The following is a 57671-nucleotide window of genomic DNA, read 5'->3' as shown; positions in this document are numbered from 1 at the left end:
ATCTTCCAGCTGTACAGCCATTTCAAAAAACTGCGCATGTCCCGTCAGGATATCCGTGACGAATATAAGCAGATGGAAGGTGACCCGCACGTGAAAGGGCGTATCCGCCAGATGCAGCGCGCCGCCGCCCGTCGACGGATGATGGAAGATGTGCCGAAAGCCGACGTTATTGTCACCAACCCGACCCACTATTCCGTTGCGCTGCAGTACGACGAAAACAAAATGAGCGCGCCGAAAGTGGTGGCGAAGGGGGCGGGCTTAATCGCCCTGCGCATCCGCGAGATTGGCACGGAAAACCGGGTGCCAATACTGGAAGCGCCGCCGCTGGCGCGTGCGTTGTACCGCCACGCGGAAATTGGACAACAGATCCCAGGACAACTCTACGCCGCCGTGGCGGAAGTGCTGGCCTGGGTATGGCAGTTGAAACGCTGGCGTCTGGCTGGCGGTCAACGACCTGTCAAACCTGAGAACCTTCCGGTGCCTGCTGCGCTGGATTTTATGAACGAGAAGGACACTGATGGCTAATCTGGTGGCAATGTTGCGCCTGCCCGGCAACCTGAAATCGACCCAATGGCAAATCCTTGCCGGGCCGATCCTCATCCTGCTAATCCTGTCGATGATGGTTTTGCCGCTGCCGGCATTCATCCTCGACCTGCTTTTCACTTTCAACATTGCGTTGTCCATCATGGTGTTGCTGGTGGCGATGTTCACCCAGCGTACCCTTGAGTTTGCGGCGTTCCCGACCATCCTGCTGTTTACCACCCTGTTACGACTGGCGCTGAACGTGGCGTCCACGCGTATCATCCTGATGGAAGGCCACACCGGCGCGGCAGCGGCGGGCAAAGTGGTTGAGGCCTTTGGCCACTTCCTCGTGGGCGGTAACTTTGCCATCGGTATCGTGGTGTTTGTCATCCTCGTTATCATCAACTTTATGGTTATCACCAAAGGTGCAGGGCGTATTGCGGAAGTGGGTGCGCGCTTTGTGCTCGACGGGATGCCGGGTAAGCAGATGGCGATCGACGCCGACCTTAACGCCGGGCTTATCGCGGAAGATGAAGCGAAAAAACGCCGTGCGGAAGTGACCCAGGAAGCGGACTTCTACGGTTCAATGGACGGTGCGAGTAAGTTTGTGCGCGGTGACGCCATCGCGGGCATTCTCATCATGGTGATTAACGTGGTGGGTGGCCTGCTTGTTGGGGTGCTGCAGCATGGCATGGGCATGGGCCAGGCGGCTGAAAGCTATACGCTGCTGACCATTGGTGACGGTCTGGTTGCCCAGATCCCGGCGCTGGTCATTTCTACCGCTGCGGGCGTTATCGTTACCCGCGTCAGTACCGATCAGGACGTTGGCGAGCAGATGGTTGGCCAGTTGTTCAGCAACCCGCGCGTCATGCTGCTGGCGGCGGCGGTGCTGGGTCTGCTCGGCCTGGTGCCGGGCATGCCGAACCTGGTTTTCCTGCTGTTCACGGCAGCACTGCTGGGCCTTGCCTGGTGGATGCGTGGCCGTGAAATGAAACCCGCGGCAGAACCTGTACCGGTAAAAATGCCGGAGAACACGCAGGCCGTGGAAGCCACCTGGAACGACGTTCAGCTGGAAGATTCGCTGGGGATGGAAGTGGGTTACCGTCTGATCCCGATGGTCGATTTCCAGCAGGATGGCGAACTGCTTGGCCGCATCCGCAGTATCCGGAAAAAATTCGCCCAGGATATGGGCTTCCTGCCGCCGGTTGTGCACATCCGCGACAACATGGATCTTCCGCCTGCCCGCTACCGTATTCTGATGAAAGGGGTAGAGATTGGCAGCGGTGATGCGTATCCAGGCCGCTGGCTGGCGATTAACCCGGGCACAGCCGCCGGTACGCTGCCGGGTGAACAGACCATCGATCCCGCGTTTGGTCTGGCCGCTATCTGGATTGAAAGCGCGCTCAAAGAGCAGGCACAAATTCAGGGGTATACCGTGGTGGAGGCCAGTACCGTGGTGGCTACCCATCTTAACCACCTGATTGGACAGTTCTCAGCAGAGCTGTTTGGCCGTCAGGAAGCACAGCAGTTACTCGACCGCGTGAGCCAGGAGATGCCGAAGCTGACGGAGGATCTGGTACCGGGCGTGCTGACGTTGACCACGCTGCATAAGGTGCTGCAAAACCTGCTTGATGAAAAAGTGCCGATCCGCGATATGCGCACCATTCTGGAAACCCTCGCCGAGCACGCGCCGCTGCAAAGCGATCCGCATGAGCTGACGGCGGTGGTGCGCGTGGCGCTGGGCCGCGCGATCACCCAGCAGTGGTTCCCGGGCACCGGCGAAGTGCAGGTGATTGGCCTGGATACGCCGCTGGAACGTCTGCTGTTGCAGGCCCTGCAGGGCGGTGGCGGGCTGGAGCCGGGTCTGGCTGACCGTCTGCTGGCGCAAACACAGGAGGCGCTGGCGCGTCAGGAGATGCTGGGTGCACCGCCGGTGCTACTGGTGAACCATGCGCTGCGTCCGCTGCTGTCACGCTTCCTGCGCCGTAGCCTGAACCAGCTGGTGGTGCTGTCGAATCTGGAGCTGTCTGATAATCGCCATATTCGTATGACGGCGACGATTGGAGGTAAATAATGCGTAAGTGGTTAGGGCTATTACTCTTCCCGCTGGTGGCGCAGGCCGCGGGCGAAGGGAGCTGGCAGGCCAGCAGCATCGGCGTGACCCTCAGCAACCGTGGCGTGGCGATGTCGTCGCGTCCGCTGGCGCCTGCTGAACCGGTGTCCGGTCAGATGAGCCTGGTGGTATGGAACTATTCGCTGATTGGCCCGACGCCTGCCGGGCTGCAGGTGCGTCTGTGCTCCCAGAGCCGTTGCGCGGAAATCGACGGAGAGAGCGGCACTACCCAGGCGTTTAACGGCGTACCTGCTATAGAACCTTTACGCTTTATCTGGGAAGTGCCGGGCGGCGGGCGGTTGATCCCGGCGCTCAAGGTGCAGAGTAATTCCGTTATCGTTAACTACCGCTAGTTGCCTGCCTCAACGCCCGTTATCAACGTTTATGATAGCGGGCTCGCAAAAATGACCTCATCTTTTGAAGTAATAGAAACGCTGTTTTATAAATCAGTGATGCACGTAATGACACTCTTTGCATTTTTGCCAGCCTTTGCGGTGTGATGGCAGAAACAGAAAGGTTTCCACAGTGCGTTAATTCTACTGTAGCCGTGTAAAAACTCCCGGACGAGGTTTGCTTACAGGGGGTCTCCTAAAACTGATTAGGGTTGACGGCAATGAAAACACGAAAAATTGGACTCGCAAACTATCTTGCATACGGGGCAGGGGATTTCCTCGGCGCGGGAACGACCGCGCTGACGGCGGCCTGGCTTTTGTATTTTTATACGACCTTCTGTGGACTCACACCGATTGAAGCGACCTTTATTTTTGCTGCTGCAAGGGTGCTGGACGCGGTGGTCAGCCCGCTGATGGGCTTTTTAACCGATAACTTTGGCACCACCTGGCTGGGCAAACGCTTTGGCCGTCGCAAATTCTTTATTCTGCTCGGTATTCCCTGCGTCTTCAGCTACTCCCTGATGTGGGTTGGGGAGATGAATTTCTGGTACTACCTGCTGACCTATCTGGTCTTCGATATCGTCTACACCATGATTCTGGTGCCGTATGAAACGCTGGTCCCGGAGATGACCGATGACTTTAAACAGAAAACGAAATTCTCCGGTGCGCGTATTTCGATGGCGCAGATGTCCGCTATCCTGGCTTCGTTCCTGCCAGGGATCCTGCTGACCCACTTTGGTAAAGACAACGCGATCTCTTTCTTCTATGCAAGCCTGGTCTTCTCGGTGCTGTGCGCGCTGATGCTGACCTTTGTCTGGTTCTTCACCTGGGAGCGCCCGCGCGAGGAGTGGTCCGAAGCGGCCCTGCGCGCGGAAGAAGAGAAGAAAAAACTGACCCTGGGCCAGAGCCTGAATCGCCTGTTTGTGGAGTTAAGCTCGACGCTGCGCATCAAGATTTTCCGTCAGCACCTGGGCATGTACCTTGGCGGCTACATTGCGCAGGACGTCTTCAACGCCGTCTTTACCTATTACGTGGTGTTTGTGCTAATGCAGGAGGCGTCAATGGCGTCAAACCTGCTGGGCACGATGGCCATCTTCCAGTTCCTTGCCGTGATTGGGATGATCCCGCTGTGCATTCGCTTTGGGCCTGCGCCGTCTTACCGCATGGTGGTGGTGCTGTTTGGCCTGGCCTCTCTCTCTTACGCCGTGCTGTATTACGCCGGGCTGAGCGACGTTTACGCTCTGCTGCTGCTTATCTCCGCGGTTGCCGGTCTTGGTCGCGGCGGTATCAACTATGTGCCGTGGAACACCTATACCTACATTGCTGACGTGGACGAAGTGATCACCGGCCAGCGTCGTGAGGGCATCTTCGCCGGCATCATGACGCTGACCCGAAAAGCGTCTCAGGCCGGTGCGGTAATGCTGGTGGGCATCGTGATGCAGATGTCCGGCTTTGTCAGCGGTCAGAAAACCCAGCCTGCTGAAGTCAGCCACACCATTCTGCTGATTTTGAGCGTAGGAACCCTTCTGGTGCTGTTCTTTGGCTTCCTGGTCTCCCTGCGCTTCAGGCTCAATCTACAAACCCACAGCACGCTGCGCGAAGAGACCGCGAAAATGCGCGAATCGGGCCGTGCCATGCCTGAAGCGGCCACCCCGCACGCCCGCGCCACCGTGGAAATGCTGGCCGGTATGCCGTTCGAATCCTTGTGGGGGAATAACAACATTGGTTATCTCAATCGCAATAAACCAGCGGCTCCTTCGCTGAAGGGACGTGCGGTACTGAATTCGACATACAACAGAGGTTAAGATGATGAAAGTTTGGCCTGTCAAACATAGCCCCTTGCTGCGTCAGCCAGAGCGTTTTATCGCCAGGGACGAGCTGAAATCGCTGATTCAGAAGGTGACGCATAACCTGGTCAATATCCACGACAAAACGGGTGAATTTTTGCTGCGGCTGGACGACGGGCGCGTCATAGATACCAAAGGCTGGGCAGGGTGGGAGTGGACGCACGGCGTCGGGTTGTACGGTATCTGGCAGTACTACTGCCAGACCGGCGACGACGGAATGCGCGACATTATCGACAGCTGGTTTGCGGACCGTTTTGCAGAAGGGGCAACCACCAAAAACGTGAATACCATGTCGCCGTTCCTGACGCTGGCGTACCGCTATGAAGAGACCCGAAATCCGGCCTGGCTGCCGTGGCTGGAGAGCTGGGCGGAGTGGGCGATGCATGAGATGCCGCGTACCGAACACGGCGGCATGCAGCACATTACCCTGGCGGAAGAGAACGCGCAGCAGATGTGGGATGACACGCTGATGATGACGGTCCTGCCGCTGGCCAAAATTGGCAAGCTGCTGAACAAACCGGAATACGTTGAGGAGGCCGTGTACCAGTTCCTGCTGCACGTGCAGAACCTGATGGACCGGGAGACCGGGCTGTGGTTCCACGGCTGGAACTATGACGGCAACCATAACTTTGCCCATGCCCGCTGGGCGCGTGGCAACAGCTGGCTCACCATTGTGATCCCGGACTTCCTCGAACTGGTTGATCTGCCGGAAAACAACGCCGTGCGCCGTTATCTGACGCAGGTTCTCAATGCGCAGATTGCCGCGCTGGCGACATGTCAGGACGACAGTGGCCTGTGGCATACGCTGCTCGACGACCCAGACTCATACCTGGAGGCGTCGGCCACGGCAGGCTTTGCCTACGGTATACTTAAGGCCGTGCGTAAACGCTATGTGGCGGCGGAATACGCTGAGGTCGCGGAGAAAGCCATCAGAGGGATTGTGAAAAACATCTCGCCGGAAGGGGAACTGCTGCAAACGTCGTTCGGAACCGGGATGGGGAGCGATCTGGAGTTTTACCGCCAGATCCCGCTGACGTCGATGCCGTACGGTCAGGCAATGGCAATCCTCTGTTTGACGGAGTATTTGCGGAAGTACTTCTGATCATAAAAAAACCCGGCGATGATGGCCGGGTTTTTTGTATTACATACGTTCTACGGTTTCGATACCCAGGGTATCCAGACCCAGCTTCAGGGTCTTCGCCGTCAGCTGCGCCAGCTTCAGGCGGCTGTTGCGGACCGATTCATTTTCCGCAGACAGAATAGGGCAGTGCTCGTAGAAGCCGGAGAACAGACCGGCCAGATCGTACAGGTAAGCACACATCACGTGCGGCGTACCGTCGCGTGCAACCACGGACAGCGTCTCTTCAAACTGTAGCAGACGGGCCGCCAGCTGGGCTTCGCGATCTTCGGTAATGGTGACGGTCGCATTCGCCAGCACGCTTTCATCGATATTCGCTTTACGGAACACCGAGAGCACGCGGGTGTAGGCATACTGCATGTACGGCGCGGTGTTACCTTCAAACGCCAGCATGTTGTCCCAGTCGAAGATATAGTCGGTGGTACGGTTCTTGGAGAGATCCGCGTATTTCACCGCACCGATACCCACGGCGTTCGCCAGTTTTTCCAGCTCCTCGGCCGGCATATCCGGGTTCTTCTCTGCCACCAGGCGACGGGCGCGTTCCAGCGCTTCGTCCAGCAGGTCGGACAGCTTCACCGTACCGCCCGCACGGGTTTTGAACGGCTTGCCGTCTTTACCCAGCATCATGCCGAACATGTGGTGTTCCAGCGGCACGCATTCGGGAACATAACCGGCTTTACGCACGATAGTCCACGCCTGCATCAGGTGCTGGTGCTGACGGGAGTCGATGTAGTACAGCACGCGGTCAGCATGCAGCGTTTCGTAACGGTACTTCGCACAGGCGATATCGGTGGTGGTGTAGAGGTAGCCGCCATCCTTTTTCTGGATGATCACGCCCATCGGTTCGCCTTCCTTGTTTTTGTACTCATCAAGGAATACGACCGTTGCGCCTTCGCTCTCAACCGCCAGGTGTTTGGCCTTCAGGTCGGCCACAATGCCCGGCAGCATTGGGTTATAGAGGCTTTCACCCATCACGTCGTCGCGGGTCAGGGTTACGTTCAGACGGTTATAGGTGAGCTGGTTCTGGGACATGGTGATGTCCACCAGCTTGCGCCACATCTCCAGGAAATACGGGTCGCCGCCCTGCAGTTTCACCACATAGCTACGCGCGCGCTCGGCGAAGGCTTCATCTTCGTCGTAGTGTTTTTTGGCTTCACGGTAGAACCCTTCCAGGTCCGCCAGCGCCATTTCACCCGCGTTTTCCTGCTGCTGTTTTTCCAGGTAAGCAATCAGCATACCGAACTGGGTACCCCAGTCACCAACGTGGTTTGCGCGGATCACCTTGTGACCGAGGAACTCAAGGGTGCGTACTGCCGCGTCACCGATGATGGTGGAGCGCAGGTGGCCAACGTGCATCTCTTTCGCGACGTTTGGCGCGGAGTAGTCAATCACCACGGTCTGTGGCTCTGGCTGGGCTACGCCCAGACGGTCAGATTTCAGCGCTGCGTCAACGTGGCTTGCCAGGAAGGCCGGCTCAAGGAAAATGTTGATAAAGCCCGGGCCAGCAATTTCGGTTTTGCTGGCAATGCCGGTGAGATCCAGATGAGTCAGCACCTGCTCAGCCAGTTGTCGCGGCGGCATGCCCAGTTTTTTAGCCACTGCCATCACGCCATTAGCCTGATAGTCGCCAAACTGTACTTTCGCTGACTGACGAACCTGCGGTTCGCAATCCGCAGGCGCACCTGCGGCAATCAGTGCCTGACTGACTTTTTCTGAGAGAAGAGCCTGAATATTCACCTGGATACCTTACGTTTTTGATGCGGGCTGACTGCCACCCGCGCCAGTTAAAGAATGAGGGCGGGAGTATACTGCAAATGCCTTCTGGCGTCAGCATTGCGGGGGGCGAAGATTGCGCAGAATCCAGGCTAAGAAAGCATGCATAATCATGCAGTGATAAAAAGCGTCATTCCGCGGTTGGTCAAAAGGGGGCAACAGAGTAAATTAGCGGCTTTGCGACACGATAAGAGACTGACTTATGGCGAACTGGCAATCCATTGACGAACTGCATGATATTTCCGCAGATTTACCGCGCTTCACCCAGGCGTTCACAGAACTTGCCACCCGTCTTGGTCTGGACATTGCGCCGCTTGAGGCCGATCACATCTCCTTGCGCTGTCATCAGAACGCCACCGCCGAGCGCTGGCGTCGCGGGTTTGAACAGTGCGGGGAACTGCTCTCTGAGAACATCATCAACGGCCGTCCTATCTGTCTGTTTAAACTTCATGAGCCGGTCTGCGTAGCGCACTGGCAATTTAGCGTTGTTGAACTGCCGTGGCCGGGAGAAAAACGTTACCCGCATGAAGGCTGGGAGCACATCGAAATCGTGCTGCCTGGCGAGCCCGAAACGCTGAATGCGCGCGCGCTGGCGCTGCTGTCTGATGAGGGGTTGAGCAAGCCGGGTATCTTTGTGAAAACGAGTTCACCAAAAGGCGAGCGCGAGCGTTTACCGAACCCGACGCTGGCCGTGACTGACGGACAGGTGACGGTGAAGTTCCATCCCTGGACGATAGAACAGATTGTTGCCAGCGAAGAATAAGCGTTGTGACGACACGCGAAGACCGACCGGGGGCGGCGTGTCATGATGGTGCATTACGCGGAATTTAAGGAGGAGTGGATGGCGCTGCTGGAGATTTGCTGTTACAGCGTGGAGTGTGCCGTGATGGCGCAACGGCGGGGGGCTGACCGCATTGAACTGTGCGCGGCACCGAAAGAAGGGGGGTTAACGCCCTCGTACGGTGTGTTGAAGTCTGCCCGTCAGGCTGTCACCGTTCCGGTACACCCTATCATTCGTCCTCGGGGCGGTGATTTTTGTTACACGGCAGGCGAGTTCAATGCCATGCTTGACGATATCGCCCTTGTTCGCGATCTGGGTTTCCCGGGGCTGGTGACGGGACTGCTTGATGAAGAAGGTAACGTCGATGTACCGCGGATGCGCCAGGTAATGGCGGCCGCGAAGGGGATGGCGGTAACATTTCATCGCGCGTTCGATATGTGTAAAAACCCATTGCAAGCCTTTGATACCCTTGCGGAACTTGGCGTGGCGCGAGTGCTGACATCGGGCCAGCAGTCGTCGGCTGAAAAAGGACTGCAATTAATTACGGAACTAAAAGCACATTCCGGTGTTCCAATAATAATGGCGGGTGCGGGAGTCCGTGCCAGCAATCTGGAACTGTTTTTAAACGCCGGGGTGGAAGAGCTGCACAGCTCTGCCGGGAAATGGATACCGTCGCCCATGCGTTATCGCAACACAGGGTTGTCTATGTCGACGGATGCTGAAGCGGATGAGTACTCACGCTACGGTGTAGATGGAGAGTCGGTTGCGGAAATGAAATCGCTGATTGAACGTCATCACGTGTAGCAACGTACCGATTTTTACCGCGCATCATGTCGCCCAATATGATGCTTGCTTGTACCAGGCCCCTGCCAATTACACAGGGGCCTTTTTTTCTCCTTCATATTTCAAGCCGCAGCTGCGTTGGCTGCCTCGCTCCCCCCAGTCACTTACTGATGTAAGCTCCTGGGGATTCGCTGCGTTGCCGCCTTGCTGCAACTTGAAATATTTTGGAGAAAACCTGCGATGACCAGGCCGGGTAAGGCGCAGCTGCCACCCGGCTAAAAGGCTACGGCTTCGTGGCAATCAACACCGCACGCATTGGCGCCGGATAGCCTTCAACGGTTTTGCTGTGGTCGGTTGGGTCAAGGAACTGCTCCAGCGATTCGGTCACCATCCACTCCGTGCGGCGTTGCTCCTCGATGGAGGTCACGCAGACGTCGGCGATGCGCACATCCACAAATCCGCACTTCTCCAGCCAGTTTTTCAGCGCCAGCGCGGAAGGAATGAAGTAGACGTTGCGCATTTGCGCGTAACGATCGCCGGGAACCAGAACGGTATTTTCATCGCCTTCGACCACCAGCGTTTCCAGCACCAGTTCGCCGCCGCTGACCAGCTGATCTTTCAGCTGCCATAAATGCTCCAGCGGGGAACGGCGGTGGTAAAGCACGCCCATGGAGAAGACGGTATCAAACGCTTTCAGCGCGGGCAGTTGCTCAATGCCCAGCGGCAGCAAATGCGCGCGCTGGTCGTTACCCAGCAGCTTACGCACGGCTTCGAACTGGCACAGGAATAACTGCATCGGGTCGATGCCAACGGCTAAATGCGCGCCCGCGCCAATCATGCGCCACATGTGGTAACCGCTACCGCAGCCGACGTCCAGAATGGTACGCCCGGTCAGGTCGGAGAGGTGCGGAAGCACGCGATCCCATTTCCAGTCGGAGTGCCATTCAGTATTGATATTCACCCCGTAGAGCGAAAACGGTCCTTTGCGCCACGGCATCAGGTTACGCATCAGCGTTTCGATGCGATTAATCTGCCCGGCGGGCAGCGGCTCTGCGCTTTCGGCCGTGACGCTGTGCAGCAGATCCAGACGGTGAGGCGTCAGCTCCGGCAGATACTCCACCGCATTTGACCACTGCTTCAACAGCCCATGCTGCTGATCGCGCTGCCAGGTGGCAATCTGCGCAGGCAGCGTCTCCAGCCAGTGGGAGAGATGGTTTTTTGCAATCAGCTGATAGAAGTTACCGAACTCAATCATGCCGCGTCCTCAGCTTTCAGCGCCACCAGGGAGCCAAAGTTAAAGCACTGGAACCACAGTTCGCTATGCTCAAAGCCTGCCTGGCGCAGACGCGTTTTATGGGTTTCCACGGAGTCCGTCAGCATCACGTTTTCAAGCATGCTGCGTTTCTGGCTAATCTCCAGCTCGCTGTAGCCGTTTGCACGTTTGAAATCGTGGTGCATGTTGAACAGCAGTTCGCCGACGGTCGCGTCTTCAAAGCTGAATTTCTCAGACAGCACCAGCGCGCCACCGGGGTTAAGGCCCTGATAAATTTTGTCCAGCAGCCGCTGGCGGTCATCGGGCACCAGGAACTGCAGGGTAAAATTCAGCACGACCATCGAGGCGTTGCAGATTTCGATATCACGAATGTCGCCTTCAACGACCTCGACCGGAGTTGCCGCTTTCCAGGCATCAATATGACGGCGGCAACGTTCAACCATCGCCGGGGAGTTATCGACGGCAATGATTTTACAGCCTTCGTGATGAACGTTACGACGTACCGACAACGTTGCCGCGCCGAGCGAGCAGCCCAGGTCATACACCTGCGTGCCGGGTTGAACGAAGCGCTCAGCCAGCATGCCGATCATGGAGATAATATTGGAATAACCGGGAACAGAGCGCTGGATCATATCCGGGAAGACTTCGGCTACCCGTTCATCGAAGGTCCAGTCGCCCAGGCTGGCGATAGGCGCGGAAAAAAGCGTGTCGCGATCTGACATAACGTAAAAATCCGGGAAAAATAAAGTGGCGTATTGTGCGCTAACGGAAGGAGAAAACCAACTCCCACGGCATATACCAAAGGTTAGCCAGCACCATCAGCAAAAGCGAGCACCATGTCGCGCTCATGCCGGAACGACGCCAGCGGAATAAGCGGTGGTGAAAGCCGTAATAATGCATTAACCGACCCGCAATCAGCAGCAGGCCACAAATGTGTACCATCCAGGTTTCGGCGCCATTCATCTCCATAAACAGCAGTAAAATGAGTGCCACCGGAATGTACTCGACCGCGTTGCCGTGGATACGGATAGCGCTTTGCAGTTCGGAAAACCCGCCGTCGCCGTAAGAGACGCGGTACTGCATTCTGAGTCGCACAACATCAAATGAAAATTTAATCAGCAGTAATGCACCTAGCACCGCATACAACGCGCTGACCATACAAACTCCCTGTGTTTTGGCAGATGGCGTCTCTATGATATGGCGTGATCTCAGAAAAGAGAAGATTGTTGTGGGATGGACGGCGCGCTGCCGAGCGACGGAACCGCGGTTTGCAGGGCCTGCCAGAGCGTATCGACCAGTTCGGGTGCCTGGGCGATATCCGGCGTATGTAAAAAGAGATACGGCGTGGTGGTCAGTTCCCATTTCGCTAACGTGTGCAGCCAGACGGCGAACATCTCCTGATTTTGCTGCATATTGTCGCTGCCGATAAACCGGACCATCGGATTCTGCGCGGTTACGATGGCGTGGACCGGCACTTTGGGTTTCTTGCGCTGGGCATCAATAATGGCTTCGTTATGCGCAATGGCGCTGTGAACAGGACGACTGTCAAGGATGACGCGGTTGACTGAGCGCTCATGCAAACCCCGGTTGAGTGCTTTCTCCACCTCACCTTTGGCAAAAAATTCAGGATGTCTCACTTCAACGCCGTAGGTAAAGTCCCGGGACAGGCCATCAAGAAATTGCCAGAGCGCGGGCAGATCGCGCGGACCAAAGGTGGCGGGAAGCTGCAGCCAGTACTGACCGATACGATTTGCCAGCGGCGACATCCGGCCAAAGAACTCTTCGGTTAAATCACCGCAATTTCGCAACGCGGCGGTATGGGAGATGGTGGCCGGAAATTTAAAGCAGAAGCGGAAATCGTCCGTGGTCTGCTCGCGCCAGCGCTCGACAATCTCTGCCCGGGGAAGGGCATACAGCGTGGTGTTGCCCTCCACGCAGTTAAAGTGCCGGGCGTACTCTTCAAGGCTGGTTATGCCAAGGCGCACCCACTTCGGGTGCGACCATTGGGGCAGGCCCACGTACATCATAACGCGCTTAAAATCTCATCCGTGCTGCGCACGCGACCGATACGCGGGAAAATGTGGGTCATGCTGCCCTGGTGCTGTTCTGCGGAAGCCGCGCTGCATGCGTCTTCGACAATCACCAGGTTAAAGCCCAACTCCCAGGCATTACGGGCGGTGGATTCCACGCCGATGTTGGTGGAGATCCCGCACGGGATAATGGTGTCGATACCGCGGCGGCGCAGCTGCAGCTCCAGGTCGGTGCCATAGAAGGCGCCCCACTGGCGTTTGGTCACTTCGATATCGTTGTCGCGTTTGCCGAGCGAGACCGGATACGTCCACCAGTTGTCCGGCAGGGCGTGCGCGGGTGCCTGGGCGTCAACCGGCTGTTTTAACGCTTCGGCAAAATCGGCCGACCACCCCACGCGCACCATGACAACCGGTGCGCCGCTGGCGCGGCATTTTTCTGCCAGACGGGCGGCACGGCTGACGACTTCATCAGCGGTGTGCGGGCCACCGGCAAAGGGAAGGATCCCTTCCTGTAAATCAATCACCACCAGCGCGGTTTTGCGGGCATCAAGTGTCAGCATGGTAACTCCAGTTAAATGAATCGCTTCCGTTACACCTTACGACGTTATGGCCTGTTATCGGTCGGATAATTTTGTTAATTTTTGTGAGAATGCGCAATAAGAGCACAGCAAACGTGCGTCTGGCCGTGCTTCGCTCTTATCGTCCGGCGGAATTTCCAGTATAATAGCCGCCTTTTTTCATCCAGTTGTGACATACAGAAAGCTGCGACATAGTAGCCTGATACCAGGCGACATTTAGCCTGCGGCTAATTAAGGGATATCTCATGCGTACAGAATATTGCGGGCAGCTGCGTCAGTCCCACGTCGGACAGCAGGTGACCCTGTGTGGTTGGGTCAACCGTCGTCGTGATCTTGGTAGCCTTATCTTTATCGATATGCGCGACCGCGAAGGTATCGTTCAGGTGTTCTTCGATCCGGATCGCGCGGACGCGTTGAAGCTGGCTTCTGAGCTGCGTAATGAGTTCTGCATTCAGGTCACCGGCACCGTACGTGCGCGTGACGAGAAAAACGTCAACGCAGATATGGCGACCGGTGCCATTGAGGTGCTGGCCTCCGATCTGACGATCATCAACCGTGCTGAAGCGCTGCCGCTGGACTCCAACCACGTCAACACTGAAGAAGCGCGTCTGAAATACCGCTACCTGGATCTGCGTCGCCCGGAAATGGCACAGCGCCTGAAAACCCGTGCGAAAATCACCAGCCTGGTGCGTCGCTTTATGGATGACCACGGTTTCCTCGATATCGAAACCCCGATGCTGACCAAAGCCACGCCGGAAGGCGCGCGCGATTACCTGGTGCCATCCCGCGTTCATAAAGGCAAATTCTACGCGCTGCCGCAGTCTCCACAGCTGTTTAAACAGCTGCTGATGATGTCCGGCTTCGATCGCTACTATCAGATCGTAAAATGCTTCCGTGACGAAGACCTGCGCGCTGACCGTCAGCCAGAATTTACCCAGATCGATGTGGAAACCTCCTTCATGACCGCTGAGCAGGTGCGTGAAGTGATGGAAGCGCTGGTGCGCAGCCTGTGGAATGACGTGAAGGGCGTGGAGCTGGGCGACTTCCCCATTATGACCTTCGCCGAAGCCGAGCGTCGTTACGGCTCCGACAAACCAGACCTGCGTAACCCTATGGAGCTGGTGGACGTTGCTGACCTGGTGAAATCCGTTGAGTTTGCGGTGTTTGCCGGCCCGGCTAACGATCCGAAAGGCCGCGTAGCAGCCCTGCGTGTACCGGGTGGTGCAGCGCTTAGCCGTAAGCAGATTGACGACTACGGCAACTTCATCAAGATCTACGGCGCGAAAGGTCTGGCCTATATTAAAGTAACCGAGCGTGCGAAAGGTCTGGAAGGTATCACCAGCCCGGTGGCGAAGTTCCTGAACGCGGAGATTGTAGAAGCGATCCTTGAGCGCACCGGCGCACAGGATGGCGACATGATCTTCTTCGGCGCTGACAACAAGAAAATTGTTGCCGATGCAATGGGCGCGCTGCGTCTGAAATTGGGCAAAGATTTGAACCTCACCGACGAGAGCAAATGGGCGCCGTTGTGGGTTATCGACTTCCCGATGTTTGAAGACGACGGTGAAGGCGGCCTGACTGCCATGCACCACCCGTTCACCTCGCCAAAAGACATGACGGCGGCAGAGCTGAAAGCGGCACCGGAAGAGGCAGTCGCGAACGCCTACGATATGGTTATCAACGGCTATGAAGTGGGCGGCGGCTCCGTGCGTATTCACAGCGGTGAGATGCAGCAGACGGTGTTCGGCATTCTGGGCATCAACGAACAGGAACAGCGCGAGAAGTTCGGCTTCCTGCTGGATGCGCTGAAGTACGGTACGCCGCCTCACGCAGGCCTGGCATTCGGTCTCGACCGTCTGACTATGCTGCTGACCGGCACCGACAACATCCGTGACGTTATCGCCTTCCCGAAAACCACCGCAGCGGCGTGTCTGATGACCGAAGCGCCAAGCTTCGCTAACCCGGCCGCGCTGGCTGAGCTGGGTATCGACGTGGTGAAAAAGGAAGAGAAAAACTGATATGGCATATAAGCGTCCCGTTTCTGTCTTAGTTGTAATTTACGCTCAGGACACGAAGCGGGTGCTGATGTTGCAGCGGCGCGATGACCCTGAATTCTGGCAGTCGGTTACCGGCAGTCTGGAAGAGGGCGAAACCGCGCCGCAGGCCGCCGCGCGTGAAGTAAAGGAAGAGGTCACCATTGACGTTGCTTGCGAGCAACTGACCCTGAAGGACTGTCAGCGCACGGTGGAGTTCGAAATTTTTAGCCATTTACGTCATCGCTATGCACCGGGTATCGAGCGCAACACGGAATCGTGGTTCTGTCTCGCGCTCCCTCACGAACGGGAGATCGTGTTCACTGAACATCTGACCTACCGCTGGGTGGATGCGGCGGATGCCGCCGCACTGACCAAATCGTGGAGCAACCGGCAGGCGATTGAAGAATTTGTAATTAACGCAGCCTGAAAAGGCGCGATTTTTGGAGAACTTTTTATGGCAGGTCATAGTAAGTGGGCCAACACCAAACACCGCAAAGCGGCACAGGATGCCAAGCGCGGTAAGATCTTTACCAAAATCATTCGCGAGCTGGTGACAGCGGCGCGTCTGGGCGGCGGCGATCCGGCGTCTAACCCACGTCTGCGTGCGGCAGTAGATAAAGCGCTGTCCAACAACATGACGCGTGACACCCTGAACCGTGCTATCGCTCGTGGCGTGGGCGGTGATGAAGACACGAACATGGAAACCATCATTTATGAAGGTTACGGTCCTGGCGGCACCGCGGTAATGGTTGAATGTCTGTCCGACAACCGTAACCGTACCGTTGCAGAAGTGCGCCATGCGTTCACCAAAACCGGGGGTAACCTGGGGACTGACGGTTCTGTAGCGTACCTGTTCAGCAAAAAAGGCGTCATCTCCTTCGAGAAAGGCGACGAAGATGTCATCATGGAAGCGGCGCTGGAAGCGGGTGCGGAAGACGTAGTCACCTTCGACGATGGCGCTATCGATGTCTACACCGCGTGGGAAGAGATGGGCGCAGTACGTGATGCGCTGGAAGCGGCGGGCCTGAAAGCCGACAACGCTGAAGTCTCCATGATCCCGTCCACCAAAGCGGATATGGATGCTGAAACGGCACCAAAACTGCTGCGTCTGATCGACATGCTTGAAGACTGCGACGACGTGCAGGAAGTGTATCACAACGGTGAGATCTCTGATGAGGTTGCAGCGACTCTCTGATGAGAGCGTTTAAACCGTTTACGGGAGACGCGTGATGTCGATTATCCTTGGGATTGACCCCGGCTCACGCGTCACCGGTTACGGCGTTATCCGTCAGGTTGGACGCCAGTTAACCTACCTTGGCAGTGGCTGTATTCGCACCAAAGTTGAAGATCTGCCGTCGCGACTGAAGCTCATTTATGCGGGCGTGACGGAGATTATCACCCAGTTTCAGCCTGACTATTTCGCCATCGAGCAGGTCTTCATGGCGAAAAACGCCGATTCGGCGTTAAAGCTCGGTCAGGCGCGGGGCGTGGCAATTGTTGCTGCCGTGAACCAGGATCTTCCGGTATTTGAATACGCGGCAAGACAGGTCAAGCAGACGGTGGTCGGGATTGGTAGCGCGGAGAAAAGCCAGGTGCAGCACATGGTGCGTACCCTGTTGAAGCTCCCCGCGAACCCGCAGGCCGATGCCGCCGATGCGCTGGCAATTGCGATCACCCACTGTCATGTCAGCCAGAACGCGATGCAAATGAGCGAGTCGCGGCTCAATCTGGCGCGAGGCAGGTTACGATAATGAGAAATCAGGCTGGATGTTTATCCAGCCTTTTTTTATTATGTCGCAAATCAATAATTTTCCAGAACGCAGGAGCGTCACGTGATAGGCAGACTCAGAGGCATCATCATTGAAAAACAACCCCCGTTAGTGCTGCTGGAAGTGGGCGGCGTGGGCTATGAAGTCCATATGCCAATGACCTGCTTCTACGAGCTGCCGGACGCGGGCAAAGAGGCGATTGTCTTTACCCAGTTTGTGGTGCGTGAAGATGCTCAACTGCTCTATGGCTTCAACAACAAACAGGAACGCACCCTGTTCCGCGAGCTGATTAAAACCAACGGCGTCGGGCCGAAGCTGGCGCTGGCCATTCTCTCCGGTATGTCCGCCCAGCAGTTCGTGAATGCCGTTGAGCGCGAAGATCCTGCCGCGCTGGTTAAGCTCCCGGGCATTGGTAAGAAAACGGCAGAGCGCCTGATTGTTGAGATGAAAGACCGCTTTAAAGGTCTGCATGGCGATCTCTTTACCCCTGCTGCCGATCTGGTGCTGACTTCGCCGGGTGCGCCTGTGTCGGATGATGATGCCGAGCAGGAAGCGGTTGCCGCGCTGGTGGCGCTGGGCTATAAACCTCAGGAGGCCAGCCGAATGGTGAGCAAAATTGCCAAACCGGATGCCAGCAGTGAAACTCTGATTCGTGAAGCGCTGCGCGCTGCATTGTGAGGTAAAGGATGATTGAAGCAGATCGCCTGGTATCGGCAGGCACTATTCAGGCAGACGACGTGGTGGATCGTGCGATCCGTCCGAAGTTGCTTGATGAGTATATTGGCCAGCCGCAGGTGCGTTCCCAGATGGAGATCTTCATCCAGGCGGCAAAGCTGCGCGGCGATGCGCTCGATCACCTGCTGATTTTCGGTCCTCCGGGTTTGGGGAAAACCACCCTGGCGAATATCGTTGCCAATGAAATGGGCGTAAACCTGCGTACCACGTCTGGCCCGGTGCTGGAAAAAGCAGGCGATCTGGCGGCGATGCTGACCAACCTTGAACCGCACGACGTGCTGTTTATCGATGAGATCCACCGCCTGTCGCCGGTGGTGGAAGAGGTCCTCTATCCGGCAATGGAAGACTACCAGCTGGATATCATGATCGGCGAAGGGCCTGCCGCGCGTTCGATCAAAATCGATCTGCCGCCGTTTACCCTGATTGGCGCCACCACCCGCGCCGGGTCGTTAACCTCTCCACTGCGCGACCGCTTTGGTATTGTGCAGCGCCTCGAGTTCTATCAGGTCGCCGACCTCCAGCATATCGTGGGCCGCAGTGCCCGCTATATGGGGCTGGATATGAGCGAAGAGGGGGCATTTGAAGTGGCGAAGCGTTCGCGCGGAACACCGCGTATCGCTAACCGCCTGCTGCGCCGCGTCCGTGACTTTGCAGAAGTGAAGCACGATGGTTCTATTTCTGCCGAAATTGCTGCTCAGGCGCTGGATATGTTGAATGTCGATGCTGAGGGTTTTGACTACATGGACCGCAAGCTGCTGCTGGCGGTGCTGGACAAATTCTTTGGCGGGCCGGTCGGGCTGGATAACCTGGCGGCGGCAATCGGGGAAGAGCGCGAGACAATTGAAGATGTACTCGAACCGTATCTGATCCAGCAAGGCTTCCTGCAACGTACCCCGCGTGGGCGTATGGCCACGGTGCGGGCGTGGAATCATTTCGGTATCACGCCACCGGCAATGCCGTAATGCTTAATTCCCTCTCCCACGGGGAGAGGGGTTAGGGTGAGGGCATCAGCGCCCTCGATGTCAACTAGCGGTCTTCTTCATCATACTGAAAATAAACAGCACCGCCGCACACAGCACCACTGACGGCCCCGCAGGCGTGTCATAGAACGCCGAGAAGGTTAACCCGCCCGTGACCGCAATCATCCCGATAATCACCGCCACGCCTGCCATCTGCTCCGGCGTACGGGCAAAACGACGCGCGGTGGCCGCAGGAATAATCAGCAGCGACGTAATAATCAGCGCACCGACGAACTTCATCGCCACGCCGATGGTTAACGCCGTCACCAGCATCAGCAGCAGTTTCACCCGCTGCAACTTCACGCCGTCAACAAACGCCAGATCCGGGCTAACGGTCATCGCCAGCAAATTACGCCACTGCCACAGCAGAATACCCAGCACCACCACCACGCCAATGGCAATAGCAATGAGATCTTCAGGCGTCACGGCGAGCAGGTCGCCAAACAGGTAGGCCATCAGGTCAACGCGGATATTGGACATCAGGCTCACTACCACCAGACCCAGCGACAGGGCGCTGTGCGCCATAATGCCGAGCAGGGTATCAATGGCGAGGTGAGGGCGTTTTTCCAGCCAGACCAGACCGGCGGCGAGGAGCAGCGTAACGACAATCACCGCATAGAACGGGTTGACGTCCAGCAGCAAACCAAAGGCCACGCCCAGCAGTGAAGCATGGGCCAGGGTATCGCCGAAATAGGACATTCTGCGCCAGACCACAAACGAGCCAAGCGGACCCGCGGCGCAGGCGAGCATAATCCCGGCCAGCCAGCCGGGCAGTAACAGTTCAATCATGAGTGTCCATTTCCCCGGCGCAGGACAATTCGTCCCTGTAAATCATGGCGGTGGTTATGATGATGGCGATAAATACCCAGTTGTTCAGCCCCGCGAGGGCCAAACATAGAGATAAATTCGGGGTGCATTGACACCACTTCAGGCGTGCCGGAACAGCAGATATGATGGTTCAGACAGAGCACTTCGTCGGTTTTCGCCATCACCAGATGCAGGTCGTGGGAGACCATCAGCACCGCGCAGTTCAGTTCGTGGCGCAGCTGGTCAATTAAATCGTAAAGCGCGACCTGACCATTGACGTCCACACCCTGCGTTGGCTCATCCAGTACCAGCAGCTGGGGGCTGCTGAGCAGCGCCCGGGCAAGTAACACGCGCTGGGTTTCCCCGCCGGACAGTTTTTGCAGTGGCGCGTCCACCAGGTGGCCCGCCTGGACACGTTTCAGCGCCGGAAGAATATCGGCTTTACGCGTACCAGGGCGCAGGCGCAGGAAGCGGCTGACGGTCAGCGGCAGCGTGGCATCAAGATGTAATTTTTGCGGCACGTAGCCGATACGCAATTTTTCTTCACGCTTGATGACACCTTCATCAGGGGCTACCAGACCCAGCACCACGCGCACAAGGGTGGATTTACCCGCGCCGTTCGGACCGAGCAGCGTCAGAATTTTACCGGGCTTCAGATCCAGCGACACGTCAGAAAGGACGCGGCGCTGACCGAAAGAGACCGAAACATTTTCAAGAGAAACCAAAGTTGTCATGTCAATTTAAGCTTGCAGAAGTCAACGAATGTTATAATATCACATTCCACGCATTCATTACGATGATTAGTCGCATTATGTTACATAAAAATACGCTTCTTTTCGCAGCATTATCCGCTGCCCTTTGGGGCACAACAGCACAAGATGTTAACGCTGCCGTTGTCGCTTCGCTCAAACCGCTGGGATTCATTGCATCGGCCATTGCAGATGGGGTGACGGAAACCCAGGTTCTGCTGCCCGATGGTGCCTCTGAGCATGATTATTCCCTGCGTCCATCCGATGTAAAACGCTTACAAAACGCGGACTTAGTTGTCTGGATTGGGCCGGAGATGGAAGCCTTCATGCAGAAGTCTGCGAACCAGATCGCGGACACGAAAAAGGTCACCATTGCCGAACTTTCTGGCGTGAAACCGTTGCTCATGAAGGGGAGTGACGACGACGGTGACGAACACGAAGGTCATCATGCTCATGATGAAAAAGGTGACGGGGATCACCATCACGGCGAGTACAATATGCATCTTTGGCTCTCCCCAGAGATAGCGCGGCTTTCGGCGGTTGCAATCCATGACAAATTAGTGGAACTTATGCCGCAAAGTCGAGCCAAACTAGACGCCAACCTGAAAGATTTTGAGGCACAATTAGCCGCAACCGATAAGCAGGTGGGTAACGAGCTGGCACCGCTGAAAGGAAAAGGGTATTTCGTTTTTCATGACGCCTATGGCTATTACGAAAAACACTACGGCCTGACCCCGCGTGGGCATTTTACCGTCAACCCTGAAATTCAGCCTGGTGCGCAGCGTTTACATGAGATCAGAACACAGTTGGTTGAGCAAAAAGCGTCCTGCGTTTTTGCTGAGCCACAGTTCAGGCCAGCGGTCGTAGAAGCCGTGGCCAGGGGAACATCCGTGCGCATGGGAACCCTTGACCCGCTAGGAACGAACATCCAGTTGAGTAAAGCGAGCTATTCGCAGTTCCTCACTCAACTGGCGAACCAGTATGCGAGCTGCCTGAAAGGAGATTAACGAGGAAGTGAATACGTGCAACAGATAGCCCGCTCTGTCGCCCTGGCATTTAACAATCTGCCCCGACCCCATCGTGTTATGCTGGGGTCGCTTACAGTTCTCACCTTAGCGGTCGCCGTCTGGCGGCCCTATGTTTACCACCCGAGTTCTGCCCCTATCATCAAAACCATCGAGCTTGAGAAGAACGAAATCCGTTCTCTGCTGCCGGAGGCCAGTGAGCCTATCGACCAGGCGGCTCAGGAAGATGAAGCCATTCCGCAGGATGAGCTGGACGATAAAACCGAGAATGAAGCCGGGATCCATGAATATGTGGTCTCCACTGGCGATACGCTGAGCAGCGTACTGAACCAGTACGGCATTGACATGGGGAATATCAGCCAGCTGGCTGCCGCAGATAAAGACCTGCGTAATCTGAAAATTGGCCAGCAGCTCTCGTGGACGTTAACGCCAGAGGGCGATCTGCAGCGCCTGACCTGGGAAATGTCCCGTCGCGAAACGCGCACCTACGACCGCACTGCAAACGGTTTCAAGATGACCAGCGAGTTGCAGAAGGGCGACTGGGTTAACAGCGTGATGAAAGGGACCGTAGGCGCAAGCTTTGTCTCCAGCGCGCGTGATGCGGGCCTGACCAGCGCTGAAATCAGCTCGGTTATCAAAGCCATGCAGTGGCAGATGGATTTCCGTAAGCTGAAAAAAGGTGATGAGTTCTCCGTACTGATGTCCCGCGAAATGCTGGACGGCAAGCGTGAGCAGAGCCAACTGGTGGGTGTACGTTTGCGCTCTGATGGTAAAGATTACTACGCCATTCGCGCTGAAGACGGCAAATTCTATGACCGTAGCGGTACCGGGCTTGCGAAAGGCTTCCTGCGCTTCCCAACGGCGAAACAGTTCCGCATCTCATCCAACTTCAACCCGCGTCGTCTGAACCCGGTCACCGGGCGCGTTGCGCCGCATCGTGGCGTTGACTTCGCCATGCCGCAGGGCACACCAGTGCTGGCAGTAGGGGATGGTGAAGTGGTTGTCGCCAAACGCAGTGGTGCTGCCGGGTACTATGTCGCGGTCCGTCATGGTCGCACTTATACCACCCGCTATATGCACCTGCGTAAGCTGCTGGTGAAACCCGGTCAGAAAGTGAAACGTGGCGACCGTATCGCCCTCTCAGGCAATACCGGACGTTCTACAGGGCCACACCTGCATTATGAAGTGTGGATCAACCAGCAGGCGGTAAACCCGCTGACGGCGAAACTGCCGCGCACCGAAGGGCTGACGGGTAAAGATCGTAAAGATTACCTGGCGCAGGTGAAAGAGGTTGTGCCGCAACTGCGTTTCGACTAAACCCTTCCGTTTTGTCTAAAGCCGGCGTCAGTAAGCGCCGGCTTTTTCTTTTGTGCGTGGGGCGCTGCCTCGCTACACTATCGTCATTATATTTTGCGTCACCAGACCCTGGAACCAGCATGGAAACCAAAAAAAACAATATTGAGTTCATTCCTGAGTTTGAAAAATCCTTTCGCTACCCGCGTAACTGGGGCGCCTGGCTTGGCGTTTACGCGTTTGCTGGCATTGCCATGTTACCTGCCTCTGTGCGCGATCCCGTTCTGGGGAAAATTGGCCGTCTTGCAGGACGAATGGGCAAAAGTGCCCGTCGTCGCGCGCAAATCAATCTCTACTACTGCTTCCCGGAAAAGAGCGATGCCGAGCGCGAAGCGATTATTGATGACATGTATACCACCGCGCCACAGGCCATGGCGATGATGGCAGAGCTGGCGCTAAAAGGGCCAGAAAAGGTCCTTAAGCGTGTTGACTGGAAAGGGCTGGAGATCATTGACGAGATGCGCCGCAACGATGAAAAAGTGATTTTTCTCGTTCCGCACGGATGGGGAGTGGATATCCCGGCCATGCTGATGGCATCTCAGGGCCAGAAGATGGCGGCCATGTTCCATAACCAGGGTAATAAAGTCTTTGATTTCGTCTGGAACACCGTGCGTCGTCGTTTTGGTGGACGCCTGCACGCCCGTAACGATGGTATCAAGCCGTTTATTCAGTCCGTGCGACAGGGGTACTGGGGATACTATCTGCCGGATCAGGATCACGGCCCTGAGCACAGCGAGTTTGTCGATTTCTTTGCCACCTACAAGGCGACGCTTCCGGCGATTGGCCGTCTGATGAAAGTCTGCCGCGCCCGGGTTATTCCGCTGTTCCCGGTCTACGATGGCAACACGCACCGTCTGAGCATTGAGGTTCGCCCGCCGATGGACGACTTACTGACCGCGGACGATAACACCATCGCGCGTCGCATGAACGAAGAGGTGGAGGTGTTGGTGGGACCGCATCTTGAGCAATACACGTGGATCCTGAAGCTGCTCAAAACGCGTAAGCCTGGCGAGAAAGAGCCGTATCAGCGCAAAGAACTTTACCCAAAGAAATAAAGCCCCTCACGCTGACCCTCTCCCCGTGGGGGAGAGGGGAACATCTGTTTATTCGACGGTTAATACTCTGGTGGTGTTGGTTGAGCCGATGGTGCTCATGACATCACCCTGGGTCACGATGACAATATCACCGGATACCAGGTAGCCTTTGTCGCGCAGCAGATTAACGGCATCGTGCGCCGCTGCCACACCGTCATTGGTGCTGTCGAAGTAAACCGGGGTTACGCCGCGGTACAGCGCCGTCAGGTTCAGCGTGCGCTCGTGGCGGGACATCGCGAAGATCGGCAGACCGGAGCTGATACGGGACGTCATTAGCGCGGTACGGCCTGATTCGGTCATGGTGATGATCGCCGTGACGCCTTTCAGATGGTTAGCCGCATACATGGCGGACATCGCAATCGCTTCTTCCACGTTGTCGAACTGCACGTCCAGACGGTGTTTAGAGACGTTGATGCTTGGGATCTTCTCCGCGCCCAGACAGACGCGCGCCATCGCGGCAACGGTCTCTGCCGGGTACTGACCCGCAGCGGTTTCCGCAGAGAGCATGACCGCATCGGTACCGTCCAGCACGGCGTTAGCCACGTCCATCACCTCTGCACGGGTCGGCATTGGGTTGGTGATCATGGATTCCATCATCTGGGTTGCGGTGATCACCGCGCGGTTCAGCTGACGCGCGCGACGGATCAGCGCTTTCTGGATGCCGACCAGTTCCGGGTCGCCAATTTCCACACCCAGATCGCCACGGGCAACCATCACCACGTCAGACGCCAGAATCACATCGTCCATGGCATCCTGATCGCAAACGGCTTCCGCACGTTCAACTTTTGCTACGATTTTGGCGTCGCAGCCTGCATCACGCGCCAGACGACGGGCATAGTTCAGGTCTTCGCCGCAGCGCGGGAAGGAGACGGCCAGATAGTCCACGCCGATCAGCGCCGCGGTAACGATATCCGCTTTGTCTTTATCGGTCAGCGCTTCGGCAGACAGGCCACCGCCGAGCTTGTTGATGCCTTTGTTGTTTGAGAGTGGGCCGCCGACGGTGACTTCGGTGAACACCTTCATCCCCTGAACTTCCAGCACTTTCAGCTGAACACGACCGTCGTCGAGCAGCAGGATATCGCCAGGCACAACGTCAGCCGGCAGACCTTTATAGTCGATACCCACTTTCTCTTTATCGCCTTCACCTTTACCCAGGTTGGCATCAAGCAGGAATTTATCGCCGATATTGAGGAAAACTTTGCCTTCTTTGAAGGTCGAGACACGAATTTTTGGACCCTGCAGGTCACCGAGGATAGCAACATGGCGGCCCAGTTTAGCCGCGATCTCACGCACTTTGTCGGCACGTAATTTATGGTCTTCTGGCGTACCGTGAGAGAAGTTCATACGCACCACGTTGGCACCCGCGGCGATAATCTTTTCGAGGTTATTATCGCGATCGGTGGCCGGGCCTAAGGTGGTGACGATCTTGGTTCTGCGAAGCCTTCTGGACATGTAATACTCCGTTGACTGAAACAACTTTGGTGTTGCGTGAAGATTGAATCGGCCTTCATCTGCTGCAAAGCAACCGCGAGGGGACCGAATGCCGTAAATCGTTACATCGTAATTATTCGTTACGTCTTAGTTATCTACTATCAGGGAACATCGCTCTTTATAAGCAATTCTTTATCAAAACGCGATTCCTTGAGCGCTTCCTTGACACGCTTCAAGTTATCTCTGAATTTAGCGCCGCGGCGTAAGGTAAAACCGGTTGCCAGGACGTCAATCACCGTCAGCTGCGCCAGACGGGAGACCATTGGCATATAGATATCCGTATCTTCCGGAACGTCCAGAGTGATGGCGAGCGTGGCTTCTCTTGCCAGCGGCGTGCCTGCCGTCGTGAGGGCGATAACCATGGCATCGTTTTCACGCGCCAGCTGCGCCAGCTCAACCTGACTTTTGGTGCGCCCGGTATGGGAAATCAGGACCACCACGTCATCCTCGCTACAATTCATACAGCTCATGCGTTGCAACACGATGTCATCGGAATAAATGACCGGGACGTTAAAGCGGAAGAATTTATTCATGGCATCATGCGCCACGGCCGCCGACGAACCGAGTCCGAAGAACGCAATTCGCTTGGCCTGGGTCAGCAAATCGACCGCCCGGTTGACAGAACTCATATCCAGCGATTGACGCACGTGGTCAAGCGTGGCCATGGCCGATTCAAATATTTTCGCCGTGTATGCATCAACGCTGTCGTCTTCATCCACATTGCGATTAACATAGGGCGTACCATTTGCCAGACTTTGTGCCAGATGCAGTTTAAAATCAGGAAAGCCACGCGTTTCCAGGCTCCGACAGAACCGATTCACCGTCGGCTCGCTGACGCCTGCATCCTGTGCCAGAGCGGCGATGCTTGAATGAATCGCCTGAGCAGGCGAGGCGAGAATAACTTCAGCCACTTTTCGCTCGGATTTGCTAAGGTGTTCCAGTTGAAACTGGATTTTTTCCAGCATGTTCATGTTAACAGGACGCTCATGGGTGTAAACGATTTCATCCATAGATGAAATTGAGATTCGATTTAGCCGATATTACCCTCGTGGCTTCCATAAAGGGTAACAGTCGACAAGATAATGTTGTTGTTTTTTTTCATTACTTGATCGGTGTCGGGTTTTACTGTGACCGTGTTGCGCAAAGAATCGACGCTTGTTGCGTCATCAGGCCAGCGTAATCCTCTTAAGGGTGAAAAATCGCCGTATCGCACGCGACGTTAAGCGCTAATGGTTTCGGGAATGACGTAAAAGCAGTACAGTGCATTGTAATAAAATTACAACGATACCTGGCAGAAGCACCAGGTGATCCAACTGAGGAGAATGACATGGCGGTAACGCAAACAGCCCAGGCATGTGACCTGGTCATTTTCGGCGCGAAAGGCGATCTTGCACGCCGAAAATTGCTGCCTTCCCTGTATCAACTGGAGAAAGCGGGCCAACTTCATCCGGATACCCGTATCCTGGGTGTAGGGCGCGCCGACTGGGACAAGGACGCATACACCAAAGTCGTGCGTGAAGCGCTCGAAACTTTCATGAAAGAGAAAATTGATGAAAGTTTGTGGGATACCCTGAGCGGACGTCTCGATTTCTGCAATCTGGATGTGAACGACGTGAGCGCGTTTACCCGTCTGGGTGAGATGCTGGATCAGAAAAACCGGGTCACCATTAACTATTTCGCTATGCCACCAAGCACCTTCGGCGCCATCTGTAAAGGTCTGGGCGAAGCGAATCTGAACGCCAAACCTGCGCGTGTGGTAATGGAAAAACCGCTGGGTACCTCGCTGTCTACCTCCCGCGAAATCAACGACCAGGTGGGCGAATACTTCGAAGAGTGCCAGGTCTACCGCATCGACCACTATCTGGGCAAAGAGACGGTACTGAACCTGCTGGCGCTGCGTTTTGCCAACTCCCTGTTTGTGAACAACTGGGACAACCGTACCATCGACCACGTGGAAATCACCGTGGCCGAAGAGGTGGGTATTGAAGGCCGCTGGGGTTACTTTGACCAGGCCGGTCAGATGCGTGACATGATCCAGAACCACCTGCTGCAGGTACTCTGCATGATTGCCATGTCTCCGCCATCGGACCTGACCGCTGACAGCATCCGCGACGCGAAGGTGAAAGTGCTGAAGTCACTGCGTCGTATCGACCGTTCTAACGTGCGCGAGAAGACAGTGCGTGGTCAGTACACATCCGGCTTTGCGCAGGGCAAAAAAGTCCCTGGCTATCTGGAAGAAGAGGGCGCGAACAAGTCCAGCAACACCGAGACGTTCGTGGCGATCCGCGTGGATATCGATGACTGGCGTTGGGCGGGTGTGCCGTTCTACCTGCGTACCGGTAAACGTCTGCCAGCCAAATGCTCTGAAGTTGTCGTTTACTTCAAAAACCCTGAGCTGAACCTGTTCAAAGAGTCGTGGCAGGAGCTGCCGCAGAACAAACTGACTATCCGTCTGCAGCCGGATGAAGGTGTGGATATCCAGATCCTGAACAAAGTGCCGGGGCTGGATCACAAACATAACCTGCAGACCACCAAACTGGATCTGAGCTACTCCGAGACCTTCAATCAAACGCACCTGGCGGATGCTTACGAGCGCCTGCTGCTGGAAACCATGCGCGGTATCCAGGCGCTGTTTGTGCGTCGCGACGAAGTGGAAGAGGCGTGGAAATGGGTCGACTCCATCACCGAAGCCTGGGCTGCCGATCAGGATCCGCCAAAACCGTATCAGGCGGGCACCTGGGGACCTGTCGCCTCCGTGGCGATGATCACCCGTGATGGCCGCTCCTGGAACGAGTTTGAGTAAGATAATCCTCTAGCCCGAAGGTGTTATTTTACCGGTAACATGATCTAACACAGCTAGTGGCACAATTTTTATACTTTTAAGCTCCGCGTGGATTCACCCGCGGGGCTTTTTTTATTACACTGCCGGAAGCGATTTTGCCCCTGAGCTCCGGACAGCAAGCGTTTCAGCGTTGTTAACAACTGCCAGCGACTTTGTAAACTCCCGAGCCCGGACAGATAAATTATAGGAGCTTTTATGAATCCGACATTGTTACGCGTAACACAGCGCATTATCGAGCGCTCGAAAGAGACCCGTTCGGCCTACCTCGCCCGCATTGAACAGGCTAAGACCAATACCGTACACCGCTCGCAGCTGGCCTGCGGTAACCTGGCGCACGGTTTCGCCGCCTGTCAGCCTGAAGACAAAGCCTCATTAAAGAGCATGCTGCGTAACAATATCGCCATCATTACCTCCTATAACGACATGCTCTCCGCGCATCAGCCGTACGAAGTGTACCCGGACATCATCCGTAAAGCGCTGCACAGCGTGAATGCGGTGGGCCAGGTGGCGGGGGGCGTGCCGGCCATGTGTGACGGTGTGACCCAGGGACAGGACGGGATGGAGCTGTCGCTGCTGAGCCGCGAAGTCATTGCCATGTCTGCAGCGGTCGGTCTTTCTCACAATATGTTCGATGGCGCGCTGTACCTCGGCGTGTGCGACAAGATTGTCCCGGGGCTCGCCATGGCGGCGCTGTCGTTTGGTCATCTTCCGGCCATTTTTGTGCCGTCAGGTCCGATGGCCAGCGGTTTGCCAAACAAAGAAAAAGTGCGTATCCGCCAGCTGTATGCCGAAGGTAAAGCAGACCGCCAGGCGCTGCTGGAAGCGGAAGCCGCCTCTTACCATGCGCCGGGTACCTGTACCTTCTACGGTACGGCCAACACCAACCAGATGGTGGTGGAATTTATGGGGATGCAGCTTCCGGGCTCCTCCTTCATTCAACCCGATGCGCCGCTGCGCAAGGCTCTGACCGAAGCCGCCGCCCGTCAGGTGACGCGTCTGACCGGGAACGGCAACGAGTGGATGCCGCTGGGTAAAATGGTCGACGAGAAAGTGATCGTCAACGGCATCGTGGCCCTGCTGGCAACGGGGGGCTCAACCAACCACACCATGCACCTTGTGGCAATGGCACGTGCGGCTGGCATCCTGATCAACTGGGATGATTTCTCCGACATCTCTTCCGTGGTGCCGCTGATGGCGCGCCTGTATCCGAACGGTCCGGCAGACATTAACCACTTCCAGGCCGCCGGTGGCGTACCGGTGTTGATGCGTGAGCTGCTCAAGGGCGGTCTGCTGCACGAAGACGTGAACACGGTGGCGGGTTATGGTCTGCATCGCTATACCCTTGAGCCGTGGCTGAACAACGGTGAGCTGGACTGGCGTGATGGGGCGAGCGCCTCTCTTGATCCGCAGGTCATTGCTACCTTCGAACAGCCGTTCTCACGCCACGGCGGCACGAAAGTGCTGAGCGGCAATCTGGGACGCGCGGTGATGAAAACCTCTGCCGTGCCGGAAGAGAACCAGGTGATTGAAGCCCCGGCAGTGGTCTTTGAGAGCCAGCATGATGTTTTACCTGCCTTTGATGCGGGCCTTCTCGACAAGGATTGCGTGGTAGTGGTGCGTCATCAGGGACCCAAAGCGAACGGGATGCCAGAATTACATAAACTTATGCCACCACTTGGTGTATTATTGGACCGCCGTTTCAAAATTGCACTGGTCACCGATGGACGCCTCTCGGGTGCCTCAGGTAAAGTGCCTTCAGCCATCCACGTAACGCCTGAAGCGTATGATGGTGGTTTGCTGGCTAAGGTGCGTGACGGCGACATCATCCGCGTCAATGGCCAGACAGGTGAGTTAACCCTGCTGGTGGACGAAGCCGAGCTGGCGGCCCGTCAGCCGCATATTCCAGACCTGAGCGCATCGCGCGTGGGAACCGGACGCGAAATGTTTGGCGCGCTGCGTGAGAAACTCTCCGGGGCGGAGCAGGGCGCAACCTGTATTACGTTTTAAGACGACTTGATTTTATCGATCTGGCGAGAGAAAACTCTGATGAAAAACTGGAAAACAAGTGCAGAAGCAATCCTGACCACAGGCCCCGTTGTGCCGGTTATCGTGGTGAACAAACTGGAGCACGCGGTACCGATGGCGAAAGCGCTGGTCGCGGGTGGCGTTCGCGTTCTGGAAGTGACCCTGCGTACCGCCTGCGCGATGGATGCGATTCGTGCAATCGCTAAAGAAGTGCCGGATGCCATCATTGGTGCGGGTACCGTTACGAACGCAAAACAGCTGGCTGAAGTGACCGAAGCGGGCGCGCAGTTTGCCATCAGCCCGGGTCTGACCGAGCCGCTGTTGAAAGCGGCAACCGAGGGCACCATCCCGCTGATCCCCGGGATCAGCACCGTTTCTGAACTGATGCTGGGCATGGACTACGGTCTGAAAGAGTTCAAATTCTTCCCGGCAGAAGCCAACGGCGGCACCAAAGCGCTGCAGGCGATTGCGGGTCCCTTCTCTCAGGTGCGTTTCTGCCCGACGGGCGGCATCTCTCCGGCCAACTACCGTGATTACCTGGCGCTGAAGAGCGTGCTGTGCATCGGCGGCTCCTGGCTGGTACCGGCGGATGCCCTTGAAGCAGGCGACTGGGATCGCATCACCAGACTGGCTCGCGAAGCGGTTGAAGGCGCGAAGCAGTAAGCACCTCGCATCATGAAAAACGGGCCATCAGGCCCGTTTTTTTTATCCGTTAACGCTAACCGCGGCAGCGGCAGCTTTCGCCCTTGCCACGGCATCATCCACGCTATCGCCAGTGGCTAATGCCACGCCCAGTCGACGCGTACCGTCGATCTCCGGTTTCCCGAACAGGCGAACCTGCAGACCTGCCCCAACCGCGCCTTCAACGTTGTCAAAGGTGACGTTCTGGCTGGTCAGTTGCGGGAGGATCACCGCCGAGGCGGCCGGACCATACTGGCGAATATTGCCAACCGGCAGGCCGAGGAACGCGCGCACGTGCAGGGCGAACTCGGAGAGATCCTGGGAAATCAGGGTCACCATCCCCGTATCGTGCGGACGAGGGGACACTTCGCTGAAAATCACCTCATCACCGCAGACAAACAGTTCCACGCCGAACAGGCCGTAACCGCCCAGCGCCAGTACCGTTTTACGGGCGATCTCCTGCGCGCGCGCCAGCGCCAGGGCACTCATCTGCTGCGGCTGCCAGGATTCACGGTAATCGCCATCCTCCTGACGGTGTCCAATCGGATCGCAGAAATGGACGCCATCAACGGCACTGACGGTCAGGAGGGTAATTTCGAAATCAAACTTCACCACGCCTTCAACAATCACGCGACCGGCTCCGGCGCGACCGCCCTGTTGGGCATAATCCCACGCCTTGTCCAGCGTGCTGCTGTCGCGGATGAAGCTCTGCCCTTTACCGGAGGAGCTCATCACCGGCTTAATGATGCACGGATAGCCAATCTCCTCAACGGCCTGCAGGAAAGCAGCTTTATCGCCGGCAAAACGATAGCCAGAGGTGGGTAATCCCAGCTCTTCCGCCGCCAGGCGACGAATGCCTTCGCGATTCATGGTCAGCTTCGCGGCCTTTGCACAGGGCACCACGCGCTGGCCTTCCTGTTCAAGGGCAAGCAGCGTATCGGTGGCAATGGCTTCGATCTCCGGTACGACAAAATCCGGTTTCTCACGCGTAATCAGCTCGCGCAGGGCATCGCCATCCAGCATGTTAATCACATAAGAACGGTGGGCAACGTGCATGGCGGGTGCATCGGCGTACCGGTCTACGGCAATGACTTCCACGCCTAAACGCTGACACTCAATGGCGACCTCTTTGCCCAGTTCACCCGATCCCAACAGCATTACACGCGTCGCCGCAGGTCGCAGCGCGGTTCCTAAACGAGTCATAACAATCCCCCTGAAAAAGTTGCGCGCAGTATAAACGAAAACGTTTGCGTGTGTCTTGATCGGGGCCCGTGCGCGGGGAAGAAATTTGCGCTTCTTTAGCCCCGCCAGACATTTCCTGACGCCTGCTCGCTTACGCTGTGGAACATGTACACCGTTAAGTGAGGGAAACCATGTCTGGCTGGTTAAATCAATTGCAATCACTGTTAGGGCAGAAAACATCGCCATCCGGCGAGCAGGGGCTGAGCAAACTGGTCCCCGGGGCGCTCGGCGGGCTGGCAGGCCTGCTGGTGGCGAATAAATCCTCGCGCAAGTTGCTGGCAAAATATGGCACCGGCGCGTTACTGGCCGGTGGCGGAGCCATTGCGGGCACGGTTCTGTGGAACAAATACAAGGACAGAGTGCGAACCGCACATAGCGATGAACCCGATTATGGTCAACATACGTCACCGTTGGATTTGCGCACTGAACGGCTGATCCTTGCGCTGGTTTTTGCCGCGAAAAGTGACGGGCATATCGACGATAAAGAACGGTCGGCGATTGAGCAGCAGCTGCGGGAGGCCGGTGTGGAAGAGCAGGGCAGAACGCTGGTGGCTCAGGCCATCGAACAGCCGCTGGATCCGCAGCGCCTTGCGCAAAGCGTAAAGAATGAGGAGGAGGCGCTTGAACTCTATTTCTTAAGCTGTGCCGCCATTGATATTGACCACTTTATGGAGCGCAGCTACCTCAATGCCCTCGGCGACGCGTTGAAGATCCCTCAGGACGTGCGCGACGGCATTGAGAAGGATATCAGGGAGCAAAAACAGGCGTTAGCGTGTTAACTGTCACCGTCGAGGTCATGTTTCGCTTGCATCATGCGCGTGTTTTGCCAACCTTATAGGGTGTAAAACTCAAAAGAAACATGACATGCCACCAAAAGCCCGACGTACTCCTTATGCGATCACCACGCATGGCGATACGCGCATTGACAACTATTACTGGCTCCGGGACGATTCGCGTTCCCGGCCAGAGGTGCTCGACTATTTGCACGCGGAAAATGACTATGGCCGCAAGGTCATGGCCAGCCAGCAGGCGCTTCAGGATCAGTTGCTGAATGAAATGGTGCAGCGTATTCCCCAGCGCGATGTCTCCGCACCCTGGACCAAAAACGGCTATCGTTATCGCCATATCTACGAGCCCGGTAACGAATATCCCATCTACCAGCGTCAGTCGGTGTTAAGCGCCGAGTGGGATGAATGGGATATTTTGCTGGATGCTAACCAGCGTGCTGCCCACAGCGAGTTTTATACGCTGGGCGGCATGTCGGTCTCGCCCGATAACGCCATTATGGCGCTGGCGGAAGATTACCTCTCCCGGCGTCAGTACGGCCTGCGTTTTCGCAATCTGGAAACCGGTAACTGGTATCCTGAGATGATTGCGAACGTTTCGCCGGATTTTGTCTGGGCGAATGATTCTGAAACCGTCTACTACGTGAAGAAACATGCCTCCACGCTGCTGCCTTATCAGGTATGGCGTCATACCGTCGGCACCAGTGCGGATGATGACGAGCTGGTCTACGAAGAGAAAGATGAAACGTTCTATGTCAGTCTGCATAAAACGTCGTCACGCCACTATGTGATTATCTTCCTCGCCAGCGCAACCACCTCTGAAGTTCTGCTCCTGGATGCCGAACTGCCTGATGCGCAGCCGCTCTGCTTCCTGCCGCGTCGTAAAGATCATGAGTACAGCCTGGATCACTTCCAGCACAGCTTTTACCTGCGCTCTAACCGCGAGGGCAAAAACTTTGGCCTCTATAAAACCAAAGTACGCGATGAACGGAAATGGGAAGTGCTCATTCCTGCGCGGGAACAGGTGATGCTCGAAGGATTTACCCTCTTTACCGACTGGCTGGTGGTGGAAGAGCGCCAGCGGGGGCTGACCAGCCTGCGGCAAATTAACCGCAAAACGCGGGAGGTCATCGGGATTGCGTTTGACGATCCGGCCTATGTTACGTGGATTGGGTTTAATCCCGAGCCGGAATCGTCCCGCTTGCGCTATGGCTACTCGTCAATGACCACGCCGGATACGCTGTTTGAACTGGACATGGAGACCGGCCAACGTCAGGTGCTTAAGCAGTCTGAGGTAAAAGGGTTTGATTCCGATAACTACCGAAGCGAACACCTGTGGGTCACCGCCCGGGATGGCGTTGAGGTGCCCGTCTCGCTCGTCTATCACAAGGCGCATTTCCAGAAAGGGAAAAACCCGATCCTGGTCTACGGGTATGGATCCTACGGCTCAAGCATGGATGCCGATTTCAGCAGCAGCAGATTAAGCCTGCTCGATCGTGGCTTTGTTTTCGCCATCGCCCACGTGCGCGGTGGTGGCGAGCTGGGCCAGCACTGGTACGAAGACGGGAAATTCCTGAAGAAGAAAAACACCTTTAACGACTATCTCGACGTCTGCGATGCGCTAATAGAGCAGGGCTATGGCGATCCGCAGCTCTGCTTTGGCATGGGCGGCAGTGCGGGAGGGCTGCTGATGGGGGCGGCCATTAACCAGCGTCCTGACCGCTTCAAAGGGGTCATCGCGCAGGTTCCGTTTGTCGACGTGGTAACCACGATGCTGGATGAGTCTATTCCGCTGACGACCGGTGAGTTTGAAGAGTGGGGGAATCCTCAGGACGAGATCTATTACCGCTATATGAAAGAATACAGCCCGTACGATAACGTGGAAGCCAAAGCCTATCCGCACATGCTGGTGACCACCGGCCTGCACGATTCACAGGTGCAATACTGGGAGCCCGCAAAGTGGGTGGCGAAGCTGCGTGAGCTGAAAACCGATAATAACCTGCTGCTACTCTGTACCGACATGGACTCCGGACACGGCGGGAAATCGGGACGATTCAAATCGTATGAAGGGGTCGCGCTGGAGTATGCCTTTTTGATTGGCCTGGCGCAGGAAACGCTGCCAGGCCGTGCCGGAAGTTAAGCTTCACCCAGATAGTGCTTGAGCGTTAAGCGCAGCTCCGGGCTCATTTTGTCGAGGTTGTTATACAGCCAGCGCAGGTAGCCCGGATCTTTATCGGCGATATCGGACACCGCTTTGCCGCGGTATTTGCCAAAGGTGAAGGTGGTCAGCAGCGCCGGTCGCCCGGTGATCGTCGCCATATCATCCGGCGTCCAGCCAGAGGTATTCATAATGTCTATGAGTAGCGCCGCGGTGATATAGCAGTCGTACAGGGCGCGGTGATGATGCAGCCCCTCGGGCGTTCTGACGCTGAGCTTACGCGATTTATACAGCGCCATATTGCTGTATTTGATCCCCGGCCACAGACGACGCGCCAGCTTCATGGTGCAAATCCATTCGCCGGGCATCTCGGGCAGTACCCGGCGGTCAAAGCTGGCGTTGTGCGCGACATACCACGGGCTGCCGTAATAGTGCGGAATGACCTCTTCAATCCAGGGTTTATCCGCCACCATCGATTCTGTAATGCGATGAATGGCCATCGCCTGCGGGCTAATCGGGCGGTCGGGACGCACCAGATGGCTCATGGGATTGACGATTTTACCGTCAATGACGTCAACAGACGCCACTTCCACTATTCCGCCCTGAAGATCGCAAGTTTCGGTATCGATGACGCGCAGCATTGAACGCTCCTGAGCTAAAACGCTTAGCCTAAAGGAATGATATCGCCTTGCCAACCCTGTCGGCCCAGAGATCCGGTCAATAATAGTTCGCCCTTATCCGCACGGACAATCAGCTGGCCTTTTTCATCCCACAGCGCGCTACCGCCACGGGCGTTCGCCATTAACACGGCAATGGCATACCTGTGCGCGAAGCGCTGCAACGTGTTGATGGACTGGCGCCAGCGGGTATCGCCCACCGACTGACAGCTGGTAAACAGCGTCGCCTGCGGATCCAGATTGGGGGAATCGGCATGCGTATCAACAATCGTCAGCTGTTTATCACCCGGCACCAGGCTGGCTCCGCTTCCCTGGGGGTAGCGCAGGATGCTGTGCCGGGATGGCGAAAACAGGGCGAGGCCCTTTACGCGCTGACCATTCAGATCAAGGGGCAGACCGGCAATGATGGTGATCCGGTAACGCTTTGCGGCGGCCAGCAAGGGGGCCAGCTGTGCGTCATCGGGTGGGGGAGGTAGGTCCGTCTTTCCCGGTCCTGTTAACGAGAGTTCAGGAAAGACCAGGAGATCGCACCGCTGTTGTGCCGCTTCCGCAACGAAACGGAGGTGGTGCGCTACGTGGTCATCTACACTGTGATGCTGCCCGGCATACTGGGCGGCGGCAATATTCCATTGTGACATCGTGACTTCCTTATACACAGAGTCGCAGGATTTAAGAATACACCTAAACTAATCAGGGTTTTCTTATCCTGGCATATTCCGCGTAAGGAAGTGTAACGAGTCGTTAAGCTTATTTAACTTTAGGTTCGTACGGCAAACGAGAGAGATTGACCGACGCGAGTCGGTGCGCAATCAAACGTTCGCGGAACCAGTCACGCAGATGGGCGGGTTGCTCACGTTCCACCACCTCAGCCACGATTGGCATGTTGTAACGCTCTTTAAACGCGACACCTGCGGCAACGAGATCGACATTCACTTTATCCATCTCGTCCTGAGGAAGGGCAGCCAGATTGATCTTCATTACCTTCTCCTTTTTATGCGGCGGCAACGTTACCGCGATTGCACGATGATGACAAGCGGAGGTGGGATGATCCTCGACTCGATTATTATACAGCGTTATTCTTTAGCATACAGGCATAACAAAAAGGAATGATTGCGATGGGTTTATCCGCTTCCCGCGCGGTATGTGCGCTGGCTTTTCTCTTCTCTTCCGTTACAGCGACCCCGGTGCTGGCGCATGCGCACCTCCAGCAACAAATCCCGGCAGCCGATAGCCAGGTAACGGCTCCTCAGGCGCTTACCCTGAATTTTTCCGAAGGCATTGAACCCGGATTCAGCGGTGTCGTGGTGAAGGATGCACAGGGGAACGTGGTTAAAACCGGTGATATACAGCGTGACGAGCAGAATAAGGCCCAGTTCCATGTTCCGCTGGAGCAGACGCTGGTGACCGGCACGTACCAGGTTGACTGGCATGTGGTCTCGGTAGATGGTCACAAAACCAAAGGCAGCTATCGCTTCAGCGTGAAATAATATGCTGGCCTTCATCTACGTGGGGTTGCGCTTTATCCATTTCGGCGCGCTGATGCTGATTTTTGGTAATGCGCTGTATAGCGTCTGGTTCGCGCCGTCTTCTTTGTACCGTCTGATGTCCTGTCGTTTTCAGGTGCAGCAGCAGATTGCGGCGCTGGTCAGTCTGACGTCAGCCATGCTGATGTTCATGATTCAGGCGGGGCTCATGGGCAACGGCTGGGGAGACGTGTTTAACCCGAACGTCTGGCAGAGCGTGCTGGCAACGCAGTTTGGTAGCGTGTGGCTGTGGCAAATTATCCTGGGTGCAATTGCGGCCTGTGTCGCCTGGCTTGCGCCCCAGAAAGGATCGCGACTCTTGCTGCTCGCCATGGGGCAATTTGTCCTGCTGGCAGGTGTAGGGCATGCGGCAATGAACGACGGTGCAGCGGGGTCGTTGCAGCGTATCAATCACGCTCTGCATCTGCTCTGTGCCGCCACCTGGGTTGGCGGCCTCCTGCCGCTGCTGTATTGCATGCATCTGGCGAAAGGGCGCTGGCGGGTTGCGGCAATTTACACCATGATGCGCTTCTCTCGCGTGGGGCATTATGCCGTAGCGGGGGTCGTGCTTACCGGCGCGATCAATGGGCTCTTTATTCTGGGCATCACGGTGCCCTGGCAGACGGGCTACGTGCAACTTTTGTTGTTCAAATGTGCGCTGGTGGCATTGATGGTGGTAATTGCGCTGGTGAATCGGTATTTTCTGGTGCCACGGTTTGGTGCCCACATCGGGCGCGAACAACAGATTTTTATCAGGATGACACAGGCAGAGGTGGTGCTGGGGGCGTTGGTGCTGGCAACAGTCAGCCTGTTCGCGACCTGGGAACCCTTTTGACAAGGTTAAAAAGCATATGAAAAAGACAGTACTTTCTCTCTTATTGTTGGCCTGCACGGGTAGCGCGCTGGCGGCACCGCAGGTTATTACCGTCAGCCGTTTTGAAGTGGGTAAGGATAAATGGGCGTTCAATCGTGAAGAGGTGATGCTGACCTGCCGTCCGGGTCATGCGCTGTATGCCATCAACCCAAGCACGCTGGTGCAATACCCGTTAAACGACGCGGCCGAACAGCAGGTCGCCAGCGGTAAGAGCAGCGGACAGCCCATCAGCGTTATCCAGATTGACGACCCGTCCAGCCCGGGGCAGAAAATGAGCCTGGCGCCGTTTATCGAACGCGCTGACAAGCTCTGCTAGCTTTCGGTTTCCAGTAAAAAAAACCGCAGTGGCTTGCGAAAGCACTGCGGTTTTTCATATTTATTGATGTTTTGACGCTTTTTTTCCGGCCGCTTTAGCTGTGGACTGGAAAACCTGGCGTCGTCATCTATTCTTAAAAGGCAAGGCGACTTAGCCTGCATTAATGCCAACTTTTAGCGCACGGCTCTCTCCCAAGAGCCATTTCCCTGGACCGAATACAGGAATCGTATTCGGTCTCTTTTTATCTGATTGAAAGTAGCGACAAAATCCACTTATCGACTCTCTCAGAAGGGACACTTCCAGTGAACCGCCTTCAACCATACCACACTACGGCAGGCGGAAGTCCAGCCCTTTTTGACGGTTTTGTTAAATTTTTGTATGTGGTTGGCAAAAGCAAGACGCAGGGTTAAAAGCGGGCGTTAATGGCCGTTTTAATTTCATCAAGCAGCTCAAAACGGCGGCGATATTCTGCCCGTTTCTTACTGGCAATCTCGTCCAGGGATTTGCGCGCCATCTCAAGTGGCAACTGCCAGCAGAAGGTCGAGCGTTTCTTACCGTCCAGGGTTTCCCAAAACTCATCGTAGCTGGCGTGGAAATGACGGCCTTTGCTCAGGCGATAACGCAACGCGCGGAAAACATGGCCCTCATCACTGACGGCATAGATGGCGCGGATGTTTGACTGTGCGACCAGCTGGAAAATCACTTCCATCAGTACGCGTTTTGGGAACAGACCGTGGCAGGCGCGGGTAGCCTGTTTGATCACATCGCGCGTGACGCCACGGCGAGGCCCCTGAAGACCGCCGATCACCAGTACCCGTTGTCCCGCGCTGTGCGCAACAGTGAAGGTCAGGCTTGCGAGCAAGGTATTCTCGTCATCGCGCAGCCACAGTGTGCTTTCACCTTCGCGCTCGGCTTTGTGAGCGGAGGAGGCGTTGACGGTATAGAGCACCTCATTTTTAGCCCTGAACTGCACGACAGGTTGCTCCTGAGGGCTGGTCAGCGCATGGGCGAGTAAGGGGTCTTTCAGACCATCAATCCAGTGGTAGTGGCTGACGATCGCGTCAGCACGGTCGCCGGCATTCAGGCCGCGCATCAAGTACTGGCGGTGGGTTTTACTGGGTAACGTGATTTGCGCGGCCAGCAGTCGATCAAAGTCATCCCGGCCAGAGAGTGCCTCAAGCATGCGTCGGGTAGAAGACCAGAACAGAAGCGAGCGTAACAGGAATTTCAGCCGATACTCACGCTTTTTCCAGATGGGGCCCGGAACGCATCTTCCGTTGACCAGGTCGGAAATAATATGTGTACGATGCGGATAGAGCACATCGTTATGCAGGTGAGTATTGGACACGTTGAAACCTCTCTTTTATTTAGCGCTTATTTTAAAGGCCCGATAAAAAGGGATTAATAGCGCGGGAAGGTTTATTTCCGTTTGGTTTAGCGTTTGTTTGGCTTTGTGATGCCCGGCGCTGATATTTGCATTTTCTGATGCGGCTATACTTATTCAGGGAGGCCTTATGTATCAGCGAATCGATGGTGGAAAGTGGCGTCACGTCTGGGTTGTGAGCGATATACACGGTTGCTATCAGTGGCTCTTGGACGAACTGAAACGCCGCCGTTTTAATCCTTATGAGGATTTGCTGATCTCCGTTGGGGATTTGATTGATCGTGGCCCTGACAGCGTTAAATGCCTGCAACTGATCAATGAAAAATGGTTTCGCGCAGTCCGGGGGAACCATGAGCAAATGGCAATCGACAGCGTGGAAAATAACGACTTTGCGCTCTGGTTGATGAATGGTGGAAGCTGGTTTTCGCAGCTTGGTGATTCGCAACAGCAGCAGGCGCTGACCCTGTTAGAAGCGTGCCGACAGTTGCCGCTGATTATTGAGATAACCTGCACAAACGGCCTGAATGTCATTGCTCATGCTGACTATCCGGCAGCGGAATATCGCTGGCAGCAGCCGGTGAGCGCTGAGCGGGTGCTGTGGGATCGGGATCGGCTAATGGGGTTTATGGCAGGAAAAGGGCAGGGAATTCGCGGAGCGGATCACTTCTGGTTTGGTCATACGTCGCTGGATAAGCGATATGATTTTGACAACCTGCACTACATTGATACCGGCGCGGTGTTTGACGGCTATTTCACGCTGGCGCAGCTGCAGTAATAAATAACCCGCCTTCGGGCGGGTTCTCTCTGGTCAGGCAAGACGCATGACCCAGGCATCGGTTTTACTATCGTAATGCTCGCGGTAAAGGACGGAATGTTCGCCATCAAGGATTGCCGGAACGCTGGTGTCGGCATCCCAGGCATCCAGTTGCATACACAAATCCGGGTCGGATTTGCAGGGAATACTTAACGTTCGTTCGCCCTGGGTTTCGCCGCGCAACTCTGCGTCGTCGATTTCAAAAGCGCCAATTCGCACGCTGGTTTTCGTCATAATGCTCTCCGGGTGTGTTGTCAAAATCTGGTATGACCAGTGCAGCCATCCATTTTTGATCGTAGACAAGGAGAGCAAAATCGCCAGTAAAAAAGTGCGCTTTTTTTAGTCGGCGCGATCGTTACCGGTAAACAAGCGACCATCGCGCACCAGTTCGCGTGGATAGCTGTTTTTCAGACGCGAACCCACTTTCTTTGCCAGTCCCAGCGGGTATCCCTGGTACGTCACCACAACGTCATCCTGAGAAGGGGTCGTTTCCGGATACACATCGCGCCCCCGGTACCACTCTTCAGCTTCCTGATGCGTCAGCGCGAAGGTGTTAGCCGTGCCGGCAAGGGCAATGACCGCCTCGTGCTGCCAGCGATAGCCCTTGTTATGCACTTCCGCCAGGCGGATCCCGATTCGGGAAAAACGAACTTTGCCGATAAGCGGTTCGATGTTCGCCGGGAAAAGCCAAATCTCTTTATCACGCTGCCAGAGGTGGAGATCGTCGTTCCAGTTCAGTCCGGCTTTGCGGGCTGCGGTGGTGACCTGCTCTGCTTCACGGCTCTTCAGCGGTGTGAAGGGGAAATTACCGACCTTAAATGTTGGCGCGGGCAGTGGTGCGATGGCGGCAGTTTTACGCAGACGGGCGACAAAAAAACCTTCGCAGTCATAAATCTGCGGGAATACGTGGAGGAAACCTTCCGGGGTGATGGCGTCTTCAGCAGAGGCAAATAAGTCATTCAGTGGCAGAAACTCAACCGCATCGGGGTATTGCGCTTTCAGCCACAGGCAGACATCTTCATTTTCATCACGGTTTAACGTGCAGGTGGAATAAACCAGCGTACCGCCTGGACGAAGGGCATGAAACGCGCTGTCGATCAGTTCGCGCTGCGTTGAGGCAATGTCGAGGTTGCTTTCAACTGACCAGTTTTTTAGCGCATCGGGATCTTTGCGTACCACGCCTTCACCGGAGCAGGGGGCGTCCAGCAGGATGGCGTCAAACGCTTCCGGCAGGGCGGCGCCAAACACGCGTCCATCGAAATGCGTCAGGGCAACATTCTGAATGCCGCAGCGGCTGATGTTGGCATGCAGCACTTTCACGCGGCTGGCTGAAAACTCATTGGCGAGAATGGCCCCGCGGTTAGCCATGCGGGCGGCAATCTGCGTGGTTTTTGAACCGGGGGCGGCAGCCATATCCATGACCCGTTCAGGCGCGTTGCCATCGGCAAACAGCGCAGCAACCGGCAGCATTGAGCTGGCTTCCTGAATATAAAACAGACCACTCAAATGCTCGGCGGTACTGCCCAGCGGCAGTGACGCTTCGTCCTCCCGTTCGATCCAGAAACCCTCTTCACACCACGGCACGGGCGTGAGCTGCCAGTGGTAAGGTGATACCAGCGCAAGGAAATCCGCGACGCTGATTTTCAGCGTGTTGACGCGAATACTCCGGCGTAACGGTCGCTGACAGGCGGCGATAAAATCGTCTAACGAGAGGTGAGAAGGAAGCGCCTCGCGCATCTGCGCCAGGAATTGTTCAGGAAGATATACGGAGTTTTGAGCCACGGGCACACCACAGGGAAAAGTTCAGGTGCGCAGTGTAACATAAAGGCTCCGGCGCGTTGACACCGGAGCCCTGAGATTAACGCGGCAGGGCGGTTCCCCACTCACGCCACTCTTTAGGTTCGCTTTCAAGCAGCAGGAAGTGTTTGCCCGGCTGTGCTTTCGGCGCCAGCGGTGTACCCGGCGGCGTGGCGAAAGCAATACCGCCGCGAATAAACTGGTTGAACGTACCGGTTTTCACCACGCCACCCGTCAGGCCGAAGTCCAGCGAATAGCCGGAGGCCAGCCAGAACACCGAGTTATTCCGTACCAGATGCTGGTAACGATCGCTGATGCGTAACGCCACCATCACGCGGTCGGAGAGCGTCCCGAGCGTCAGGCCGGTCACCGTTCCCACTTCAATACCGCGGAACAGAACTGGCGTGCCGATGCTAAGCGAGCCGGCTTCCGGTACCTCCACCACAATGCTCAGACCATCAAGATAGCGCGAGTCGGTGATGGTGGCTTCCTGCAGTTCAAAATCACGACGCGCGTTGCCACGGCCAGGCTCGACGTTAATATACGGCTGCAGGATGGTGTCGAGATGCTCAACGCCCGCGGCCGAGATCTGCGGCGTCACCACGGAGAAACGCGTGCCTGAACGGGCAAACGTCTGCACATATTCCGGATAAAGCACCGCGGTGGCTTGCACTTCATTGCGGGCGGTGATCAGCGTCAGCTTCTGGATCTGTCCGATATCAATGCCCAGATAGCGGATAGGCATTCCTTCCGCCAGCTTCCCGGCATCGAAGGCGTGCAGGGTAATCTGCCCGCCAACCGCACGTGCAGCGGTTTCAGACGGGAAGAGGATACGCTTGTCACCCTTGCGCATATTGCCGCCCGCGCCGGGCAGGTTATCGAAGCTGATCGCCCCGCGCAGCGCGCGCGAGAGCGGGGAGGCCTGCACGGTCAGCCCGCTACCGTTGAGCTGAACTTTTGCGCCACCTTCTGCCCAGAAGACGCTGTTCGGGGTAAGCAGTTTGCGATACTCTGGCTTGATGTGCAGTTCAATATCAAAGGCGTCTGCACGAGGGCGAACGGTGATGACCTCCCCAACTTCAAACTTGCGATACAGCACGACCGAGCCTGCCTGAACGTCCGGCAGCGTTTCCGCACTTAACGTCAGCGTGGTGGTCGGCAGATCGCTCATGCTGTTTTCAATCGCTTTATCCAGATTGGCATACAGCGGATAGCTGTCGCGGACAGGACCTTTGCTGCCCGGCAGGATGCGGATCCCACCGTTCACCCACTCGCTCGCACTGGCTCCGAGGAATTCAACGCCGTCCAGCCCGACCTTCACGTCTACGCGGCTGTTAACCACGAATTTGCTGTCGCCATGCACCAGGTTGCTGTATTGCGGATCGATTGCGGCGGAGAAGCTCACACCGTTTTCCGACAACGACCGCTCCAGCACCTGGCCTACCTGCACGCCGTGTAAGATCAGCGGCTGACCGGCTTCGATACCGTAACTTTCCGGCGCGTTCAGCGTAATGGTCACCACGCCGGGTTTTTGCAGCAGGGCTTTATCCGCCGGGGCAACCACAAAGGTATTGCTGGGCTGGCCTTCGCCGGGGATCAACTCGAAGGTACTGCCTGTCAGGAGGCTGCTGATGCTGGCATCACTCAGGGACAGTTTCGGGCTGCGCATTTCGATACGCGTTTTTTCGCGCAGAAGATCCACCACGCTTGGGTCAACCGTCATCTCCCCGGTTACGGAACCGCCCGGATTGAGCGTCATTTTGGTGAGCTGACCGACCTCAAGCCCCTGATACATCAGCGGCGTAGAACCGGCTTTTAATCCTTTGGCATCGGGCAGGGCAAGTTTGACGATCACGCCACGCTGGCTGTGCGCCAGGTCGGCATACAGACCGAACGTGTCATCTGCGGCGGCAGGGCTGGAATTTTCCGGGGAGTCAAAGGCAATGGCACCATTGACCAGCGCGGCCAGACTTTCAAGCTTCACTTTCGCACCGCTGAGGCTTAGGTCAGCGTCCACGCCGGAAACGTTCCAGAAACGGCTGCCTTTTTTCACCAGATTGGTAAAGCGACGCTCGATTAACACATCGATAGTCACCCCCTGCTTGTTGGGGTTGATGGCGTAATCGTACACCCGGCCCACCGGGATTTTACGGAAGTACACCAGCGAGCCGCTGTTGAGTGACCCTAAGTCCGGCGCCTGCAGGTGGATCATCAGATCCCCGTTATTGAGACGATATTTGGGCTGCGTATCAAGCGCCACAAAGTGATCCTGTGGCTCACCTTTACCCGGCATCATACCGATATAGTTCCCGCCAACCAGCGCATCCAGACCGGACACCCCGGCCAGAGAGGCCTTTGGCGTGACCAGCCAGAACTGTGTTTCGCTGCGCAGCGCGTCCTGCATATCGGATTTGATGCTGGCCCGCACCTGAATCTTATTCAGCCCTTTTCCAAGGGAGATATCCTGGACGGTACCGACTTCCACCCCCTGGAAACGCACCGGGGTACGTCCGGCCACAATGCCGTCGGCAGACTGGAAATCAATGGTGATGGTACTTCCGCGATCTTCATAGCTCGTCCAGATAAGCCAGCCTGCAATCATCAGGGCGATGACAGGCAGCAACCAGAATGGCGAAATGCGGCGTTTTGTTTTAATTCTCGCTTCAGTCGGCGAAGCGGGGGTTTCCTGACTCATGTGCATCCCAAAGTAAGCGGCTATCCAGCCATTCCACAGCAAGAATAGTCAATATCACCGCAGAGCCGAAATAAAAAGCTGCGGGTCCCATTGTAAAAGCAAGTAGCTGGTCGCGGTTAATCAGCGACATCATCAACGAAATCACGAACAGATCCAACATCGACCAGCGGCCAATCCAGGTAACGAAGCGCAGGAGCAGGATACGGGTACGTAAGCCTTGCTCACATTTAAAGTGAATACTGATGAGCAGGGTAAACATCACCACCACTTTGGTAAACGGCACCAGAATACTGGCGATAAACACAATTGCCGCCACGCCAATATTACTGTGCGCAAGGGAGATAATGCCCGAGAGGATGGTATCCTCCTGCCGCCCGCCATTCACGTAAATAATCGATATCGGCAACATGTTGGCAGGAAGCAGGAATATCAACGAGGCGATGAGGGCGGCCCAGCATTTTTGCAGGCTATTGTTGCGCCGCAGTCGCAAGGGAATATGGCAGCGTGGGCAGCGGCCGCGCGCATCGGGCAGCCCGGTGTAGTGGCAGCCCAGACAGACCCGGAGATTTTCGTCCGGGCGCGTGGCGGGGCGCTGCGGGTAAAATCGCTCCCAGAGCTGCTCAACGTTGAGATGGATCAGCGTCAGGATACTGAGCAATACCAGACAGATAAACGCAAAGAGACCGACACCCGGTTGCAGAAACGCGTAGTCCTGCACTTTTATGGAGGCCACGCCAACGCCCACCAGATAGATATCCAGCATCACCCACTCTTTGAGTTTATCGAGCATCAGCAACACCGGGCGCAGGTTCATGCCGAGTATATTACCGAACCAGAGATACGCAATGGCGGCGACCAGCACCAGCGGTGCACCAACGGTGCAGAAAAGCACCATGGCTGCAGTCACCGGATCGCCCTGGCGCGTCATCTGCCAGATCCCCTGCAGCACGTTGGCATCAATGCGCACGCCGAGCAGGTAGAGCTTCAGCAGCGGCTCGCTCCAGGCAAAGGGCATCAACAGCAGCATGGTGACCGCCATGGCGGCGAGACGGGTTAATGACCAGTCGCGGCCGTCACGAATTTTGGCGTCGCAGCGGGGACAAAAGGCGCTTTGATGCGATTTCATTTTCGGCAACATAAAAAGCGTATCGCACTGGGGGCAACGCTGATAATGTGCACGAGGCAAAGCTGCGCTTACCGTATGGACAGTTATCTTTTTTGTCGGCGTGATTTTGGTTGTTTTTAAGGCCATCAGTTGCGCACAAATAGGTATTGTTGAAAGTTATAATAACTCATGAATGGATTCATCTTGAGCATGAGCGCATTTAATGCTTATTTTAATAGGCTATGCGGTAATTTTGTAAGACAACTAAGTGATTGAAGAATGAACAAAACAGAATTCTACGCGGATCTGAACCGCGATTTTAAGGCATTGATGGCGGGTGAGACCAGCTTCTTAGCCACTCTGGCAAATACTAGCGCATTGCTGTTTGAACGTCTCTCTGACGTGAACTGGGCCGGTTTTTATCTTCTGGAAGGTGAAACGCTGGTGCTGGGGCCGTTTCAGGGCAAACTGGCCTGCGTGCGCATTCCGGTCGGCCGGGGCGTCTGCGGCACGGCAGTCGCCGAGAATCAGGTACAGCGTGTGGAAGATGTGCATGCGTTTGACGGGCACATTGCCTGTGATGCCGCCAGTAATTCTGAAATCGTGCTGCCGCTGGTGGTAAAAAATCAGATTATTGGCGTTCTGGACATCGACAGTACGGTCTTCAGTCGCTTTACAATCGAGGACGAACAGGGGCTGCGCGAGCTGGTGGCGAATCTGGAAAACGTTCTTGCAGCAACCGATTATCAAAAATTCTTTGCGAGCGTCGCAGGATAATCAACGGATAACGTAGCATTTACTGATAGCGTCATTATAATGACGCCTGTTCATGCCTGCGCTTGTTGGCAACGTCCGTTGTAATCAGGAAATTTCATGGAAAATCAACCTAAGTTGAATAGCAGTAAAGAAGTTATCGCATTTCTGGCCGAGCGTTTCCCACAGTGCTTCAGCGCTGAAGGCGAAGCTCGTCCCCTGAAAGTCGGTATTTTTCAGGATCTGGTAGCACGCGTTGAGGGGGAAATGAACCTCAGCAAAACTCAGCTGCGTTCCGCCTTACGTCTTTATACTTCGAGCTGGCGTTACCTGTACGGTATCAAACCGGGCGCGACTCGCGTGGATCTTGACGGCAACCCATGTGGTGAGCTGGACGAGCAGCACGTCGAGCATGCACGTAAGCAGCTTGAAGAAGCCAAAGCACGCGTTCAGGCACAACGTGCAGAACAGCAGGCGAAAAAACGTGAAGCCGCTGCGGCAAACGGCCAGGAAGAAGCGCCTCGCCGTGAGCGTAAACCGCGTCCTGCACCGCGTCGCAACGAAAATAACGATCGCAAACCGCGTGCTGACAAACCAGCAGCTAAAGCCCCGCGCGCGCCTCGTGAAGAGCAGCGCCACACTCCGGTTTCAGACATCAACGCCCTGAGCGTCGGTCAGGCACTGAAGGTAAAAGCGGGTAATAATGCAATGGACGCCACCGTTATGGAAATCACCAAAGATGGCGTTCGTGTACAGCTGACTTCTGGTATGTCAATGATTGTACGCGCAGAACACTTGTTGTTCTGAAACGGAGGCCAAGCCTGGCATGAACACTTTTTTTAAGCTCACCGCGCTGGCCGGCCTGTTTGCCATAACAGGCCATGCTTTCGCAGTGGACGATATTACGCGTGTTGATCAAATTCCGGTTCTCAAGGAAGAGACGCAGCACGCGACGGTGAGCGAGCGTGTGACGTCACGCTTCACCCGTTCGCACTATCGTCAGTTCGATCTCGATCAGGCCTTTTCGGCCAAAATCTTCGACCGCTATCTGAACTTGCTGGATTACAGCCATAACGTACTGCTCGCCAGCGATGTCGAGCAGTTCGCCAAACGTAAATCCGACGTCGGTGATGAGCTGCGTTCCGGCAAGCTGGATCTGTTCTACGATCTGTATAACCTGGCACAAAAGCGCCGCTTTGAACGTTATCAATATGCGCTGAAAGTGCTGGAACGTCCGATGGACTTCACCGGCAACGACACCTTTAATCTGGACCGCAGTAAAGCGCCCTGGCCGAAAGACGAAGCCGAGTTGAACGCCCTGTGGGACAGCAAAGTGAAGTACGACGAACTGAGTCTCAAGCTCACTGGCAAAGATGAGAAAGAGATCCGTGACACGCTGACGCGCCGTTACAAGTTTGCCATTCGTCGTCTGGCACAAACCAACAGCGAAGATGTTTTCTCGCTGGCAATGACTGCCTTTGCCCACGAAATCGACCCGCATACGAACTATCTCTCCCCGCGTAACACCGAACAGTTCAATACCGAAATGAGCCTGTCTCTTGAAGGTATCGGCGCGGTGCTGCAGATGGACGACGATTACACGGTGATCAACTCCATGGTTGCGGGTGGCCCGGCATCAAAAAGCAAAGCGATAAGCGTAGTCGATCGCATTGTCGGTGTAGGCCAAACCGGGCAGAACATGGTTGATGTCATCGGCTGGCGTCTGGACGATGTGGTTGCGCTGATCAAAGGTCCGAAAGGCAGCAAAGTTCGTCTTGAAATTCTGCCTGCCGGGAAAGGCACCAAAACCCGTATCGTAACCCTGACCCGCGAGCGTATTCGTCTTGAAGACCGCGCGGTGAAAATGTCGGTGAAAACCGTCGGTAAAGAGAAGGTGGGTGTACTTGATATCCCTGGCTTCTACGTAGGGCTGACCGATGACGTAAAAGTGCAGCTGCAGAAGCTTGAGAAGCAGAACGTCAGCAGCGTGATCATCGATCTGCGCAGCAACGGCGGTGGTGCACTGACAGAAGCTGTCTCTCTGTCTGGCCTGTTTATCCCGTCTGGTCCGGTCGTGCAGGTGCGCGATAACAACGGTAAAGTGCGTGAAGATGCCGACAATGATGGCGTGGTTTACTACAAAGGCCCGCTGGTGGTGCTGGTCGATCGCTTCAGTGCGTCAGCGTCAGAAATCTTTGCCGCTGCAATGCAGGACTATGGTCGCGCGCTGATCGTGGGTGAGCCGACGTTCGGTAAAGGTACCGTCCAGCAGTATCGTTCCCTGAATCGTATTTACGATCAGATGCTGCGTCCGGAATGGCCTGCGCTGGGGTCTGTTCAGTACACCATTCAGAAATTCTATCGTGTGAACGGCGGCAGTACGCAGCGTAAGGGCGTGACGCCAGACATCATGATGCCGACAGGCACGGAAGAGACGGAAACCGGTGAGAAGTTTGAAGATAACGCGTTGCCGTGGGATAGCATCAATGCCGCGACTTACGTGAAAGCCGGTGATATGACCCAGTTTGGTCCGGAGCTACTGAAAGACCACAACGAACGCATCGCGAAAGATCCTGAATTCCAGTACATCATGAAGGACATTGCCCGCTTTAATGCCCTGAAAGAAAAACGGAATATTGTTTCTCTTAACTACGCTCAGCGTGAGAAAGAGAACAATGAGGATGACGCAACGCGTCTGGCGCGTATCAACGATCGCTTCAAACGTGAAGGTAAACCGTTGCTCAAGAAACTGGACGATCTGCCAAAAGATTACCAGGAGCCGGATCCGTACCTGGACGAGACGGTACATATCGCTCTTGACCTGGCGAAACTCGAAAAAGCCAGGCCCGCCGAGCAACCTGCTCCGGCAAAATAATCCCCAACAGGCACAAGAAATTGTGCCTGTTTCTTTTTGTTCTGCATCCTTCCGTCAGGCAGATTTCCAATTGTGTAAAGTTGTGTCTTTCTGGTGACTTACGCCCTTCGGATGCTTGAAAATAGCCACAATACCCATACGATGTGGGTAATCGCATAGTGCGTTTTGTTAAACTGAGGTTAAAAGAAAATTATGATGCGAATCGCGCTCTTCCTGCTCACCAACCTGGCGGTAATGGTGGTATTCGGGCTGGTGCTAAGCCTGACAGGAATTCAGTCGAGTAGCGTTCAGGGTCTGTTGATTATGGCGCTGCTGTTTGGTTTTGGTGGCTCTTTTATTTCACTTCTGATGTCGAAGTGGATGGCGCTGAAATCGGTAGGTGGTGAGGTCATTGAACAGCCGCGCAACGATATGGAGCAGTGGCTGATGAATACGGTGGCGCAGCAAGCTAAGCAGGCGGGAATCGCCATGCCGCAGGTTGCCATTTACCATGCGCCGGACATCAATGCCTTTGCTACGGGTGCCCGTCGCGATGCGTCGCTGGTTGCCGTAAGTACCGGGCTGCTGCAGAACATGAGCCGTGACGAAGCCGAAGCGGTTATCGCGCACGAAATCAGCCACATCGCGAACGGTGACATGGTAACCATGACGCTGATTCAGGGCGTGGTGAACACCTTTGTGATCTTTATTTCCCGTATTCTGGCGCAGATTGCCGCTGGCTTTATGGGTGGAAACCGCGATGAAGGTGAAGAGAGCAACGGTAACCCGCTGATCTACTTCGCGGTATCAATGGTTCTGGAACTGGTGTTCGGCATTCTGGCCAGCATCATCACCATGTGGTTCTCCCGTCACCGTGAATTCCATGCGGATGCCGGCTCTGCGAAACTGGTTGGTCGTGAGAAGATGATTGCTGCCCTGCAGCGTCTGAAAACCAGCTACGAGCCGCAGGAAGCAAACAGCATGATGGCATTCTGCATTAACGGTAAATCAAAATCGTTGAGCGAGCTGTTTATGTCTCACCCGCCGCTGGATAAACGTATTGAAGCGCTGCGCAGTGGGGAATACCTGAAGTAACGCTGAAGATGCAGTCTGAGCCGGGCGGAGGTAACTCCGCCCGGCTTTTTTTACGCCTGTACGCTGGGCTGCGTGACGCGCAGGCCGCTGACGATCGCGGCAAGTGTGGCAAGTGCGCCTGCGGTGAGGAGCGCAAGGTGATTACCATTCTGCCCGGCGAGGTTGAACATCAGGGCGACCAGTGCCGCACCGGTGCTTTGCCCCAGCAGGCGCGCGGTACCCAACATGCCACTGGCTCCTCCACTGCGGTGGCGCGGTGCGGAGGTGATAATGGTGTGGTTGTTCGGCGACTGGAACAGGCCAAAACCGGCACCGCAGAGGATCATACGCCAGATAATATCCAGATCCGTAGGTTGCGAGGGAAGCAGCGCCAGCGCAAACAGACCCGCCGCCATGACCGCCAGTCCCAGCGCGCCCAGTAATCCGGCATGCACGCGCTCTATGAGATAACCTGCCAGCGGTGCCATCACCATCGTTGCCAGCGGCCATGGGGTCAGCAGCAGTCCAGTCTCCACTTCCGAACGTCCTATTACGCTCTGCAGGAAAAAGGGCAGAGAGACGAGGGCGAGCATCTGGGCGCAGAACGAACAAATGGAGGTGCATATTGAGAGCGAAAAAAGCGGAATACGCAGCAGATCCACCGGCAGTAACGGCACAGGCAAAGCGAGCTGGCGGCGAACAAAGAAGTAGCCAATGATCAGCAGAGCAGCAACCTCTGCGACGGTCAGCAGGAGTGATTGACCCTGCGCAAAGCCGCTCAGGGCCGTAATCAGCAGGCCAAAGGTCAGCGCATTCATCACCGCACTGGCGATATCAAAACGAGGCATGGTGCTTTTGGGGCCGTTCCCCGGCAGATAGCGCAGGGCAAAGAAAATGGCCACCATACCCAGCGGCACATTGATGGCGAACAGCCATTGCCATGAGGCGACAGACAGTATAGCCGCCGCAATGGTGGGCCCGGCGGCCGAGGATACCGCCACAATAAAGGAGTTTATTCCCATTCCGCGCCCCAAATGGCGCTGAGGATAAATTAAGCGAATCAACGCGGTATTAACGCTCATCAACGCCGCGCCGCCAAAACCCTGCGCAATGCGGGCCAGCGTCAGCATATGCAGTGAATCAGAGAGGGCGCAGAACAGGGAGGTTAAGGTAAACACAGCCAGACCGCACTGATACACCCGCCGGTAGCCAAACATATCGCCCAGAAACGAAAACGAGAGCAGTGAAATCACGATCGCTATCTGATAAGCGTTAACAATCCAGATTGAGCTGGCGGGTGAGGCATGCAGATCGCTGGCAATGGTGGGCAGGGCAACATTGGCAATCGCGCCGTCGAGTACGGCCATTGAAATACCGATGATAATCGTAGCGATAGCGCCATACCGCTGGGGTAAAGGCAGGCCATCGGACAGTTTTTTTTCCATGTGGGATGAATAGCTCAGTGTGAAATTATTCTCAGGGTAACTATTTTAGCACTGTTACAACCGCTTTATGTCGCAGATTTGTAACGAAGTAAACGCGGATTGATTGCAGCAGGCATGACGGGAATTTATAATAAAAACCGGTTCTGATTTTTATAAAACACTCTCTATGAGGTGATGAATGGCAATTGCAGATTTGGATAAACAACCCGATTCTGTTTCTTCCGTGCTGAAGGTGTTTGGCATCCTGCAGGCGCTCGGAGAAGAGCGTGAAATTGGTATTACAGAATTGTCGCAGCGTGTGATGATGTCGAAAAGCACCGTTTATCGCTTTTTGCAAACCATGAAGTCACTGGGGTATGTCGCGCAGGAAGGCGAGTCTGAAAAATATTCTCTGACGCTGAAACTGTTCGAATTAGGTGCCCGTGCGCTGCAAAACGTTGACCTGGTGCGTAGTGCAGATATCCAGATGCGTGAGCTCTCTCGTCTGACCAAAGAAACCATTCACCTGGGTGCTCTGGATGAAGACAGCATTGTTTACATCCATAAAATTGACTCTATGTATAACCTGCGCATGTACTCTCGCATCGGGCGTCGCAATCCGTTATACAGCACGGCTATCGGCAAAGTTCTGCTGGCCTGGCGTGACCGCGAAGAAGTGAAGCAGATTCTGGATGGGGTGGAGTACAAACGCAGCACCCAGCGTACCATCACCAGCACGGACGAACTGCTGACGGTGCTTGATAAGGTACGTGAGCAGGGCTATGGCGAAGATAACGAAGAGCAGGAAGAAGGGCTGCGCTGCATTGGTGTGCCGGTATTTGACCGCTTTGGTGTGGTGATTGCGGGCTTGAGTATCTCCTTCCCGACGCTGCGCTTCTCAGAAGAACGTCTGCATGAGTATGTTGCTATTCTTCATACCGCCGCGCGTAAGATTTCTGAGCAGATGGGCTATAACGCGTATCCGTTTTAACCCCTCTCAGCATAAAAAAACGCCGCAGACATTGCGGCGTTTTTTATCGGTCGTAAAAAAGGGTAATTAACCGTTATCAATGACGACGGAAGTTTTACGCAGGACCGGGCAGTTGGTTAACCCGATGATCCCGCTATCAGAATGCAGGTACTGGGCGGTGCTCATTCCCTGGGCGGTCAGGTATTTACACTGGATACCTAATCCAGCTGCGTTTTCGGTGCTCCCCACAAGCACGCCATATCCGGTTAATAAAAGGCCAATCCATACTACGGCCAGTGCAATAATTGTTCGAATGATTAAATGCATCATTGCCTCTTTATCTTTGTTGTCATGCCTCAAGACTAAACGGTTTACTCTATGAAACAAGTGCATGATTCTGAAAAGGGCTTACAGGCGTTACAGTTAGTCCTTGTTTAAGATAACCGTGATAACCTGTATGCAACAGGTGTTAAGACGGAGTGTGGAGTGAAAAAAATACGCTGGGTAATTCTGGTTATCGTGCTGATTGCATGCGTGGTGTTGTGGACGCAGACGATCAATGTGATGTGCGATCAGGATGTACAGTTTTTTAGCGGCGTTTGCGCAATCAATAAGTTTATTCCGTGGTAACAGGCATTTTTTCTTAAGGTGATTTCCTTCCTTCGCGCCAGTGGTAAAATGCGTGTTTTTATTGAGGTGGTGAAATGGGTGAGTTACTGAATTCAGGGCTGCTGAATATGGCATCCCTGATGGTTTCTGTCGTTGTTTTGCTGGTGGGACTTGTCATCTGGTTTTTCGTGAACCGTGCGAGCTCCCGGACGAACGAGCAGATCGAACTGCTGGAAGCGCTGCTCGATCAGCAAAAGCGTCAGAATGCGCTGTTACGCCGTCTATGTGAGGCTAACGAACCGGAAGAGAAAGAGACGGCGAAAGAGGCTGCTGCGGAAGAGAGCGACGACAAAGACGACTTTATCCGTCTGGTGGCAGAGCGTTAATCTTTCTGACCTGGGAGGTGGTTGTGGTCTGGAAAAATCCCTGGTATGACGCCTCCCTGAAGCATCACACACCGAACGGTTTTCAGAATACCTGTCCCGTTGGGCATCAGCCCGGCGACCTTGAGCGCTGGCGTAAAGCGCGTAAAGAAGCCGGTTTGCCCAAACCTCCTGCGCTCGGTTATGACGACTTTATCCGCCAGTGGTGGCAGCCCGTGTCGCTTAATCAACCTCATGAAGATGGGGTATGGTGGCTGGGGCATGCGAGTATGCTGCTGCAAATGGACGGCAATACTCTTCTCACCGACCCGGTGTTTTCCCGACGCGCCTCTCCCGTACCGTTCCTGGGGCCCCTGCGCAGAACGCCTCCCGCTCTCTCTGTGGAACAACTCACGCAGCTTGATGCAGTGGTTATCTCCCACAATCATTACGATCACCTTGATGACGCGACCATTCGCCGTATCCTGAAGCGCTTTCCCGACGTCAGTTTCTTCGTGCCGTTAGGACTTGCACAGTGGTTTCGCCGCCGGGGAGCAAGGCGCATCGTTGAGCTCGACTGGTGGCAGAGTATCACCTGGCAGGGGATAACCCTGACCGCCGTTCCGGCACAGCACTGGAGCATGCGAACATTCTGGAACCGCAATCGCTCTCTGTGGTGTGGCTGGGTCTTTGAGGGACGACACCGCCGTTTCTGGTTTAGCGGCGATACGGGTTACTCTCCGGAGCTGCTTTTGATCCCGGAACGATTGGGCAAAATCGACGCCGCCGCGTTGCCCATTGGCGCCTATGCACCAAGATGGTTCATGGCGGTACACCATATGGATCCGCAATCTGCCGTCGCATTGTGGCAGCAGCTGGGGAGTCCCTTAGCTTTTCCCATTCACTGGGGCGTGTTTGAACTGGCGGATGAATCACTGGATGAACCAGTCAGAGAGTTAACTGACGCGCTTGTTAATTTAGCACCGGTTAATAATTCCTTCAGGATACTGAAAATTGGTGAATATTTATCCTTGTAAGCGAAGCGATGATTTGTTGCATATATTCTGCTATTAAAGCCACTATCTAATGTTTTATTTTTATCGAAACGTTTTGCTTGCCTTCTTTTGAGGCAGAGTCATAAAAATTTCATTATTTTGGTGCATAACATTTTTATTATCTGGTGATTTTTAACACAGTTTGGCCGGGCTTATTAGCTGTGTATTTTCTTTGTAACAATACAGTTGCGTTACAATGATTTGAGCATAACTTTTCACAAAATGTTCTAAATCAATCACTGTTTCCGGCTTTCTTTCGTGGGTTGCTGGACGCATTGTAATGATTGAGCTATGTTAAAAAAGTCTTTGATTACAGCGGGTGTGAAAGCAACGTTGAGTCTGTATAAGGACGAGGACTGGTTTGTATGCGGTAAGCATAAATGTGCAAATCCTTACAGGCTGTGTTCGAATTTGTGCGGCGGATCGAGACATGTTTAAAAATGGCTTGCCATATTAAACATAGTGTGTGATAACACGTTTTGGGTCAAACGAGGTACAGTTCTGTTTATGTGTGGCATTTTCAGTAAAGAAGTCCTGAGTAAACACGTTGTCGTTGAATACCGCTTCTCTGCCGAACCTTATATTAGTGCCTCAAGCAGTAATGTCTCAGTTTTATCTCAGTCAATGCCTGCGGGCTAAGAAAACACTCTAAGGAATTTTGCAAATGGCAAAGATTAAAGGTCAAGTTAAGTGGTTCAACGAGTCTAAAGGTTTTGGTTTCATTACTCCTGCTGACGGCAGCAAAGACGTGTTCGTACACTTCTCTGCAATCCAGGGTAACGGCTTCAAAACTCTGGCTGAAGGCCAGAACGTTGAGTTCGAAATTCAGGACGGCCAGAAAGGCCCAGCTGCAGTTAACGTAACTGCTATCTGATCGAACCGCTGCTGACTGAAGCGCGTAGCACTTCAATCTCAGACATAAAGCCTCGCAAACGCGGGGCTTTTTTATATGCCTTATCTTTCAAAATATTACCATACCTGTCTCTGTTAGTACCTTGTTGCAAAGCTACGAGATTATTAGCACTGTTTTCCCCCCTCCACAGCGGCTTTTCCCGTTAAATCAGGGCGTTGTTCAACAGCCCTGGGGTTCAGGTGAAGAAGAAAATGATACCGAGTGCCGGCAGTTTCACCCCGGCACGTTTTGCTCTGCTCTGTTTTGCTATTTTTTGCAGCCTGGCATTTTTACTGGGACGCGTTGCCTGGCTGCAAATCATCAAACCTGACAATCTGGTAAAACAGGAAGATATGCGATCGCTGCGTGAGGTGGCGATTGATGCACCGCGTGGCATGATCATGGACCGTGAAGGCCGTCCGCTGGCGGTGAGTGTGCCCGTCAGGGCCGTGTGGGCCGATCCCAAAACGGTACTGGCAAAAGGTGGGGTAGGGTTTGATGACCGCTGGCAGGCGCTGGCCAGTGCGCTGCATCTCTCCCTCAGCACGCTGGCATCGCGCATTAACAGTAATCCGCAGGGGCGCTTCATTTACCTTGCCCGTCAGGTGGATCCTGCTCAAGCGCAGTGGATCGATAAACTCAATTTGCCGGGCATCAACCTGCGCGATGAGTCCCGGCGTTTTTATCCGGCAGGCCATGTGGCCGCAAACCTTATCGGTTTTACCAATATTGATGGTCAGGGGATTGAAGGCGTAGAGAAGAGCTTCAACGCGCAGCTGATGGGGAAGGCCGGGGTCCGACAGGTGAGGGAGGACCGCTATGGACGCGTGGTGGAAAACCTGACCGAAGTGGCGCCCGTTCCTGCGCATAATATCCAGTTGAGCATTGACGAGCGGCTGCAAACCATCACCGAGGACGCGCTTGATAATGCGGTGGCCTGGAATAAAGCCGAGTCGGGTGCATCGGTCCTGATCAATATCCCCACAGGGGAAATACTCGCCATGGCGAGCTATCCCGATTTCAACCCAAACAACCGTGAAGGTGCAACGTTAAACGATTTTCGTAATCGTGCCATTAGCGATACCTTCGAACCCGGCTCCACCGTTAAGCCGCTGGTTCTGATGACGGCATTGCAGCAGGGGCTGGTGCAACCGGACAGCGTCATTGATACCCATCCGTATACCCTTGACGGTCACCGTATCCGCGATGTGGGTTACTACCCGGAACTGACGATGACCGGGATCCTGCAAAAATCGAGCGACACCGGTGTTTCCCGTCTCTCTCTGGCAATGCCCATCCAGCATCTTATCGATACCTACCGGAACTTTGGCTTTGGCACCAATACCGGGCTGGGCTTAACGGGCGAAAGCTCAGGGTTACTGCCGCAGCGTAAATTCTGGAGTCAACTCGACAGGGCAACCTTTGCCTTCGGCTACGGCCTGATGGTGACGC

55 protein-coding genes and 2 pseudogenes (1 of these 57 only partly in view) are annotated in these 57671 nt (G+C 55.3%); 36 read left to right on the top strand and 21 right to left on the bottom strand.

Annotated elements, in window-relative coordinates:
• The 5 genes from flhB to bglB form a co-directional block, all read left to right on the top strand.
• Window positions 1-525, top strand: the 3' end of a protein-coding gene (flhB, locus tag AX755_RS16725; protein ID WP_013096066.1) for a flagellar biosynthesis protein FlhB. It extends 624 nt beyond the left edge of the window; 525 of the gene's 1149 nt are visible here — the last part of the coding sequence; the start codon falls outside the window, past its left edge; the stop codon is at window positions 523-525.
• Window positions 518-2596, top strand: a complete 2079-nt coding sequence (flhA, locus tag AX755_RS16720) for a flagellar biosynthesis protein FlhA (RefSeq protein WP_020687642.1) — start codon at window positions 518-520, stop codon at window positions 2594-2596. Before flhB ends, flhA begins: the two co-directional genes overlap by 8 nt.
• Window positions 2596-2988: a flagellar protein FlhE gene (gene flhE / locus AX755_RS16715; protein ID WP_062857118.1), complete on the top strand. Its 393-nt coding sequence runs from the start codon at window positions 2596-2598 to the stop codon at window positions 2986-2988. The genes flhA and flhE overlap by 1 nt, the downstream gene beginning before the upstream one ends.
• A gap of 260 nt (window positions 2989-3248) precedes the next feature.
• The gene (locus tag AX755_RS16710) at window positions 3249-4832 is read left to right on the top strand and encodes an MFS transporter (protein ID WP_062857117.1); all 1584 of its coding nucleotides are present in this window, start codon (window positions 3249-3251) and stop codon (window positions 4830-4832) included.
• Window positions 4833-4836: 4 nt separating this feature from the next.
• Entirely contained in the window at window positions 4837-5976 is a 1140-nt protein-coding gene (gene bglB / locus AX755_RS16705; RefSeq protein ID WP_013096071.1) for a beta-galactosidase BglB, read from the top strand.
• Window positions 5977-6015: 39 nt separating this feature from the next.
• Here the strand turns inward: bglB and argS are convergent, their stop codons facing one another.
• Window positions 6016-7749, bottom strand: coding sequence for an arginine--tRNA ligase (gene argS, locus AX755_RS16700; RefSeq protein WP_062857116.1), 1734 nt, complete (start codon window positions 7747-7749; stop codon window positions 6016-6018).
• 238 nt (window positions 7750-7987) lie between these two features.
• Between argS and AX755_RS16695 the strand changes: the two genes are divergently transcribed.
• Window positions 7988-8548, top strand: a complete 561-nt coding sequence (locus AX755_RS16695) for a VOC family protein (RefSeq protein WP_038419925.1) — start codon at window positions 7988-7990, stop codon at window positions 8546-8548.
• Window positions 8549-8626: 78 nt separating this feature from the next.
• On the top strand, window positions 8627-9370 hold the full coding sequence (gene cutC / locus AX755_RS16690) for a copper homeostasis protein CutC (RefSeq protein ID WP_062857115.1): 744 nt from the start codon (window positions 8627-8629) through the stop codon (window positions 9368-9370).
• A gap of 262 nt (window positions 9371-9632) precedes the next feature.
• On the opposite strand, the gene cmoB is transcribed toward cutC, so the two are convergent.
• The 5 genes from cmoB to AX755_RS16665 are packed head-to-tail and all read right to left on the bottom strand — an operon-like array spanning window position 9633 to window position 13212.
• The gene (gene cmoB / locus AX755_RS16685; RefSeq protein WP_062857114.1) at window positions 9633-10604 is read right to left on the bottom strand and encodes a tRNA 5-methoxyuridine(34)/uridine 5-oxyacetic acid(34) synthase CmoB; all 972 of its coding nucleotides are present in this window, start codon (window positions 10602-10604) and stop codon (window positions 9633-9635) included.
• Complete coding sequence (gene cmoA, locus AX755_RS16680) at window positions 10601-11344, bottom strand: carboxy-S-adenosyl-L-methionine synthase CmoA (RefSeq protein WP_062857113.1); 744 nt, start codon at window positions 11342-11344, stop codon at window positions 10601-10603. Before cmoA ends, cmoB begins: the two co-directional genes overlap by 4 nt.
• Before the next feature lie 40 nt (window positions 11345-11384).
• Window positions 11385-11780 carry an MAPEG family protein gene (locus AX755_RS16675; RefSeq protein WP_013096077.1) on the bottom strand — a complete coding sequence of 132 codons (396 nt, stop codon included), beginning with the start codon at window positions 11778-11780 and terminating at the stop codon, window positions 11385-11387.
• Window positions 11781-11830: 50 nt separating this feature from the next.
• Entirely contained in the window at window positions 11831-12649 is an 819-nt protein-coding gene (locus tag AX755_RS16670) for a DUF72 domain-containing protein (RefSeq protein WP_062857112.1), read from the bottom strand.
• Window positions 12646-13212: a hydrolase gene (locus AX755_RS16665; RefSeq protein ID WP_062857111.1), complete on the bottom strand. Its 567-nt coding sequence runs from the start codon at window positions 13210-13212 to the stop codon at window positions 12646-12648. Before AX755_RS16665 ends, AX755_RS16670 begins: the two co-directional genes overlap by 4 nt.
• A 263-nt stretch (window positions 13213-13475) precedes the next feature.
• Between AX755_RS16665 and aspS the strand changes: the two genes are divergently transcribed.
• From aspS to ruvB, 6 genes are all read left to right on the top strand, one after another.
• Entirely contained in the window at window positions 13476-15248 is a 1773-nt protein-coding gene (gene aspS, locus AX755_RS16660) for an aspartate--tRNA ligase (RefSeq protein WP_013096080.1), read from the top strand.
• A 1-nt stretch (window position 15249) separates the two neighbouring features.
• On the top strand, window positions 15250-15693 hold the full coding sequence (nudB, locus tag AX755_RS16655; RefSeq protein WP_023620451.1) for a dihydroneopterin triphosphate diphosphatase: 444 nt from the start codon (window positions 15250-15252) through the stop codon (window positions 15691-15693).
• Between the two features lie 27 nt (window positions 15694-15720).
• Complete coding sequence (locus AX755_RS16650; RefSeq protein WP_013096082.1) at window positions 15721-16461, top strand: YebC/PmpR family DNA-binding transcriptional regulator; 741 nt, start codon at window positions 15721-15723, stop codon at window positions 16459-16461.
• 34 nt (window positions 16462-16495) lie between these two features.
• Entirely contained in the window at window positions 16496-17017 is a 522-nt protein-coding gene (gene ruvC / locus AX755_RS16645) for a crossover junction endodeoxyribonuclease RuvC (protein WP_013096083.1), read from the top strand.
• Window positions 17018-17098: 81 nt separating this feature from the next.
• The gene (gene ruvA / locus AX755_RS16640; RefSeq protein WP_013096085.1) at window positions 17099-17713 is read left to right on the top strand and encodes a Holliday junction branch migration protein RuvA; all 615 of its coding nucleotides are present in this window, start codon (window positions 17099-17101) and stop codon (window positions 17711-17713) included.
• Window positions 17714-17721: 8 nt separating this feature from the next.
• Window positions 17722-18732 (top strand): Holliday junction branch migration DNA helicase RuvB, encoded by a 1011-nt coding sequence (ruvB, locus tag AX755_RS16635; protein ID WP_013096086.1) that lies wholly within the window; start codon window positions 17722-17724, stop codon window positions 18730-18732.
• A 60-nt stretch (window positions 18733-18792) separates the two neighbouring features.
• On the opposite strand, the gene znuB is transcribed toward ruvB, so the two are convergent.
• Together znuB and znuC are read right to left on the bottom strand one after the other, a co-directional pair.
• Window positions 18793-19578 (bottom strand): zinc ABC transporter permease subunit ZnuB, encoded by a 786-nt coding sequence (znuB, locus tag AX755_RS16630; protein WP_013096087.1) that lies wholly within the window; start codon window positions 19576-19578, stop codon window positions 18793-18795.
• A complete protein-coding gene (gene znuC, locus AX755_RS16625; RefSeq protein WP_014832401.1) occupies window positions 19575-20330 on the bottom strand; it encodes a zinc ABC transporter ATP-binding protein ZnuC in 756 nt (251 codons plus the stop codon). Before znuC ends, znuB begins: the two co-directional genes overlap by 4 nt.
• 77 nt (window positions 20331-20407) lie before the next feature.
• Between znuC and znuA the strand changes: the two genes are divergently transcribed.
• From znuA to lpxM, 3 genes are all read left to right on the top strand, one after another.
• Window positions 20408-21352, top strand: a complete 945-nt coding sequence (gene znuA, locus AX755_RS16620) for a zinc ABC transporter substrate-binding protein ZnuA (protein ID WP_013096089.1) — start codon at window positions 20408-20410, stop codon at window positions 21350-21352.
• 15 nt (window positions 21353-21367) lie between these two features.
• Window positions 21368-22687 (top strand): murein DD-endopeptidase MepM, encoded by a 1320-nt coding sequence (mepM, locus tag AX755_RS16615; RefSeq protein ID WP_013096090.1) that lies wholly within the window; start codon window positions 21368-21370, stop codon window positions 22685-22687.
• A gap of 119 nt (window positions 22688-22806) precedes the next feature.
• On the top strand, window positions 22807-23778 hold the full coding sequence (lpxM, locus tag AX755_RS16610) for a lauroyl-Kdo(2)-lipid IV(A) myristoyltransferase (RefSeq protein ID WP_062857110.1): 972 nt from the start codon (window positions 22807-22809) through the stop codon (window positions 23776-23778).
• A 48-nt stretch (window positions 23779-23826) separates the two neighbouring features.
• Here the strand turns inward: lpxM and pyk are convergent, their stop codons facing one another.
• Both pyk and AX755_RS16600 read right to left on the bottom strand, forming a co-directional pair.
• Window positions 23827-25269, bottom strand: a complete 1443-nt coding sequence (pyk, locus tag AX755_RS16605) for a pyruvate kinase (protein ID WP_013096092.1) — start codon at window positions 25267-25269, stop codon at window positions 23827-23829.
• A gap of 140 nt (window positions 25270-25409) precedes the next feature.
• Window positions 25410-26279: a MurR/RpiR family transcriptional regulator gene (locus AX755_RS16600; RefSeq protein WP_029882312.1), complete on the bottom strand. Its 870-nt coding sequence runs from the start codon at window positions 26277-26279 to the stop codon at window positions 25410-25412.
• A gap of 356 nt (window positions 26280-26635) precedes the next feature.
• Here AX755_RS16600 and zwf point away from each other — a divergent pair, with 356 nt between their 5' ends.
• The 3 genes from zwf to kdgA all read left to right on the top strand — a co-directional run bounded on the left by zwf (window position 26636) and on the right by kdgA (window position 30838).
• Window positions 26636-28111, top strand: a complete 1476-nt coding sequence (zwf, locus tag AX755_RS16595; protein WP_014832396.1) for a glucose-6-phosphate dehydrogenase — start codon at window positions 26636-26638, stop codon at window positions 28109-28111.
• 234 nt (window positions 28112-28345) lie between these two features.
• On the top strand, window positions 28346-30157 hold the full coding sequence (edd, locus tag AX755_RS16590; RefSeq protein WP_029882311.1) for a phosphogluconate dehydratase: 1812 nt from the start codon (window positions 28346-28348) through the stop codon (window positions 30155-30157).
• Between the two features lie 39 nt (window positions 30158-30196).
• Window positions 30197-30838: a bifunctional 4-hydroxy-2-oxoglutarate aldolase/2-dehydro-3-deoxy-phosphogluconate aldolase gene (gene kdgA / locus AX755_RS16585; RefSeq protein ID WP_029882310.1), complete on the top strand. Its 642-nt coding sequence runs from the start codon at window positions 30197-30199 to the stop codon at window positions 30836-30838.
• A gap of 42 nt (window positions 30839-30880) precedes the next feature.
• On the opposite strand, the gene purT is transcribed toward kdgA, so the two are convergent.
• Window positions 30881-32059, bottom strand: coding sequence for a formate-dependent phosphoribosylglycinamide formyltransferase (gene purT / locus AX755_RS16580; RefSeq protein ID WP_062857109.1), 1179 nt, complete (start codon window positions 32057-32059; stop codon window positions 30881-30883).
• Between the two features lie 170 nt (window positions 32060-32229).
• On the opposite strand from purT, the gene AX755_RS16575 reads away from it, so the two are divergent.
• Complete coding sequence (locus AX755_RS16575; RefSeq protein ID WP_062857108.1) at window positions 32230-32877, top strand: tellurite resistance TerB family protein; 648 nt, start codon at window positions 32230-32232, stop codon at window positions 32875-32877.
• 85 nt (window positions 32878-32962) lie between these two features.
• A complete protein-coding gene (ptrB, locus tag AX755_RS16570) occupies window positions 32963-35023 on the top strand; it encodes an oligopeptidase B (protein ID WP_020690816.1) in 2061 nt (686 codons plus the stop codon).
• Here the strand turns inward: ptrB and exoX are convergent.
• From exoX to AX755_RS16555, 3 genes are all read right to left on the bottom strand, one after another.
• Window positions 35020-35682: an exodeoxyribonuclease X gene (gene exoX, locus AX755_RS16565; protein ID WP_013096100.1), complete on the bottom strand. Its 663-nt coding sequence runs from the start codon at window positions 35680-35682 to the stop codon at window positions 35020-35022. The genes ptrB and exoX overlap by 4 nt on opposite strands.
• 23 nt (window positions 35683-35705) lie before the next feature.
• Window positions 35706-36356 carry a carbon-nitrogen hydrolase family protein gene (locus AX755_RS16560; RefSeq protein ID WP_062857107.1) on the bottom strand — a complete coding sequence of 217 codons (651 nt, stop codon included), beginning with the start codon at window positions 36354-36356 and terminating at the stop codon, window positions 35706-35708.
• Window positions 36357-36465: 109 nt separating this feature from the next.
• Window positions 36466-36696, bottom strand: a complete 231-nt coding sequence (locus AX755_RS16555; protein ID WP_062857106.1) for a DNA polymerase III subunit theta — start codon at window positions 36694-36696, stop codon at window positions 36466-36468.
• A gap of 137 nt (window positions 36697-36833) precedes the next feature.
• Here AX755_RS16555 and yobA point away from each other — a divergent pair, with 137 nt between their 5' ends.
• From yobA to AX755_RS16540, 3 genes are read left to right on the top strand one after another with little or no spacing between them, the layout of a single operon-like run.
• A complete protein-coding gene (yobA, locus tag AX755_RS16550) occupies window positions 36834-37205 on the top strand; it encodes a CopC domain-containing protein YobA (protein ID WP_029882307.1) in 372 nt (123 codons plus the stop codon).
• Window position 37206: 1 nt separating this feature from the next.
• Window positions 37207-38076, top strand: coding sequence for a copper homeostasis membrane protein CopD (gene copD, locus AX755_RS16545; RefSeq protein ID WP_062857105.1), 870 nt, complete (start codon window positions 37207-37209; stop codon window positions 38074-38076).
• Window positions 38077-38092: 16 nt separating this feature from the next.
• Window positions 38093-38431, top strand: coding sequence for a YebY family protein (locus AX755_RS16540; RefSeq protein ID WP_013096105.1), 339 nt, complete (start codon window positions 38093-38095; stop codon window positions 38429-38431).
• Between the two features lie 406 nt (window positions 38432-38837).
• Here the strand turns inward: AX755_RS16540 and AX755_RS16535 are convergent, their stop codons facing one another.
• Complete coding sequence (locus AX755_RS16535) at window positions 38838-39779, bottom strand: VirK/YbjX family protein (protein WP_020690823.1); 942 nt, start codon at window positions 39777-39779, stop codon at window positions 38838-38840.
• Between the two features lie 166 nt (window positions 39780-39945).
• Between AX755_RS16535 and pphA the strand changes: the two genes are divergently transcribed.
• Entirely contained in the window at window positions 39946-40590 is a 645-nt protein-coding gene (gene pphA / locus AX755_RS16530; protein WP_062857104.1) for a protein-serine/threonine phosphatase, read from the top strand.
• 33 nt (window positions 40591-40623) lie between these two features.
• Here pphA and AX755_RS16525 read toward each other — a convergent pair whose 3' ends face one another.
• From AX755_RS16525 to yebS, 4 genes are all read right to left on the bottom strand, one after another.
• Window positions 40624-40863: a YebV family protein gene (locus AX755_RS16525; RefSeq protein ID WP_013096113.1), complete on the bottom strand. Its 240-nt coding sequence runs from the start codon at window positions 40861-40863 to the stop codon at window positions 40624-40626.
• A gap of 105 nt (window positions 40864-40968) precedes the next feature.
• The gene (gene rsmF / locus AX755_RS16520) at window positions 40969-42411 is read right to left on the bottom strand and encodes a 16S rRNA (cytosine(1407)-C(5))-methyltransferase RsmF (protein ID WP_062857103.1); all 1443 of its coding nucleotides are present in this window, start codon (window positions 42409-42411) and stop codon (window positions 40969-40971) included.
• 76 nt (window positions 42412-42487) lie between these two features.
• A complete protein-coding gene (locus AX755_RS16515; protein WP_038419908.1) occupies window positions 42488-45121 on the bottom strand; it encodes a PqiB family protein in 2634 nt (877 codons plus the stop codon).
• Window positions 45090-46373, bottom strand: a complete 1284-nt coding sequence (gene yebS / locus AX755_RS16510) for a membrane integrity lipid transport subunit YebS (protein WP_038984489.1) — start codon at window positions 46371-46373, stop codon at window positions 45090-45092. The genes AX755_RS16515 and yebS overlap by 32 nt, the downstream gene beginning before the upstream one ends.
• A 132-nt stretch (window positions 46374-46505) precedes the next feature.
• On the opposite strand from yebS, the gene AX755_RS16505 reads away from it, so the two are divergent.
• From AX755_RS16505 to htpX, 4 genes are all read left to right on the top strand, one after another.
• Window positions 46506-47003, top strand: a complete 498-nt coding sequence (locus tag AX755_RS16505) for a GAF domain-containing protein (RefSeq protein WP_013096117.1) — start codon at window positions 46506-46508, stop codon at window positions 47001-47003.
• A 96-nt stretch (window positions 47004-47099) separates the two neighbouring features.
• Window positions 47100-47786, top strand: coding sequence for an RNA chaperone ProQ (proQ, locus tag AX755_RS16500; protein ID WP_023620460.1), 687 nt, complete (start codon window positions 47100-47102; stop codon window positions 47784-47786).
• 19 nt (window positions 47787-47805) lie between these two features.
• Entirely contained in the window at window positions 47806-49854 is a 2049-nt protein-coding gene (gene prc / locus AX755_RS16495; RefSeq protein ID WP_062857102.1) for a carboxy terminal-processing peptidase, read from the top strand.
• A 192-nt stretch (window positions 49855-50046) separates the two neighbouring features.
• A complete protein-coding gene (gene htpX / locus AX755_RS16490) occupies window positions 50047-50928 on the top strand; it encodes a protease HtpX (protein ID WP_013096120.1) in 882 nt (293 codons plus the stop codon).
• A gap of 50 nt (window positions 50929-50978) precedes the next feature.
• Here the strand turns inward: htpX and AX755_RS16485 are convergent, their stop codons facing one another.
• Window positions 50979-52352 carry an MFS transporter gene (locus AX755_RS16485; protein ID WP_013096121.1) on the bottom strand — a complete coding sequence of 458 codons (1374 nt, stop codon included), beginning with the start codon at window positions 52350-52352 and terminating at the stop codon, window positions 50979-50981.
• Window positions 52353-52530: 178 nt separating this feature from the next.
• Here AX755_RS16485 and kdgR point away from each other — a divergent pair, with 178 nt between their 5' ends.
• Window positions 52531-53322, top strand: a complete 792-nt coding sequence (kdgR, locus tag AX755_RS16480; RefSeq protein WP_013096122.1) for a DNA-binding transcriptional regulator KdgR — start codon at window positions 52531-52533, stop codon at window positions 53320-53322.
• Window positions 53323-53388: 66 nt separating this feature from the next.
• Here kdgR and AX755_RS16475 read toward each other — a convergent pair whose 3' ends face one another.
• The gene (locus AX755_RS16475) at window positions 53389-53628 is read right to left on the bottom strand and encodes a YobH family protein (protein WP_013096123.1); all 240 of its coding nucleotides are present in this window, start codon (window positions 53626-53628) and stop codon (window positions 53389-53391) included.
• A 159-nt stretch (window positions 53629-53787) separates the two neighbouring features.
• On the opposite strand from AX755_RS16475, the gene mgrB reads away from it, so the two are divergent.
• The 6 genes and pseudogenes from mgrB to AX755_RS16445 form a co-directional block, all read left to right on the top strand.
• Window positions 53788-53931, top strand: coding sequence for a PhoP/PhoQ regulator MgrB (mgrB, locus tag AX755_RS16470; protein WP_013096124.1), 144 nt, complete (start codon window positions 53788-53790; stop codon window positions 53929-53931).
• A 74-nt stretch (window positions 53932-54005) separates the two neighbouring features.
• Window positions 54006-54296 carry a YebO family protein gene (locus AX755_RS16465; protein ID WP_023620462.1) on the top strand — a complete coding sequence of 97 codons (291 nt, stop codon included), beginning with the start codon at window positions 54006-54008 and terminating at the stop codon, window positions 54294-54296.
• 23 nt (window positions 54297-54319) lie between these two features.
• Entirely contained in the window at window positions 54320-55309 is a 990-nt protein-coding gene (locus AX755_RS16460) for an MBL fold metallo-hydrolase (protein WP_013096126.1), read from the top strand.
• Between the two features lie 525 nt (window positions 55310-55834).
• Window positions 55835-55979 (top strand): annotated as a pseudogene (locus tag AX755_RS16455) (DUF2627 domain-containing protein).
• A 12-nt stretch (window positions 55980-55991) separates the two neighbouring features.
• Window positions 55992-56201: a transcription antiterminator/RNA stability regulator CspE gene (gene cspE / locus AX755_RS16450; protein ID WP_001062678.1), complete on the top strand. Its 210-nt coding sequence runs from the start codon at window positions 55992-55994 to the stop codon at window positions 56199-56201.
• Window positions 56202-56431: 230 nt separating this feature from the next.
• Window positions 56432-57671, top strand: a pseudogene (locus tag AX755_RS16445) (penicillin-binding transpeptidase domain-containing protein); the annotation flags it as partial.

It is taken from the genome of Enterobacter sp. SENG-6 (genome assembly GCF_001605945.1).
Classification (GTDB): domain Bacteria; phylum Pseudomonadota; class Gammaproteobacteria; order Enterobacterales; family Enterobacteriaceae; genus Enterobacter; species Enterobacter cloacae.
Note: the sequence above shows the minus strand (reverse complement) of the source record. Positions and strands in the feature narration are given on the sequence as shown.

Coding starts and splice junctions, on each gene's coding strand:
- AX755_RS16475 (WP_013096123.1), bottom strand. CDS start 53,628: ATGCATTTAATCATTCGAACAATTATTGCACTGGCCGTAGTATGGATT.
- cspE (WP_001062678.1), top strand. CDS start 55,992: ATGGCAAAGATTAAAGGTCAAGTTAAGTGGTTCAACGAGTCTAAAGGT.
- AX755_RS16710 (WP_062857117.1), top strand. CDS start 3,249: ATGAAAACACGAAAAATTGGACTCGCAAACTATCTTGCATACGGGGCA.
- AX755_RS16650 (WP_013096082.1), top strand. CDS start 15,721: ATGGCAGGTCATAGTAAGTGGGCCAACACCAAACACCGCAAAGCGGCA.
- yebS (WP_038984489.1), bottom strand. CDS start 46,373: ATGGCCTTAAAAACAACCAAAATCACGCCGACAAAAAAGATAACTGTC.
- proQ (WP_023620460.1), top strand. CDS start 47,100: ATGGAAAATCAACCTAAGTTGAATAGCAGTAAAGAAGTTATCGCATTT.
- edd (WP_029882311.1), top strand. CDS start 28,346: ATGAATCCGACATTGTTACGCGTAACACAGCGCATTATCGAGCGCTCG.
- AX755_RS16560 (WP_062857107.1), bottom strand. CDS start 36,356: ATGTCACAATGGAATATTGCCGCCGCCCAGTATGCCGGGCAGCATCAC.
- znuB (WP_013096087.1), bottom strand. CDS start 19,578: ATGATTGAACTGTTACTGCCCGGCTGGCTGGCCGGGATTATGCTCGCC.
- ruvB (WP_013096086.1), top strand. CDS start 17,722: ATGATTGAAGCAGATCGCCTGGTATCGGCAGGCACTATTCAGGCAGAC.
- AX755_RS16670 (WP_062857112.1), bottom strand. CDS start 12,649: ATGATGTACGTGGGCCTGCCCCAATGGTCGCACCCGAAGTGGGTGCGC.
- AX755_RS16600 (WP_029882312.1), bottom strand. CDS start 26,279: ATGAACATGCTGGAAAAAATCCAGTTTCAACTGGAACACCTTAGCAAA.
- bglB (WP_013096071.1), top strand. CDS start 4,837: ATGAAAGTTTGGCCTGTCAAACATAGCCCCTTGCTGCGTCAGCCAGAG.
- ruvC (WP_013096083.1), top strand. CDS start 16,496: ATGTCGATTATCCTTGGGATTGACCCCGGCTCACGCGTCACCGGTTAC.
- ptrB (WP_020690816.1), top strand. CDS start 32,963: ATGCCACCAAAAGCCCGACGTACTCCTTATGCGATCACCACGCATGGC.
- flhE (WP_062857118.1), top strand. CDS start 2,596: ATGCGTAAGTGGTTAGGGCTATTACTCTTCCCGCTGGTGGCGCAGGCC.
- exoX (WP_013096100.1), bottom strand. CDS start 35,682: ATGCTGCGCGTCATCGATACCGAAACTTGCGATCTTCAGGGCGGAATA.
- prc (WP_062857102.1), top strand. CDS start 47,806: ATGAACACTTTTTTTAAGCTCACCGCGCTGGCCGGCCTGTTTGCCATA.
- AX755_RS16505 (WP_013096117.1), top strand. CDS start 46,506: ATGAACAAAACAGAATTCTACGCGGATCTGAACCGCGATTTTAAGGCA.
- AX755_RS16575 (WP_062857108.1), top strand. CDS start 32,230: ATGTCTGGCTGGTTAAATCAATTGCAATCACTGTTAGGGCAGAAAACA.
- htpX (WP_013096120.1), top strand. CDS start 50,047: ATGATGCGAATCGCGCTCTTCCTGCTCACCAACCTGGCGGTAATGGTG.
- purT (WP_062857109.1), bottom strand. CDS start 32,059: ATGACTCGTTTAGGAACCGCGCTGCGACCTGCGGCGACGCGTGTAATG.
- AX755_RS16540 (WP_013096105.1), top strand. CDS start 38,093: ATGAAAAAGACAGTACTTTCTCTCTTATTGTTGGCCTGCACGGGTAGC.
- AX755_RS16665 (WP_062857111.1), bottom strand. CDS start 13,212: ATGCTGACACTTGATGCCCGCAAAACCGCGCTGGTGGTGATTGATTTA.
- pyk (WP_013096092.1), bottom strand. CDS start 25,269: ATGTCCAGAAGGCTTCGCAGAACCAAGATCGTCACCACCTTAGGCCCG.
- cmoB (WP_062857114.1), bottom strand. CDS start 10,604: ATGATTGAGTTCGGTAACTTCTATCAGCTGATTGCAAAAAACCATCTC.
- pphA (WP_062857104.1), top strand. CDS start 39,946: ATGTATCAGCGAATCGATGGTGGAAAGTGGCGTCACGTCTGGGTTGTG.
- AX755_RS16525 (WP_013096113.1), bottom strand. CDS start 40,863: ATGACGAAAACCAGCGTGCGAATTGGCGCTTTTGAAATCGACGACGCA.
- lpxM (WP_062857110.1), top strand. CDS start 22,807: ATGGAAACCAAAAAAAACAATATTGAGTTCATTCCTGAGTTTGAAAAA.
- znuC (WP_014832401.1), bottom strand. CDS start 20,330: ATGACAACTTTGGTTTCTCTTGAAAATGTTTCGGTCTCTTTCGGTCAG.
- zwf (WP_014832396.1), top strand. CDS start 26,636: ATGGCGGTAACGCAAACAGCCCAGGCATGTGACCTGGTCATTTTCGGC.
- AX755_RS16555 (WP_062857106.1), bottom strand. CDS start 36,696: ATGAAGATCAATCTGGCTGCCCTTCCTCAGGACGAGATGGATAAAGTG.
- cmoA (WP_062857113.1), bottom strand. CDS start 11,344: ATGTCAGATCGCGACACGCTTTTTTCCGCGCCTATCGCCAGCCTGGGC.
- AX755_RS16485 (WP_013096121.1), bottom strand. CDS start 52,352: ATGGAAAAAAAACTGTCCGATGGCCTGCCTTTACCCCAGCGGTATGGC.
- aspS (WP_013096080.1), top strand. CDS start 13,476: ATGCGTACAGAATATTGCGGGCAGCTGCGTCAGTCCCACGTCGGACAG.
- AX755_RS16465 (WP_023620462.1), top strand. CDS start 54,006: ATGGGTGAGTTACTGAATTCAGGGCTGCTGAATATGGCATCCCTGATG.
- znuA (WP_013096089.1), top strand. CDS start 20,408: ATGTTACATAAAAATACGCTTCTTTTCGCAGCATTATCCGCTGCCCTT.
- AX755_RS16515 (WP_038419908.1), bottom strand. CDS start 45,121: ATGAGTCAGGAAACCCCCGCTTCGCCGACTGAAGCGAGAATTAAAACA.
- AX755_RS16675 (WP_013096077.1), bottom strand. CDS start 11,780: ATGGTCAGCGCGTTGTATGCGGTGCTAGGTGCATTACTGCTGATTAAA.
- yobA (WP_029882307.1), top strand. CDS start 36,834: ATGGGTTTATCCGCTTCCCGCGCGGTATGTGCGCTGGCTTTTCTCTTC.
- copD (WP_062857105.1), top strand. CDS start 37,207: ATGCTGGCCTTCATCTACGTGGGGTTGCGCTTTATCCATTTCGGCGCG.
- nudB (WP_023620451.1), top strand. CDS start 15,250: ATGGCATATAAGCGTCCCGTTTCTGTCTTAGTTGTAATTTACGCTCAG.
- kdgA (WP_029882310.1), top strand. CDS start 30,197: ATGAAAAACTGGAAAACAAGTGCAGAAGCAATCCTGACCACAGGCCCC.
- flhA (WP_020687642.1), top strand. CDS start 518: ATGGCTAATCTGGTGGCAATGTTGCGCCTGCCCGGCAACCTGAAATCG.
- kdgR (WP_013096122.1), top strand. CDS start 52,531: ATGGCAATTGCAGATTTGGATAAACAACCCGATTCTGTTTCTTCCGTG.
- AX755_RS16695 (WP_038419925.1), top strand. CDS start 7,988: ATGGCGAACTGGCAATCCATTGACGAACTGCATGATATTTCCGCAGAT.
- cutC (WP_062857115.1), top strand. CDS start 8,627: ATGGCGCTGCTGGAGATTTGCTGTTACAGCGTGGAGTGTGCCGTGATG.